Below are 56,811 nucleotides of genomic sequence, written 5' to 3'. Positions count from 1 at the left end.
GGAACGCGGCCTATGCCCGCACCCTGGAACGGCTCGTGCAGGCCGGAGTCAGGGAATCCACCCGCGAGGCGGGAATTGATGCGGCCCGCCGCGAGTGGCGGGAGGGGTTCGTGGCCCGCGCCATGGTGGAGTCGGTGCAGTCCCCGCACCGGCATTCCTCGGGCACTGATCACCGCGGAGTGCTCGCCTTGGACGATCTCGCGGGATTTGAAGCCGGGTATGAGGCGGCCGTCACTGTGGAGTTCCGGGGCCACACGATCGCCAAGACCGGGCCGTGGGGCCAGGGGCCGGCGCTGCTGCAGACCCTGGCCATCCTGTCCGGTTTCGAGGACCGGTTCCTTGATCCGTCCACCGAGCTGGGGGCGCACACCATCCTGGAGGCGCAGAAGCTCGCGCTCGCGGACCGGGAGGCGTACTACGGCGACACGGACGTGCCGCTCGATTACCTGCTCTCGGAGGACTACTGCGCCGGCCGCCGGGCCTTGATCACGGAACGGGCGTCCCACGACTTCCGGCCTGGCACCGTGCCCGGTCGGGAGCCGTACCGGCCACCACTGCGCACCAGTTACACGCCGCCGGCGCTCGCGGGCCATGCCGCCGCGGCCGGACTCGGCGTCGGCGAGCCCACCGTGACATCCGCGGGGGAGACCCGCGGCGATACCTGCCATATCGACGTCGTGGACCGCTGGGGCAACATGGTCTCCGCTACTCCGTCCGGCGGCTGGCTGCAGTCCTCCCCGGCGATCCCGGAGTTGGGCTTCTGCCTGGGCACCCGGCTGCAGATGACCTGGCTGGAGCCCGGGACGCCGTCCACGCTGACGCCCGGCAAACGCCCACGCACCACCTTGACGCCCACGCTCGTGCTGCGGGACGGCCACGCCGTGACCGCGCTGGGGTCGCCCGGCGGCGACCAGCAGGACCAGTGGCAGCTGCCGTACCTGCTGCGGACCATCGTGGGCGGGTATTCGCCGCAGCAGGCCATCGACGCGCCGACTTTCCATACGACGTCGATGCCCGGGTCCTTCTGGCCGCGCACCTGGGAGCCCGGCGGCGCCGTCGTCGAGGACCGGCTCGGTGAGGACGTCATCGCGGGGCTGGAACGCCGCGGGCATGTGGTCAGCCGGGCTGGTGACTGGGCGCTGGGGCGGTTGTCCGCCGTCGTGCGGGATCCTGAGACCGGGGTCCTGCAGGCTGCCGCGAATCCGCGCGGTGCGCAGGGGTACGCCGCGGGCCGGTAGCGGTTGGCGGTGCGTAGCGGTGGAGCTGGGGATGCTCGATTCCTAGCCGGAAGCCCTGAGCCGGTCCATGAAGCGGAGCGACTCTGCAACTATCTGCTGCTGCGCCTCGTTGCGGCTGATGCCCGGCTCGCCGTCCCCGGGCTGCTCACCGTAGTCACCGAAGAACACGTGCACGCCGCCCACAACAGTTGCGTAGGTGGTGGTTGGCGGGAGCAGGGACTTCGACGCCGCGATCTTGTCCGGCGTGCTCAGGCCATCGTTTGAGCCGGAGATGGAGAGCACCGGGAGGCCCTGCGCGTCCGCCATGTTCTCTGCGGGGTACGAAGCAAAGAGCAGCAGCCCGGAGACGTCGGGATTCGACGCCGCGAACGATGATGCGCTCACGCCGCCCAACGAATGACCGCCGATGGCCCACGAATCGATTTCGGGATGCCGGTCCATGGCTGCGCGGGCCTGGTTGGTGTCCAGCAGGGAGACGCCAAGGGGTGGTTTCAGGATGACGACTAGATTACCCGCGTCCGCGAGCGGCTGCAGCAGGTCCTCATAGGCGTGCGCGTCGACCTTGGCGCCGGGGTAGAAGACGAGACCCGTGGTGGCTTTGCCCGCCGGGGCAAGGGTGATCGAAGTGGCGTCTTCTGCAGCCCTTGACCCGGCTGGCGCGGTCGCGGTGGGTCCATTGGCCGGGACCGTCTTCTCCCGGTCGGGTTGGTGGGGGAACGGGCTGAGCCACACCAGCGCCGCCACGAAACCGAGGACCGTGAGCCTGCCTGCGATCCCGCGGACCAACTGCCAGGTGGAAATGTCACCGCTACGCTGCTGTTTGCCGCCGAGCAACCAGCGTCTGACCAGAATCAGCGCCCACAGAATCCCCAGTGCGGCGGCGGCCACCAGGAGAGCGGGGAGGGCGGGGTGGCCGCCGAGGACGGCCGGGTTGCTGAGCAGCATCCAGAGCGGGACCACTATCAGGGTGGCCGCCGCGAGAGCGCCGCTCCCGTTCAGGATCGAGGACTTCCAGGAAGTGGGGTTGGGCCCGGTGGGGACGGGGCCGGGGGTTTCGGTGGGGTTCGCAGGACGAAAAGGCTGGCCTTCCTTCACGGTTTGATGATATCCCCCGGCAGCGGACCCCAATGTTCCGGGCGCGACAAACCCCGTCACCGGCTCGGTTAGCGGCCGCTGCGCCCCACCCACAGCCCATGCAGCAGCGGAAGCACAGACGCAATCATCAGGACATTGCCGAGCACCATGTCATCCGCGCGGACCACGGAGCCGGAAACCAGCAGGGCGCCGAAGATCAGCGCCGATGCCGATCGCTGCGCCGTGCGGTCAAGCCGTCCCAGCTGCCGCTCAAGGCGCGGATTTGCTACCGATAGTGAACCGTCCTCGAGCCGGGTTAGCAGCCCATCCAGACGTTTCGGCAGACCCAGCGCCATCCCGGCGGCATCGAGCGCCTGCTGGGCAACGTCCTGCACGATGTTGCCGCGCTCGTCGCGCAGCAGCTGCGCCGCATAGGGTTCGACCGAATCCCACAGATTGAACCGGGCGTCCAGCGAGCTGCACACACCCGACGTCAGTGACATGGCCCGGATGATGAGCAGGAAGTTCTCCGGGAATTGGAAAGGCAAGGACCGGACAGTGTCACCGAACTCCACCGCGAACTCCCGGAACTCCCTGGGGTCGACCTCGCGAAGCTCGGCGAAGCCCATCCCGCCAAATCGGGCGAAGAGGTGCGTCATTGCCCGCTCAAGCTCCACAGTGTCCGCCGAAGGCACCAGCACACCGACGTTCCGGATGGCGGCCACCAGACCCTTGCCGTCACGCGAAGCGGCCGCGATGAGCAGCTTCCGCAGACCGCTGCGTGTGCTCGGCGGGATCTCGCCCATCATGCCGAAGTCGATGAAGGTCAGCTTCCAGGGGTGCGCTGCGGATGGATCCGTAGCCGGCGTGACAAAAATGTTGCCCGGGTGCGGATCGGCGTGGAAAAACCCGGTGGTGAACATCTGGTCGAACATGACGGAGGCAAAAACCGGGGCGACCTGCGCCGGATCGATCCCGGCAGCCAGCAGCGCCACCGAGTCCGTGATTTTGATCGCTGTCACGTCTTCGAGGGTGAGCACGCGGCGGGTGCTTCGCTCCCAGACGACGCCGGGCACCTCCACCCGGGCGTCATCGGCAAAATCGACCCCGAACCGCTCCGCGTTCGCCCCCTCATTCAGGTAGTCGATTTCCTCAAGGCTGGTCTGCGCAAACTCCTCGACCAGGGCGGGCATGTCAGCACGATCTGACACCAGGCGTACGTGGCTGAGCCAGCCGCCCACTTTGCGCAGTGCCGCCAGGTCGACGTCGACAATGTCGTTGATGCCCGGCCGCTGTACTTTCAGAACCACACGGTCGAGACCGGTGTCGGCGGCGTCGTCCGGGCGAAGCGTGGCCCGGTGCGCCTGCCCGAGGGACGCTGCCGCGATCGGTGTCTCCTCGATTGAGGCGAACAACCGCTCCAGCGGCGCGCCCAGCTCAGCTTCGGCGAGGGCTCGGATCGCGGAGAACGAAACCGGAGGCACCTCGTCCTGCAGCCCCTCGAGTTCCTTGGTGATCTCGGGCGGCAGCACGTCGAGCCGGGAGGACAGGAACTGTCCGACTTTGATCATGAGGCCGCCGAGGTCCACCGCCAGCGCATGGAAGCGCTGCGCGAAGCGCCGCATCCTCTTCGCCCTGGTGCGCTCGGCAATCCTCACCAGCCCGATGCGGGGGAGGAGCAGCTCAAACCACCAGGTCACCGCGAGATGCCACGCGGCGAAACGTAGGATGCGGCGGTAACGGGCCCGGTGGTTCCCGGCGCCGGGGACCGTGGCTGCCCGGTCCCGGCGAACCGACGTCACCCCCGTCAGCCCTGGGCGAGGATCGCGTACAACCGGCGGCGCGCGTCATCGAGCACCGCCACGGCTTCCTGCACCTGCTTCGGCGTCCCGGTGCGTCCCACCTGGGAGGCGGCTTGTGCGAGCTCGACGCCCGCCTTGGGCAGCGCCGCGAACCCCGAGCCCGATGCTGGACCCGACTCCCAGGGCGCTGACATGCCGGCACCCGCTACCTCCTCGCGGCCCGCCTCCGTCAGGGAATAGATCTTGCGGCCGTTGGATTCCTCAGCACGGATAATGCCCTCGTCGGCCAGCAGTTGGAGGGTTGGATAGACGGAGCCAGCGCTGGGCTTCCAGGTCCCGCCGCTGCGCTCCTCAATTTCACGAATGATCTGATAGCCGTGCATCGGCCGCTCGGCGAGCAGTGCCAGCACAGCCGAGCGCACCTCGCCGCGCCCCGCCCGGGATCCCGAGCGCTTCTCGAACCTCGAACGCAACTCCTCTACGGCCTGCCACATGCCGTCGACATTGTTGCCGCGAAATCCGCCTGCCGGGTAAGAACTGCGCATCATGCTCTCCTCTGGACAACCGTGAGCGATATACAACGATAGCCAACGATACACGCGCAGATTTGCGAAACCAAGAGCGATAGCCATCCACATCTTGCATCGTGATGCCACAGCAAGGAGACCCGTCGAATGCCAAAAAATACGGGTCAAGGAACCACGGCCCATGAGCCAATGTGCAGTCAGGCGTGTTGCCTCAGCCTCGCTTCCAGTCAGCCTTCCGGACCGAACGACGATGCCTTTGGGCTTCTGAAGAAATTAGCCAATGCCGACCGCACCAACACCGCCCATGAACCCTCGTTGGTGGCGTCAGCGTTCCTTATTTGCGGTTTCCCGGGCCCGCTTAGCGGGCGTACGGCGCTTACTTGCATGCTGCCAGGCCAGTCCTGCCTGAGTGCCCGAAATAAACCCACCGAACCACGCGATTCCGGCTGGGCCCAACACCAAACAGAGGACGAGGACCAGCACCAAAACCAGCATGGCAAGCCATCGCCAGAGCGGCGAAAAACGCAGCAACCACACGCCCACGGCCAGACCTGCGAGTAATGCAACGACCTCCTGCATCACATGGTCCTGAGGTCCACCAGGATCACCGCGACCGTGGCGCTCAGTAACACGCCACTAAGGATCAGGGCATTCCTCACCGGAGGCTCAGCTTGTCTTCCCACAACAACCAGCCCTTTCTAGGCCTGCATTGCTCACCATCCGAGTCCGCTTTGCAGTTGGTCGCCACCGAAGCCGACGGTGCCACCTCGAAAGGCGGCACCCCACACGCGCTATGGTGCTCGGAGGCTGCATGTTGCGGATCCGGTGCGGGACGAAGTGCGTCGCGGGCTGACGAGCGAAGGCTTCTACTGCACGACGCGGGAGGACCAGATTGGAGGAGCTAGTCGAATTTCAGATCCAGCATCGGTAAGCACATAATTCCCGAGCAGTTTCTAACTGCCATTAGCAAAATCGGTGAGCTTTTGAAGAAGTTCTTCGTATTCAGCGTTGAGAACATCATCGACTGATCCGTTCTTGTAAACGTATCGGTCGCTGAGGCTGCCGCTGCCCTGCCCAAAGCTCCCAAAGACCCACTCTCGCGCCTCGTCCACAGCCTTAGTTGACGAATCAGCTCGAAGTTTTACCGCGAGATCTTCGTAATTCTGAGCTAGTTTGGCGAGCTCCATAATTCTCAGCAGACTCGCAAACCTGAGCATATCGAGTGTCAGAGTATCTATATCAGTGCCCATGTTTAATCCAATTTCCATTCTTTGAGAATTTCTCCCGCGGTCCTTGCGTCTGGAATATAGACTTGGGGAGTTCCGCCTGGATAAATCGTGCCATCCAATCCGGTCTGCGGTGCGGTCATCCCTTCGTGCACAGCAGTTCCGGCTGGGAACCTAGCCATGAAAGCGCTATCGATGGGGCTCTTGCCGCCGCCAGGCCACTCAGGCAACACCGCTTTGTCATTTCTAACTTGCTCGACACTGATCGGTGCGTCCTCGGACCACCAGCGACCCCACGGATTTCCGGCTTCTCCGCCCCTGTACAAAATTGTATCTTCGCTAAGGTACCTAGATTTGTAGGCTCCGTCTGTAAAGTTCGCGGCTGGATTACCACGCATTCCTTCCAGCGTCGGGGGCAGGTCTCCGAGTTTGGTGGTCGCCGAGGGTGGGACATCGACTTTACCCGCGCGACCACCGATGGGTAGGGCTCCGGTCCCAGTGCTAATTACGGTAGCCCGTATGAACCCCGTCGGAGTGTGGGGCCCTGGCCCGGTGAGGTAGCCGCCTGCCCCGCTGATCGCCCCGTCAACGCCATTTTCCACGGCCATGCGCACCACGGGGTTGTTGACGAGCTTGCCCGCCATCATTCCCACACCGCCGCCTACCATTCCAAGGCCACCGGAGATCGCGGCCTGGCCCCAGTTGACTTCCCCGGTGGTTGCTTTCTGGATCACGACGTCGGCGCCGAAGCTCATCAGCCCCAAGCCTGCGACCTGGCCGCCGGGGACGAACATCAACGCCGCCCCGCCCACAACGGCCAGGCCGCCGACGACGTATTCCCAGTTGTCTTTGACCCAGTTCCCGGCCGCGGCGAACGCTCCCCGGCTGGAGCCGTCGTATGCCTTCAGCTCGTCATCCGTCAGCGGACGCAGCCCGGTGGGGTCTGTGGTGTTCAGAGGGTTGTTGCCGGCGTAGGCGTAGGGGTTTCCGTCCCAGCCCGCGCCGAGGACGGGGGAAAGGGGGTCGGTGGAGAGGAAGCCACGGGTGGCCGGGTCATACGCCCTGGCACCGAGCCATTCCAGGCCCGCGATGTCCAGGCCGCCGTTGCCGGTCAGGGTGATCCCGGCGGGCAGCTCACCGGCAAGCCCCGGCACAGCTCCCCAGCCGGCGGCCCCAGCACCGGGCGTGCCGCCCGGACCCGGGTCCGGGATTGACGGCGCGCCGATGACTGCCCAGGGATCGGTCTGGTCGGTGGGGCGGGCTGCGCGCCAGCCCGGCGCCGTCCAGGCCTCGCCGATCCCGGTGACACCACCAGGCAGCGAAAGGACCTGTTCACCGTCAAAGCCGGCCAGGGTGGGGACCGGGCTGGAGGTGTCCCACCACAGTTCTGACCCATCGATGGCAGCGAGTTCGCCGAGTGCGTCCACCCACAGCTCATGCCGGGAGGTTTCCATGCCGTCGGGGGTGCGGTCGGCCGCGCTCTTCAGGTGGCCGGTCTGGCCCCATGCGTACTCGGTCCAGGACCCGTCCGGGAGTATCAGCCGGGTTCGGCGCCCCAGCCCGTCGTGGACGTACTCCGTCCGGGACCCGTCCGCGTCCGTGACGGCAAGGAGTTGCCCCGCGGCGTCGTACTCGTTGGTCCGGGAGCCGGCCGGGGTGGATTCGCGGATCGGGCGCCCGCCGGCGTCGTATACCCACTCCGAGACGGAAGCCGGAGCGGAATCCTCCGGGTCCCCGCTCCTGGTGGTGGCGGCCGAGACCATCTGCCCGGCCCCGTCGTAGCCGTAGCGGGTCACGGCACCGGCGCGGGTCAGGGCCGTGATCCGGCCGTCCCCGTCCCGGCCGATCAGTGTGGCATCGGCCGAGAGAAGATCGTTGCGGTCGGTGCGGCTGTGCTCGGACAGGCTGCCGTAGCGGTAGGCCCATTCCTGGACGAGGTCCCCGGCGGTGGCGGAGGTGATACGCCCCGAGGCGTCGTGGGTGAACATGGCCTCCCCGAGCCGGGGGTTCCTGACGGCGGTCACCCGGCCCGCAGCATCCCGGATGTAGGTGGTGGTGGTGCCGTGCGCGTCGGTGAATCCGGTGCGGTTCCCGTCGGCGTCGTACTCCCACGACATTCCCCGGCCGCCGCGGGTGCGGGAGGTCAGCTGACCGCGCCGGTCATATTCGAGTCTGTGCTCCACCGCCAGCCCGTCGGCGCCCGTGTAATCGGTAATAATCACGCGGCGGCGGATCACGTCGCGTTCGACGGCGGCCAGGAGTTTCCCGTCGACCGAGGTGGAGGATTCCCGGCCGGCCGAATCGTACGTCCAGGTGGTGGTGTGGGCCGCTGCCGTTCGACCTCCACGGTCACCCGGCCGTCCGGCCGCTGCCGTTCGACCTCCACGGTCACCCACCCGGCCGTCCGGGCCGCTGCCGTTCGACCCACACGGTCACCCGGCCGTCAGGGCTTCTGTCACGCGGCGGCCACGGGGTCACTCCAGGCGGAAGTAGGTGTTCCGTCGGGGTGTCCGGGCTGGGTCGAGGTGGGGTGGCGGGATGAACCAGGGGATTCCGGTGCGCATCTGGATGCTCCAGTGTTCCTTGTGGATCACGTGGTGGTGATGGGAGCAGAGCAGGGTTCCGTTGCCGGTTCCGGTGGTTCCGCCGCGGGACCAGTAGGTGATGTGGTGGGCCTCGCACCAGGGGGCCGGGATCGTGCATTGCGGGAAGGCGCAGCCCCGGTCCCGGGCCGTGATGGCCTTGCGGATGTGCGGCGGGAAGACGCGGGAGGCCCGGCCGATGTCCAGGACCTGGCCCTCGCCGCCGAAGACGACCGGGATGATGTCCGCGTCGCAGGCCATTTTGCGGATGGTGCCGGCGGTGACGGGGCCGGTGAACAGCAGAGATCCCGTGGCCCCGTTTTCGGAGCCGGTCGTCCCGAGCCGGGTGAGCAGGTCCCGGTAATCGATGGTGGCCATGACCTGGGGCCGGAGCCCGCCCGTGGCGGGCAGCCCCCCGGCGGCGAGGGCTGCCTTGCACGCGCCGACCAAGCCGTCGAGCAGTCGTTGGGGCCGGGAGCGGAGGTCCAGGGACGGCAGCGCGGCGTGCTGTTCGGCCGTGGCGGGCTCGTCAGACGGGCCGGGCTCGTCGGCCGCTTCGGACCCGTCGCCCGGTCCGGCCTGCGCCGTGTTGCCGGTGGCGGTGCCCTCGCTGGTGCCTTCGCCGGTGCGGGGGTTGGTGGCGGTGTTCATCACGGTGATCAGGTGTTCGAACTGGTCCGTGGTGGCGAAGATTTCCAGGTGCTGCAGGCCGTGCCGGGGTTTGCGGAGGAAGGCGCCCTGGAGTTGGCGGAGCAGTTCCTCGGAGGGTTCGGCGCCGTCCTGGTCCAGCGCCTCGGCCCACCGGCGGGCGATCCGGGCCAGGAAGTCGCCGTCGTTCTCGGCCGCGGTGCGGGTCAGGGCGTGCTCCATCGCCGCCGCGGCCTCCGGGAGGCAGSYGTGCCGGACCCGGTCCAGGGCGAGCGTGATGACGGTCGCGGCCCGGGACGCGACCTCGCCGGCCGCGACGGCGGCTCCGAGCTCCGGGTGYACGGGCGSCATGGGCCGGCCGCCGAGTCCCTGCCGGGGCAGCAGTGTGTCGGCCAGGCCGAGCCGGCGCCTGGCCTCCGCGGCGCCGATCCGCAGCCGCGCCCGCAGGAACTCCACCGTGTTCCGGTACCCGTCATCCAGCACCGATTCCGGCACCGCCGGCTCACCCGTTCCAGGGGTTCCGGCGGGCGCCGCCGCAACAGACGTGCCGGCGGGCGCCGCCGCAACAGACGTGCCGGAGGGAGCCGAGGACAAGGAGGTGCCGGAGGGATCCGAGGCCAAGGAAGTGCCGGCGGGTTCCGCGGTGCCGGGTGCGCCGGTCTGCCATCCGGCGGGGCTCTCACGCCAGCCGGTGGTCCACGCGGTGACCGCCCCCGCTACAGCCCCCGTGCCCGCGGCGGCGGACTGCTTCCTGGTCCGGTCCACGGCGGCGGCCGCGACGAGCTGCAGATACTCCACCGTGCGGGAGAACTCCTCCACCTGTCCGGCGAAGTCCGACGCGGCCCGGAAGCCCCACGACCCCGCATCCTCCACCGCCGTCGAACCCACCGCCCGCAGCGCGGTCAGGGCGTCGTCCATACCGGGTTGCCCGACCGGGGCTGCACCCCGGTCCGTGCCCTGGGTCTCGTCCCCGCAGGCGGTGAAATCCCTGATGAAATCCCTGACGGCTTCCATGGCTCGAGTCTATTTGAGGGCTCCGACAATATTAGGAGGGCACCATGCGTGATCACTCTGTCCCCGCGGTGCCACGTGCCCGCGGACCGACGGGCGATCAGGCAGGTCTCACATCGTGCTGTGCAGGACCCGTGGCCAGCCAAACTGCGTGTGAACTCCGGGCGAGAAGAGTACGGATTCGGGCTGCCCGGCCACTTCGATTCCCGCGGCGCGCACCAGTTGGTCCTCAAGGCCGATCAGCCGCGCGCGGTACAGCGGCCATGCACTGTGCGTGTTGGGCACATAGATGGTCCTGCCCCTGAACCGTGAATGCAGACCGAACCGGGCCGTGAGGTGGATCGACAGCGCGTCGGTGGCGGCGACGTCGGGCTCTGGGACGACCGAGAAATCGCTCCGGGTGCCGCCTCGAAAGCGCCGCACGGAATACCCCGCCGACGCCGATCCGGCAAACCCATCGGCGCCCACGTAACTCGCCCGCGACCACACATAAGGTATCCCGGCCGCCCGCGCGGCCAGCACCACCGCCAAGCGTGAGGCATCCAGGCTGCGGAAAACGACACCACGGGTGCCGTCCGGCTCGCGGGAGTAGAGGCGCACGTTGATCTCGTTGAAGCTTCCGAAATAGGGGATGCCGGGACCGCGACCGACTCCGGCACCCTGCATACGAAAGCCGATTAGCCCCACCCACGCTGACCTGTCGAACACATCCGGCGCGACGCCCGGTGGCATGAACCGCGCCGCCACTGCATCAGGAATGCGCCAGTGCAGGAAGACGGCATCCAGCCACCGCTGGTCCATGATGATTGGCGCCGGAAGCTCGGGTGCAGCCGGCCAAGGATCACCGCCCAATCGGATCAGCTCCCTTCGGTCGGCAGGGTGTTCGGCTGGCGGGACTTCCGTCGGCAGGGTGTTCGGTCGGCAGTGTACGAGCCGGTCGGCATCATGAGAATCGGTCGGCCGGCGGAGTCACTTGGCATCGGCAAAGGTTCGCGGAAGCAGGGTCAGTTCAGTGCCCGGGTGCCCTCCGGAAGGGCTCCGCCGGCCAATACTGCCGCCGTCGCATCGGCCAACGCTGTCAGCGCCACGCGCTGGGTCCACGGGCCGTAGGAAATGCGCGCCACGCCAAGTTCCTGCAATGTGGCCGGTGCCAGGGATCCGGGCACATTGATGACCGAGACCTTGTTCCACCCAATGCCTTCCACCAACGCGGTGACAGTCGGCTCGTCCAGCAGGCCCGGCACGAACACCGTGGTCGCACCGACGTCGAGGAAGGCCCGGCCGCGCTCAATGGCGTCCGCAAGCACCGCAGAAGGGTCCCGGTCCTTGCCCTTCAGGAAGGCGTCCGTGCGGGCGTTGAGGACAAAGTCGATGCCCTCGGCCTCGGCGGCGCGGATTACAGCGCTCATCTGTTCAACGGCGTCGGCGAGCGGGCGCATCTGGTCCTCGATGTTGGCGCCGACAGCGCCGACGCCAATCGCCTTGCGTACAGTCTCGCCGGGGTTGCCGTAGCCCGCTTCGAGATCAGCGCTGACGGGCAGCGGCGTGGCGGCGGCAATCACCCCGACGGCGGCGATCATTTCGTCCACCGGGATTTTCTCGCCGTCTTCGTACCCGCGCGACGCAGCGATGGAGTGGCTGGCCGTGGCCAATGCCTTAGTCCCCGGAACGCCGGCAACCACCCTCGCCGTGATCGCGTCCCAGACGTTGACGAGCTGGAGAATTTCCGGTGCGTGGTGGAGACGGAGCAGTTCGGTGGCTTTGGGGGCAAGAGAACGCGCGGTGTCTGTCATGCCGCGAGCCTAGCCGGGCTCCGCGCCACCCGGAAGGGTTTCAGCCAGCCGCGGAGGAATCAGAGGAACCCTGGCGCCGAGTCTGCCAGGGCCAGCGTCCGGTGATTTCCAGCTCGAGCGAGAAGCTAAGGAAGGTCCGGATGAGCACAATAATGGCCAGCACGCCGACGCCCTCGAAGGTCGGCGTGACGGCGACGGATCGGATGATGTCGGCCGCCACGAGCAGTTCGAGCCCGAGGAGGATGGAGCGTCCCAGCAGTTGCCGGTAGGAGCGGTAGACGGAGAGCGGCGCGGAGCCCGCCGGCAGGCGTTCCGGCTGGAATCCGCGCAGCGCCATGGGGATGGACACGAGGGCGCCGATTACCATGACGGCCACGCCGGCGAAGTCCATGAATCGGCCGGCCGTCTCGATAATGTGCTGAAGATCCATTGTTCCCCTCGGAGAAAGTGGGCGGTGAGATTCAAAATTTAAGGGTGGCGGACGCCGACACCGGCGAGAACGGCTCGGTAGCCTTCTCGGAAACTCGGGTACTGAAACTCGAAACCGGTGCTGCGGAGCAGCCCGTTGCTGGCCCGCTTATTTCCGCCCCGCGAGGGTTCGCCGCCCGCCGCTTTGCCGCCCGACGCCGAAGCGCCGGTGGTGCCGCCCGGCGCCGAAGCGCCGGTGGTGCCGCCCGSCGCCGCACCCGCGGCACCGCCCGCCGCCGCACCCGCGGCACCAGTGGACTCTGCCGCCGGCGCAGGGAGTCCCAGTTCCGCGGCCAGGAATTCCAGCACATCGCCGAGTTCGGCCGGTTCATTGTCCACGCCCAGATAGACGGCCGCCGGAAGCGTGCCCATGGTGCACAGATGGACGATCGCGGCGGCGGCGTCGTCGCGGTGGATCCGGTTGGTGAAACGCGACGCGGCAGGAATGACCGCCGATCCGCCGCGCACCTGATCGATCAATCGCGTCCGGCCGGGGCCGTAGATTCCGCCGAGCCGCAGCACTACGGGGGTGATGCCGGTGCCGCGCAGGCGGCTGTGGAGGAGTTCCTCTGCTTCGCGGATGATGCGGCCCGAGAACCCGCCGGGTTCCGGCGTCGTGCGTTCATCAATCCAGCCGCCGCCGGCATCTCCGTAGACGGCGGTCGAGGATACAAACAGGACCCGGCGGACGTTTGCCCTGGAGACGAGGACCGCGTCCAGAACGTTCGACAACCCGTCCACGTAGGCGGCACGGTACGCCTCCTTGGTCGGGGAATCCGCGGCAATCGCGACGACGACGGCGGTGGTGTCCGCCGGGATGGGCGGCAGCTCAGCGGAGCCCAGGTCAGCGGCGACTCCTTCGATGGCGGCCGGGAGTTTCTCCGGTGAGCGGCGCCATCCCACCACGCGGTGGCCAGCCGCCGCGAAACGCAGCCCGGCCTCGGTGCCAAGATCGCCGCAACCGGCCAGCAGAACAGTCATGAAGCCAGTCTGCCAGCCTTCGGGAAGGGCCACGGACAGGCTTGAGAAAATCTTGGAGCTCCAAGTGCGGCTGAAGTATCCGACCCGACTCCCGGGCGCGCCCGGCGTCGTTCAGGGCGGCCCTTTTCTACCTCGCCGGGATCGGGAAGAAGGCCCGCGGGTCCTGCATCAGGGCAGGGTAATCGAAGGCGGAGCGGTCCACGATCTCGTCGACCTGGAAGTTGCGTGCGAACTGGCCATCAACCGTGATCGGGCGGCCCAGGACCTTGCCGACGGCGAACGCGGCGCCGTCGTTGACCGGGATGGCAACCACGGAGTTGCCGGGCAGGGTGGTGAACGCCTCTTCCTGCTTCTGGCGCTTGCGGGTGGGCTTCTTGACGAGCTGCTTCGGGGGCAGCTTGCGCACCTTGCCGGGACGGCGGGAGCCCGAGTCGGCATAGACGAACTGGTAGTCGTCGTCCGCGGGGGCCTTGCTGCGGCCAACCGGCGGCAGGCTGACACTCTTCAGCTGCGCGGGCTCGGTGTCGCCCAGGGGCAGGCGCAGAACCCACATACGGTCCCCGGCTGGATCCTCGGGCACCAGCTCGTGCTTCGGTTCGGGCCAGATGTACTCCAGATCCGGGTCCGTGCCGGGGAAAACCTCTGTGTAGAACCGCGGATCCTTGGCGATCAGCCGGGACCGGTGGCTGAGGTGGAAATCCGCGTTGCCAAGCCATGGCGGCATCGGGATCTTGGCGGCGTAGTCGGGGTGGGCCGCCTGCGGAGCGAACTCCATGATCTTCTCGCGCGTGGTGTCCTCGCCGCCGCGGGCCGTCCATTCATCCACCATGGCCAGGCCGTACATGGTCAGCGCAGGAACGTACCCCATCCACATCCGGATCGCCGGGTGCGACTGCCAGCCGTACTCCGGGATCACCAGCGCACGCAGGATCTGCAGCGCTTCCACGCGCTGCTTGCCGAGCCGCACACGGTCCAAAACCGCGGCGCTCTGCTGGAAATCGGGGAAGGGGAGGAAAGTCTGCATCTCTCCAGTTTGAGGCCACGGACCAAATGCGCCAATTGCTGGCGCGTCCCGGTGAGGGTGCTCACATGACGGAACGGGGCAGACAGGCGTGCTGGAGAGCCGCTAAAATAACATGAACCACTCCCGCCGCCACGGAAGACACGCCCATGCCTTATTCAGCAGAGCCTTATTCAGCAGAGCCCTATCAAGCAGAGCCTTATTCAGCTGGACCATCTCTAGCAGAGCCACCAACAGTAAGTGTGGCACCGGCGCCGTTCGTGCCTAAGTACGGACAAATGCTCAGCCCCGACGCCCACGGGATAGTGGTGCTGGAGGAATTCACGCTGGATCCGGTTGCCGCCCGCGACGAGCAGCGCGGGTTCCGCGCGGCTATGGCCGGAGTGGCCCTCACCATGCGGCGCCTGGTGGCCCTCCGCCTCTTCATCGCCGCGGTGGCGATCGCCAACCTGCCCCTGTTCCTGCTCTCGAGTGGCTGGGAGATCTACGTCATCTCACTGACCCTGGTGGTAGCCGTCCACGCCGCGGTGTCCTGGCTGAACCGCCACGAGCCCAGGATCAAGCAGCGCCGGATGCTGGAATTGCACCTTCACCGGGAGCGGAGCGCCAACTACCGCAAAGTCCGCGACGCCGTGAAGTACGTCATTGACGCCCCGGCCCGGATGAACGAAAGCCTTTACCTTGAGCTCCTCGCCGCGAAACGGGTAGCGCTGCATCTGGCCATGGGCACGGTGGCCCTGCTGGACACGAGCGACGACGCCGCCTGGAAAGTGCGGATTATCCGCGAAATCCCACAGGCCGCCTGAGCTGCACGCCTGAGCTGCACGCCTGAGCTGCACGCCTGAGCCCGCTCGGCTCACTGAAACACCACCAACCCGCTCGGCTCACTGAAACACCACCACGACGCCGGAGCGTCCCCTTGCGGGATCGCTCCGGCGTCGTGCTGTGTGTCGTGCTGTACGCCAAGTGCTGTAACCGCCCTATGCGGGCAGCTGCAGCACTTGGCCCGGGAACACCAGATGGGGGTTGCTGATCGTCGCCGTGTTGGCGTCGGCCAGCGCGTGCCAGCCTCCGGCGATGTTGAGCTTCCCGGCGATCGTGCTCAGGGTTTCGCCGCTCCGGATGGTGTAGGTCTGGCCACTTACGGCTACCGGTGCAACGTGGCGGGGTGCCGGCACGGCTGCCTTGGGGGCGTACCTGGCGGGAGCCTTGGCTGCGACGGGAGTCGCGGCGGGCCGTTGCGATGTGGCCGCACTCTGCGGAGCCGCGGCGCCGCCGCGCAGTCCCAGCTTGGCCGCGCAGGCTGGCCACGCGCCCCAGCCCTGGCTGGCCTGCACTTTCTCGGCGACGGCGATCTGTTGCGCACGGCTGGCATTGGCCGGAGACCCCGTGCCGCCATGGGCCGCCCACGTGCTGGCGCTGAATTGCAGCCCGCCCGCGTATCCGTTTCCTGTGTTGGTGGCCCAATTCCCGCCACTTTCGCATTGGGCCAGCGAGTCCCACGTGGAGGCAGGGGCTGTGGTCGGTACGGCCGCGTTCGCGGCCGAGGCGGACAAGGCGACGCCTGCAATTGAGACGGCCGCAAAAGTGACGCCGCGGCGCGCGGCAGTGCCATAGGTTGATTTCTTCATGGTTCAGATGCTCCTGAGGTCCACCAGCGCTCGGTCCGTCCCCGGACGTTGTCGCGCCACTGCCCGCCCCTGACAATAGAGGTCATAGCGGTGTCTACCGGTCGGGCAGTATCTGGTGGTGGTAGCACCGGGCATGCAATACCCGGTTGCCGGGCATGGACACTAGGCTAAGTCAGCCCCGTGCCGTTATCAAGACGTTACTTTCCCTGCTTCTGCCGTTATCATCCGGCTCGCAGTGACTCCGCCGCCGACGCCCGCGGCCAGCTTCTCGCGTGAATCAGCTTCCGAGCATTGCGGCCAGGTACGGAGCCGTCCGGCTCGCTGTGGAGCCCGCGACGGCGGCCGGGGTACCGATCGCCACGATCTCGCCGCCCGCGTCGCCACCGGCCGGGCCGAGATCGATCACCCAGTCCGCTGCGGCCACCACATCCATGTCGTGTTCCACCACGATGACGGTGTTGCCGGCGTCCACGAGCCGGTGCAGTTGAGCCATGAGGAGCTGGACATCGGCCGGATGCAGGCCGGTGGTGGGCTCGTCCAGCAGGTAGAGGGAGTGGCCGCGCTGGGCACGCTGCAGTTCGGTGGCGAGTTTGATGCGCTGGGCCTCGCCGCCGGAGAGCTCGGTTGCTGGCTGGCCGAGGCGGAGATAGCCCAGGCCCACCTCGCGCAGTGTTTGCAGGCTGCGCGCCGCTGCCGGTACCCCTTCGAGGAACTCCGCGGCGGCATTGACCGTCAGGCCCAGCACCTCCGCCACGTTCTTGCCCTTGTACGTCACTTCAAGGGTTTCCGGGTTGTAGCGCGAGCCATGGCACTCGGGGCAAGGGCCGTAGCTGCCGGGCAGGAACAGCAGTTCGACGGCGACGAAGCCCTCGCCCTGGCAGGTCTCGCAGCGGCCGCCGGCAACGTTGAAGGAGAAGCGGCCGGCACCAAAGCCCCTCGCCCTGGCCTCGTCCGTGGCCGCGAACTCCTTGCGGACCGCATCGAAGAGGCCGGTATATGTGGCGAGGTTCGAACGCGGCGTGCGGCCGATCGGTTTCTGGTCCACCTTGACGAGCCGGTCCAGCTGGTCGAGGCCTGAGACCGGTCCGACACAGAGCGGCCCCTTGGACTCACCGGCGTCGGCCTCCAGGTCCTCGGGGGCCTTGGCAGCGTCCGGCTCCGGGTGCAGCCTGGCGCCGACCACCTCGGCCAGGACCTGGCTGACCAGGGTGGACTTGCCGGAGCCGGAGACGCCCGTGACCGCGGTCAGCACGCCGAGCGGGAAGTCGGCGTCGAGTTCGCGCAGGTTGTGGCGGCTGATGTCGCGCAGTTCCAGCCAACCGGCAGCTTCCCGCCGGGTACCGCTGGCGGGGGAACCGCCGCCGTCGCCCGCGCTGCGGCGGGCGCCGCCGTCGCCCGAACCCGCCGAACCGTCCGGGAACAGGAACGGCCGGGTCACGGACGCGTCCACCTCGGCGAGACCGGCCACGGGGCCGCTGTAGAGCACCTCGCCGCCGCCTTCACCGGCGCGGGGACCGACATCCACCAGCCAGTCGGCGCGGCGGACGATGTCCATGTTGTGCTCCACCACGAACACCGAGTTGCCGGAGGACTTGAGCTGGTCCAGGACTGCGAGGAGGGGCTCGGCGTCGGCGGGGTGCAGTCCGGCGGAGGGCTCGTCCAGCACGTAGATCACGCCGAACAGCCCGGAGCGGAGCTGGGTGGCGATCCGGAGCCGTTGCATTTCGCCGGGGGAGAGCGTGGGCGTGGACCGGCCCAGCGCCAGGTAGCCCAGGCCGAGGTCCAGCAGCACCGTGACGCGCTGCAGGAGGTCGCGGGTGATGGCGACGGCCACCTCGTTGCCCTCGCCGGAGGACTGCTTCCGGGACGCGGTCCCTGCCTCCGTGAGTTCCGTGGTGGGGCGGATGATGTCCGCCAGTTCGGTCATGGGGACGGCGTTGAGTTCGGCGATGGTGTGCCCGGCGAAGGTGACGGCGAGCGCGGCCGGGGTCAGGCCGCTGCCGCTGCAGACCGGGCACGGGCCGGTTTCCATGAAGCGCAGCACCTTCTCGCGCATGGTGGTGCTCTTGGAATCGGCGAGCGTATGCAGCACATAGCTCTTGGCGCTCCAGAACCGGCCCTTGTACGGCTTGGCCACACGGTCGCGCTGGGGCGTCACCTCCACCACGGGCTGTTCCTCGGTGAACAGGATCCAGTCGCGGACCTTTTTGGGCAGCTTCCGCCAGGGGGTGTCGACGTCGTGGCCCAGGTGGGTCAGGATGTCGCGCAGGTTCTTGCCCTGCCAGGCCCCGGGCCAGGCGGCGATGGCGCCGTCGCGGATGCTCAGCGAGGTGTCCGGGACCAGGGAGGACTCGGTGACGGTGTGTGCGATCCCCAGGCCGTGGCACTCCGGGCAGGCGCCGGCGGCCGTGTTCGGCGAAAAAGCGTCCGAGTCCAGCTGGCCGGCGTCGTTTGGATAGCTGCCAGCGCGGGAGAAGAGCATGCGCAGCGAGTTGGACAGCGTGGTGAGGGTGCCCACCGTGGAGCGCGAACTCGGCGTCCCGCGGCGCTGCTGGAGCGCGACGGCGGGCGGCAGCCCGGTAATCATTTCCACCTTGGGGTTATGCCCCTGCTGGATGAGCCGGCGGGCGTAAGGTGCCACGGACTCGAAGTAGCGGCGCTGCGCCTCGGCATAGATGGTGCCGAACGCGAGGGAGGACTTGCCGGAGCCGGAGACGCCGGTGAAGGCGACAATTGCATCGCGGGGCACGTCTACGTCCACGTTGCGCAGGTTGTTCTCGCGGGCGCCGCGCACCCGGACAAAACCGTCCGACGGATTGCCGGGACCGAGATCGGGAATTAGGTCCCGGCCGGCCGGGCGCGGCAAATGGGAAGCATGCTGTTTACTTTGCATTGGTTCGACTCTATCCGCTCCGGGGAGCGCCGGGCATATCCTTACCGGATGGAAACACACGACGGCGATGCCCAGTTGACCGCGGAAGAGCCGGAAGAACCGGAAGAGCCGGAGGCCGGCGAACCCCTCCCGCTCCCGGTCGCCGAGCTGCACCTGCACATCGAGGGAACGCTGGAACCGGAGCTGATCTTCGCGCTGGCGGAACGCAACGGGATCGCACTGCCCTACGCGGACCTGGACGAGTTGCGCTCGCGCTACGAGTTCACTGACCTGCAGTCCTTTTTGGACCTGTACTACGCCAACATGGCCGTGCTGCAGACCGAGCAGGACTTCGCCGACATGACCCGCGCCTACCTGGCCCGGGCGGCGCTCGCCGGGGTCCGGCACGCCGAGATCATGCTGGACCCGCAGGCCCACCTGTCCCGCGGGATACCGCTGGAGACGTGCGTCAACGGCGTGGCCTCGGTGCTGGCGGGATCCCGCGAAGAGTTCGGCATCTCCACCCTCCTGATCGCGGCCTTCCTGCGCGACCTCACCGAGGACTCCGCCCTCGAGGTGCTGGAGCAGCTGCTCGCCATGGACGCCCCGATCGCCGGCATCGGGCTCGATTCCGCCGAGGTGGGCAACCCGCCGGCCAAGTTCGAGCGGCTCTTCGCCCGGGCCAAGGACGCCGGCCTGCACCGGATCGCGCATGCCGGCGAGGAGGGCCCGCCGTCGTACATCATCGACGCGCTGGACCTCCTCGACGTGGAGCGGATCGATCACGGCATCCGCTGCATGGAGGACCCGGAGCTCGTGGAACGGCTCGTGGACGAGCTCATGCCACTGACCGTTTGCCCGCTGTCCAACGTCAGGCTCCGCGCGGTGGACACCCTGGCCGGGCACCCGTTGCCGTCGATGCTCGCGGCGGGTCTGAACGTCTGCGTGAACTCGGACGACCCGGCGTATTTCGGCGGGTACGTGGACGACAACTTCGCGCAGCTGAAATCGGTGATCGGCCTGTCTGAGTTCGACTGCGTCCGGATGGCTGCGAACTCGATCCGGTCCTCCTTCGCGAGCGAGGAACGCAAGGCCGAGCTGCTGGCCGAGCTCGCCGCGTCCGGACACTAACCACCCAAGCAACGCGGGGTCGCTACGCGCCCATCCGGAGGCCCCGGACGGGCCGTAAGTGACCCCGCGTTGGCTGTCGAACGGCCGGCTTAGACGTCGATCGAGTCCATGTGCGGGTACCGCGCTCCGGCCGCCACCCCGGCGGGAGCCAGTTCGTCCAGGCGGCCCAGGTCCTCGGCGGAGAGTTCGACGTCGGCAGCGCCGATGTTTTCCCGCAGCCGGTTGACCTTCTTGGTGCCGGGGATGGGAACGATGTGCTCGCCCTGGGCCAGCAGCCAGGCCAGTGCCAGCTGCCCCGGGGTGCAGCCCTTCGCGTCCGCCAACTCCTTGACCCGGTCCACGAGCTGCAGGTTGCGGTCAAAGTTCTCGCCCTGGAAACGCGGGGAGTGCCGGCGGAAATCGTCCGCGGCAAAGTCCTCGGGGCTGCGGAACTGGCCGGTCAGGAATCCGCGGCCCAGCGGGCTGTAGGGCACAAAGCCAATGCCCAGCTCGGCGAGGACCGGGAAGACCTTGGTCTCCGGTTCGCGCTCCCACAGCGAGTATTCGGTCTGCAGGGCGGTGATGGGGTGCACCGCGTGGGCCCGGCGCACGGTGTCGGCGCTGGCCTCGGACAGGCCAAGGTGCCGGACTTTGCCGGCCTGGACCAGCTCCGCCATGGCCCCGACGGTTTCCTCGATCGGGACGGTCTTGTCCACCCGGTGCTGGTAGTACAGGTCGATGTGGTCCACGCCCAGCCGCTGCAGGCTGGCATCGCAAGCGGCGCGCACGTAGTCGGGGGAGCCGTTGATGCCCACCCAGGATCCGTCGGGCCGCCGTTCGTTGCCGAATTTAGTGGCCAGGACGACGTCGTCGCGCCGGCCTGCGATGGCCCGGCCCACCAGCTCTTCATTGGTGAAGGGCCCGTACATGTCAGCGGTGTCGAGCAGGCTTCCGCCGGCGTCGAGAAACGCCTGGATGGTGGCGATGGACTCATTGTCCTCGCCGTGGCCGTAGAACTCGCTCATGCCCATGCAACCCAATCCCAGGGCTGAGACGGTGAGTGAACCAAGTGTGCGGGTTTCCATAGATATCTCCTCAACGGGAACGGTGGGACGCCCTGTCCGGCACCTGATCCGGCGCGTGTTCAGCGGCGGGACGGCGCGCAGTGGGCAGACCGCAACTTTAGGCCCATCGGCCCGGGGACACAACGGGAGCGCGTTGCCGGTTCCGCCGGGCGCACTGCGCCGGTCGCCGCGGTTCACCCTTGCCGGGGGATGCGCGGGGCGGGGGCGGGCGGCAGAGTGCAGATATGACGAAGACCCGCGAGCGCAATGGCTGGCTGCGCCGGGCGGCGCCCGGACTCAATGCCGCCGCGACGTACCAAAAGGACTGGTTCGGCAAGGACATCGTCGCCGGGGTCGTCCTGACGACGTTGCTCGTTCCGCAGGGCATGGCCTATGCCGAGCTGGCCGGGCTGCCCCCAATCACCGGGCTGTACACCAGCATCCTCTGCCTGCTCGCCTACGCGGTCTTTGGCCCGTCCCGCATCCTGGTCCTGGGGCCCGACTCTGCACTCGGGCCCATGATCGCCGCGACGGTCCTGCCCCTTGTCGCGTCCGACGGCGACCCGCAGAAGGCGATCGCGCTCGCGTCGATGCTTGCCCTCATGGTCGGCGCCATCATGGTCTTGGCGTCCGTGGCCAAGCTCGGCTTCATCGCCGACCTCATCTCCAAGCCGACGATGATCGGCTACATGAATGGTCTCGCGATCACCATCCTGGTGGGCCAGCTCCCGAAGCTCTTCGGGTTCAAGATCGAAAGCGAAAACTTTATTGGTGACTTGGTCGGATTCGTCGAGGGCGTGGCCAATGGCGAGACGGTGGTCGCCGCGGCGGCGGTCGGCATCGGCGGGATTGTGCTGATACTGGTTCTGCAGCGGTGGCTGCCCAAGGTCCCTGCGGTACTCGTCATGGTGGTCGCCGCGATCGCGGCCACGGCGGTCTTCGATCTGGCCGCCAAGGGCGTCTCGCTGGTCGGGGAACTCCCGCGGGGCTTCCCGCCGTTCACCATTCCCCAGGTGGACTTCGCGGACCTCGGGCTGATGTTCGCCGGGGCCCTCGGCATTGCGCTGGTGTCCTTGACGGACACGATCTCGACGTCGACGGCGTTCGCCGCACGCACCGGGCAGGAAATCCGCGGCAACCAGGAGATGATCGGGATCGGTGCCGCGAACCTGGCCGCGGGCCTCTTCCAGGGCTTCCCGGTCAGCACCAGCGGATCCCGGACCGCCGTCGCTGAACGTTCCGGCTCGAAGTCGCAGCTCACGGGCGTGACGGGCGCCGTGCTGATTCTCCTCATGCTGGTGTTCTTGCCGGGGCTGTTCCGGAACCTGCCACAGCCGGCACTGGCGGCCGTGGTGATGACGGCGTCGATCTCCCTCGCCGACATTCCCGGAACGGTTCGGCTCTGGCACCAGAGGCGCACCGAGTTCTACCTGTGCATGGCCGCTTTCCTTGGGGTGGCGTTCCTGGGCGTCCTGCCCGGCATCGGCATTGCGGTGGGGCTGTCCATCCTGAACATCTTCCGCCGGGCGTGGTGGCCGTACGAGACCGTGATCGGGCGGGTGCCCGGCTATGAGGGGTTTCACGACATCCGCGTCCACCCGGACGCGAAGCACCTGCCCGGCCTGGTGATCTACCGGTGGGACGCCCCGTTGTTCTTCGCCAACGTCCGGCCGTTCCGCGACAACGTCCGGCACCTGGCACGAACGGAACCCAAACCGCGGTGGATCGTCATCGCGGCCGAGCCGATCACGGACGTTGACACCACCGCCGCGGACGTCTTGCTCGATCTGGACGTCGAACTGAACGCGCAGGGTATCTCCCTGGTGTTCGCCGAGGTCAAGCACAGGACCCGGGAGAAGATCGAAAAGTACGGATTGACCCGAGAAATCGAGCCGGAGCATTTCTATCCCACCACCGAAGCAGCGGTAGCCGCCTACATGGCCCAGACCGGCGCCCAATGGAGCGCAGAGGACTGACCTCTGGTTTTCTACTCGCGGGTAGGGCCGAGTTGGTCCTTCGCGCCCCCCGCTCTGGCCTGTCATAGTGGGTCACGACACACAGAGTTAACCGGATCCGCTCGCAAAAACTAACATTTCCTTGGCAAAATGCAGGTGGATCAATTGCTTCTAAAGGAGACCCATGGGCGCGAACACCGCGGAAAACACCAACCTTCGGCTCAAGGCCGTGCTGGATGTTCTGGCAGAGGAGGTATGGACGGGCGAGAAGCTGAACGCCGGAGCCGTGTTGGGCGAGGCAATCGCACGGGTGCCCCTCAACGACCACGAACGCGAACTGCTCAGCGGCGGCATTCCCCGCGGCCACAAGACGCTGACCACCGCCACGGCCAAGCTGGTCAAGGCCGGCTGGCTGGTTAAGGGCCGCTCCGGCTGGTCCATCACCGACGACGGCCAGCGCGCCACGGTGGCCTTCGCCGATCCTGCCGCCTTCGCTGCAGCGCTCGACGCCGGCACTCCCGTTCCGGCGGGCACGCCGCTGCCGACTGCTCCGGTGGCAAAGCCGGAGAAGGCAGCAAAGACAGCAGCCACGCCGGCCGCCGCGGCCGAGGAGACGCCGTCGACAACATCCAAGGTTGCCGGCAAGGCCGCCAAGCTCATCGAGGAGGCTGTGGCCCCGGTGGCCAAGGCGGTGCGCAAGCGCAAGCCCGCGGCGAAGGCTGCACAGCCCTCAGAAGCCCTGGCGGCGGCGGGCTCGGCTGTCAGCGTCGACACCATCGAACAGCCGGACGCCGTCGCGGTTGCTGGCGACTTCAGCATTCTGCTGGGCGCGCCCGCCAACTGGGCGCCGCAGTACGACGAAGTCCAGATGGAACTGGACCAGGTGGATCAGCTCTGGAAGATTGCCGCAGACATTCCTGCCGGCTTCTACTCGTTCAAGATCGCCCTGAACCGGTCCTGGGACGAAAACTACGGTGCGTTTGGCGTCTTCGACGGACCCAACCACGAAGTCCACCACGGCGGCGGCCTCCTGGTCATCCAGTACGATCACCGCACCCGGGACATCGTCCAGCCGTAGCCCCGACGCGCAACCGTCCTGCCGACGCGCAAATGACCCTGCAACACCCGAATTTCGGGTGTCGCAGGGTCATTTGCGTGTCGCGGGCGGGTTTGCCCTGCCTGGGTCCGCCAAGCCAGGGTCTGCCCCGCCTGACCCTGCCGAGGGACGGCGGGCCGCCCTAGCATTGCCTCATGGAGACCGTCGATGTTGCGGGCCTGCGGATCCGGTACCGGCGTGCGGGCCAGGGGCCGCCGCTGGTCCTGCTGCACGGCGCCTACGAAGACAGCCGCATCTGGCGGCGGCAGCTCGAGGATTTGTCGGCTGACTTCACGGTTTTCGCCTGGGATGCACCCGGGTGCGGCGGCTCGGACGATCCGCCGCCGGACTTCAGCGGACAGGACCTGGGCGACGCCCTGGCAGGTTTTCTGCGGGAAGCGGTTCCCGGCCGACCGAACGTCCTCGGGCTGTCCATGGGCTCCGGCATTGCACTGGAGCTCTACCGGGCACACCCGTCATTGCCCGCGTCGCTGCTGCTGGTCTCGGCGTACGCCGGTTGGGCCGGATCTTTGCCGGCCGAGGAAGTCGAGCGCCGCTATGCGCAGGTGCTCGCCGAACTCGAGCAGCCGGCGGAACAATTCATCCCCGTATGGCTGCCCACCCTGTTCACGGCACACGCTGATCCGGCGGCTGTGCAGGAAACCAGCGCCATCATGGCCGACTTCCACCCGGGCGGCATGCGGGCACTGCTGAACGCGAACGCCCACGCCGACTACCGCGACGTGCTGCCCACCATCGCGGTGCCCACCCTGCTGCTGTACGGCACGGACGACGTCCGCTCGCCGCAGAGCGTGGCCCGCGAGATGAACCAGCGGATCCCTGGCTCGACGCTGGTGATGATTCCCGACGTCGGGCACATGGCGGCCGTCGAAGCGCCGGCTGCCTTCAACGCGGAGGTACGCCGGTTCCTGCACGGAATCTCCGCGCGGTGACGCCCGCTAGAACCGGGTCGGGTCCGGCCGCGGCGGCACAGGGCCGGGATCCGGAATCGGGAGGGGGCCGGGCGGCGTCGGGAACGGCCCCGGTTCCGGTGACGGCGTGGGCGCGGGGCCGGGTACCGGCTCGGGCCCCGGAACCGGCGGCGGCGTGACCGGACCGGGTTCCGGCGGGAACGGGTCTCCGGGCTCGGGCGGTGGCGTCGTGGGGCCGGGTTCTGGCGGAAACGGATCGGGGCCGGGGGTTGGTGGAATAGTCATGCGTGGCTTCCTTTCGTGGGCTGGCGTTAAGGATCGTCGATCAGGCGCCGCGGCGCCGGCGCAATACCTGCAGTTCCCAGGGCCGCAGTCGCACCGCACCTGCGGAAAGGCTGTTCCGCACTGCACCCGGCGCTGAACCCGGGGCAGAGCCACCGTTGGAGGCGTTGGCGTCGGACGGATAGTTGCCCAGGACCAGCTCCGCGTCACCCCAGGCCTCGTCCCCGAGGTCCGCGTCGCGCTCCTCGCCGGAGAAGTTGCCCAGCACCAGCAGCTCCGGAATCCCGGCGCCTTCTGTGGGACTGTCCGAGGGACTGCCGGAAGAAACGTGCCCGGTCAGGGCCCGGGTGAACGCATAGACGTGCGGGTCATCCGGCAGCACCATGGTGAAGTTCCCGTACGCGACCACCGGCTCCGCATGCCGCAGCGCTATCACCTGACGGTAGAAGCTGTAGACCGAATCCGGATCATCCACCTGGGCGGCGGCGTTGATGTGGTTGGCATTCGGGTTCACCGCGATCCAGGGTGCCCCGGTGGTGAAGCCGGCATGCCGGGAGGCGTCCCACTGGACCGGGGTCCGCGCGTTGTCCCGGTTCAGCGGCGCGAGGGCGGCGAGGACCTCGGCGTCGGTGTGGCCCAGGTGCGTGGTGGCTTCGCGGTGGTGGTTGAGGACCTCGATGTCGCGGTAATCGCTGATCGCGCCGAACGTCATGTTGGTCATGCCCAGTTCTTCACCCTGGTAGACGTAGGGCGTGCCGCGGTGCAGGTGGAGGATGCCGGCCAGCATTTTGGCGGAGAGCTCGCGGTATCGGGGGCTGTCGTCGCCGAAGCGGGACACGGCGCGGGCCTGGTCGTGGTTGCCCCAGTACAGGCTGTTCCAGCCGGTCTCGGCCAGCCCGTCCTGCCAGCGGCCCAGGGTCTGCTTCAGCTCGGTGAGCAGGAGCTTTTTGGGCCGCCACTTGTCGCCTTCCTCCTGGTCCAGCGCCACGTGCTCGAACTGGAACACCATGTCCACCTCGGCCCGGGCGGGGTCGGTGTACAGGATGGCGTCGTCCACGGTCACGCCGGGCATTTCGCCGACGGTGAGCAGTTCGCCGGTTCGGTTCGAGAAGACTTCCCGGTGCATCTCCTGCAGGAATTCGTGCATGCGGGGGCCGTCGATGTAGAACGGGGAGCCGTCACCAAAGAGCTTGCCGTCGGCCACCGGGCCGTCCGGGAGCGAGGTGTCCTTGGAGATGAAGTTGATGACGTCCATCCGGAACCCGTCCACGCCCCGGTCCAGCCACCAGTTCATCATCTCGTAGACGGCGGCGCGGACCTCGGGATTCTCCCAGTTCAGGTCCGGCTGCTTCTTCGAAAAGATGTGCAGGTAGTACTCCCCGGACACCTGGTCGAACTCCCACGCGGGCCCGGAGAACGCCGAGCCCCAGTTGGTCGGCTGCGCCGCCGTGCGCCGCGGGGCGGCCCCCGCGTCGACGTCCCGCGGCGGCCGCCACCAGTACCAGTCGCGCTTCGGGTTCTCCTTCGAGGACCGGGATTCCACGAACCACGGGTGCTCGTCCGAGGTGTGGTTGACCACCAGGTCCATCACCAGCTTCATGCCGCGCGCGTGCAGCCCGTCGGTCAGTTCCCGGAGCTCGTCGAGGGTGCCGAACAGCGGGTCCACGTTCCGGTAGTCGCTGATGTCGTAGCCGTTGTCGTCCTGCGGCGAGGTGTAGATCGGGGAAAGCCAGACGACGTCGACCCCCAGCCGCTGGAGGTAGTCCAGCCTGCCGATGATGCCGCGGAGGTCGCCGATGCCGTCGCCGTTGGAGTCGGCAAAGCTGCGCGGATAGATCTGATAGACGACGGCGCGTTGGAACCAGTCGCCGGCAGTCGCCTTGGGTGTTTCCGTGGGGGCTTCTTCGACCGTCATGGGGACTCCTCAGCTGGTCCGGCAGACAAGGGGGCAGCGCGTTGCTGACCCGCCAACGTCTGATTATTGACCAGTTGGCGGGGGCTGGGAAGACCTGCCCGGTCCGGCTGTGCTGTCGTGCTGTCCCGGCGCGGCCGCCCGTCCCCGGCTAGTTCTGCGAGGCGATGGCGTTGTCGCGGTCCTCGAAGACGTCCTCACCCGGTCCGGAGAAGGCCTTGGAGCGCTGGATCGCCTCGATGGATCCGGTGAACAGCTGGGAGTCGTGGGGATCTGGGTGCCGGTGGTGCTCGGCCGTAGCCATGCCGGGACGCTTGGACCCCGTGACGGCGCCGGACGCGTTGCCGGAAGTGGACGCCGCCAGCGCCGACGGCAGCGATTCGAGGCGGACGTGGGGGAGCGCCGTCGGGTGGTCCTGCTGCAGGAACAGCACCAGTTCCTCGCGGATCAGGCAGCGGAGGTCGAACAGGGAGGCGCTGTCTGCGGCGCTGACCAGGATGCGCACGCGGACAAAGCCGGCGGTGGCGTCCGTGATCTGCAGGATCCCCACGCGCTTGTCCCACAGCGGCGTATCGGCCAGGACCTTCTTCAGCTCGCCGCGCATTGCCTCGACGGGAGCGCGCCAGTCGAGGTCGAACTCCACGGTGCCCATGACCTCGGACTGCCGCCGGGTCCAGTTCTCGAAGGGGGTGGTGGTGAAGTACGTCGAAGGCAGGATCAGCCGGCGGTCGTCCCAGATGTGGACCACCACGTAGGTCAGGGTGATCTCCTCGATCCGGCCCCACTCCTTCTGGACCACCACCACGTCGTCCACCCGGATCGCGTCCGTGAAGGCGAGCTGGATGCCGGCGAAGACGTTGACCAGCGAGGTCTGCGCTGCGAGGCCCGCGACAATCGAGATCACGCCTGCGGAAGCCAGGAGCCCGGCGCCGAGCGCCTGGATCGCGGGGAACGTCAGCATCATGCTGCCCAGGGCCACCACCACGATCAGCGCGACGCCGATCCGCCGGGCCAGGATCACCTGGGTGCGCAGCCGCCGGGCGCGGCGGTTGTCCGCAACATCCACCCGGTACCGGGTCAGCACCATAGCCTCGATGATGAGCAGCATGGCGATGGCCAGCCAGGCCAGCGAACCGATGAGCGCAATCAGCAGCAAATGGTCCAGGCCGTGGCGCCATTCGAGATCCCCGCCGCTGGTGGCGAGCGCGATCCGGACGGCGATCAGGCACAGCGACAAGCGCAACGGCAGCCGGGCCACGCGGGAGATCTCGCGCAGTTCGGGCTTGCTGCGGTTGAGCCGGAGCACAATCTTGCGCACCAGCCAGGACAGGACGAGCCCGGCAACCACGGCGAGGGCCATGGCCAGGAACGGCATTGCTTGGGTGAGGAACTCTTGCATTACTTAAGCTCTAGCAAGCTTCCACGGGCAACTGAAATCGCCGGGATGTCAACGTGGGTCTCCTCACGCCGCGGCAGGAGCCGGCGGGCACGGCAGGTCTTCGGCGCCGTCGATCGCAGTCCGGCGCGGACCATCGCAGTCCGGCGCAGTCCGGCCGCGGGCCGGCACAGAGTTCGGCCCGCCACTCCGGGACTTTTGCCTCTTGATTTTGCCGACGGACGCTCCAGAATGGTCGAACCACTTGAATCCCAGGGGGAGGGTGACATGCGTCGACTCGCGGCGTTCGGCACGGCAGCGTCGGCCGGCTTCTTGGTTGCGGCGCTGCTCGGCGCCTGCGGTGCGCCCGCCGGCCCGGGGCCGACGTCGCCAGCGATGCCCACCGTGCCGCCGCTGACGTCCGCGCCGGCCAGCAGCGGCGCCGCCGATACCCCGCCCACCGAGCCGCCCTCGGCGCCGGGCACTCCGGCGCCGACGGCGGCGGATTGGCAGAGCCTCAAGACCCCGGACGGGAAGCTCGAGTTCGATCACCCCGCTGAGTGGACCGTCAAGGACCGCGGCGCCGAGGCGGCACCCGGCGGCGTGTTCCTGGAGGTCCTGAACGCGGGCGGCAAATCGCTGGCCACCTTGAAAACCAACGTCGCCCCGGGCGCGGAATGCACGCAGCGGATCCCCTACCAGGTGCTCGATCTGGTGCAGGTTCCGGCCCTCGCCCAGCAGGGCGTCACGCCGCACTTCATCTTTGAGTTGCGGCTGTATCCGGCCGAGAAGGACCCCACGAAAGCCAACGTCATGGCCTACGGCATCAGTTCCGCGCCCAAGCCGTCCGGTCCCGATGCCTGCCCGATTTTCCAGTTGTTCACCTGGCCGCCCAGCGGAGCGTCGTTCGGGGGCGTCTATAACCCCTTCGACACCACCCCGGGCAACGAGCCCTTTGTCGACACCCCGGAGGCCTACCTGGAGACCTCCGAATACCAGGACATCAGGAAGATGATCACCTCGCTGCGCCCGGCGGGGCTGTAGGGCCGGCCCGGGCTCATGGCGAGGCGACGGCCCATAGCGGCTGCGGTTCCGGCTCCGTTTGTTTCGGCGCTGGTGCTCGCGGCCCTGCTGCTGGCCGGCTGCGGGTCACCGGCGGCGCCGCCTGCGACATCCGGCGCTGCGGGTGAGGCAACGTCCGCAGGTCCGCCTGCCGGAGGCACCCAGCCGGGAAATGACCAGCCGGGAAACACCCAGTCGGGAGACCCTTCGCAGGGGACACAGGGAACCACGCCGTCGGGGTCAGCCACGGACACAGCATCGGGAACGGCTCCGGGGAGCACCGCGGCGGCAACCCCGACGACGTCGGCCCTCCCGCCGTCGTCGTCCGGCTGGAAGACGTTCACGACGTCGGACGGGACGCTGAGTTTCGACTACCCGGCCGCGTGGGAGATCCGGGACCCTGCGGGGGAGGCGCCGCTGGGCGGTGAGTTCGTGGACGTTGTGAACGCCGCCGGGAAGCAGATGGCCGCGCTGCGCACGAACATTGTCACGGGCGCCGAATGCGGCGATCAACAGCCCTACCTGCTCATCGACTCTCAGCCGATGCAGGCGCTCGCGGAACCGGGTGCGGCGGACCAGAGCCCGCCGCGCTACGTCTTCGAGGCCCGGGGTGACTTCAGTGCAGCGGAGGCTTCGCCGCCCACCTACGCGTCGTATGGCATCACCATGATGCCAGAGGAGACCGGGCCTACGTCGTGTCCGATGTTCCAGCTCTTCCTCTGGCCGCCCAGCGGCGCACTGTTCGGGCAGGCCTACGACCCCGGGAAAAACACCACGCCGGGGGACCCAGGGCTGCCGTACCTGGAGAAGGCGAAGCTCTACGCCAGCACTGCGGAGTACCAGGACGTCCGGAGGATGATCACGTCGCTGCGTCCGGCGGGCAACGGCGCGGCCACGGGCAGCGTGACGGAACCGGCGAAGTAGCTGGGTTAGACGACGCTGCGTTAGACAGCGGGCAGGTGCCGGTGGCGGTGACGGTGTTCGCGGACCGCAGGTGTCGGCGAGGCGTTCCTGCTGCCGCGCTGCCCGGTCCACGGGTTGCTGCTGACCTCCCGGATCAGCCCGGTGCCGGCGCACTCGCGCACGGCCATGATGCCGTCCGCCGCCTGGCGCTTGTCGTCGAATGCTGTGGAAATCGCCAACACGGTCCCGTCGGCGGCGAGGAGCCGGAACCGTACATTGGATTCCGCGTCGGTGAAGATTTCGAACTGTCCAGCCATTGTCTTGTCCTTGTCTAGCGGTGGTGACCGCCGGTGGAGGGTAAGAGCACTTCTTTGTGCTGTTGCCGGGTCTTCGACAAATCGCTGCAGTGCCGGTAGCCAGCCTGTCGCGGACGGCGGGCGCGTGAAAAGAGGCAAAGGTCCCTTGGTGTCTGGCCGGTGAGACTGGGCCGTTATGACCAAACCGGACATGACGAAAACGGCGCCCGGATGGGCGCTACATTGGGAACATGGCTGGCAAACATCCTGTGCAGTTTCCGGCGGATTCCGGCGAGCCCGTGCGGCTGAACGCGCGGGTGTCCGGTGTGGTCCAGGCGGTCGGCTTCCGCTACTGGACGGTCCGGAAGGCCGAGGAACTGGGGCTCAGCGGCACGGTCCGGAACAACACCGACGGCTCCGTGGGCATCGTGGCCGAGGGGCCGCAGTCCGTGGTGCTGGAGCTACGGCGCTGGCTGCGCTCGCCGGAGGCGCCCGGCCGGGTGGAGGACGTCGAAGAATCGGTCTCGGCCGCGACGGGGGAGTTCGGCGGATTCGACGTGGCCTACTAGGGCTGCAGCTTTCCGGTGCCGGTATCGTGGCCGGTCCGGGGCGAAGGACCCTCGGCAGGGGCCCGGTTTCTGAGTAGGGTGGCCCCATGCAGAAGATATCGCTCGATGCCCTTGCCCGGCAGCAGCTGGCTGCAGCAGTTGCGGCACCCAGCGGACGGGCCGCGGACACTGCGTTTGGCGGGCATGAGAAAGTCCTGCGGCAAACCGTCATGGCGTTCAGGGCGGGGACGCAGCTGAGCGAGCACCAGAACCCCGGCGAGGCGACCGTGTTTGTGCTCCGCGGCTGCGTGCGCCTGCGGGCCGGCAACGAATCGTGGCAGGGCAAGACCGGTGATCTGCTGATCGTGCCCGACGGGCTGCACAGCCTGGAGGCCGAGGAAGACTCGGCGATCCTCATGACCGTGGCGAAAATCAAGACCTGACGGCCCAGCCGCAGGCGGCGAGACCGGTCGAAGCCACTCCAGGGGCCGGATTACCGCAAGGAGCAGGACATGACTGTCATCCCTTTCGACGAGGTCCCACAGACCCGGCGGTGGTGGGCGAGGGCGGCCTACGCCGCGATTCTCTTGGCGGTGGCTGTCCCTTTGGTGTCTGCGGGATTGGCAGGCACCATCGCGTTGGTCATGATCGATGCCGGCGCCGTGTTAGTGACTGTGGCTGCGATCTACTGGTTCCTCATCAGCCGCGGTGTCCTGCGCTGGTGTGCGCTGGCGCTCGCGGTATTGGCCCCGCTGGTGCTGGTGGTCCTGCACATCCAGGCGGGCCTGCTATTGGAGATGGTGCTCTCGATTGCGCTGGCGTTCGTGGCCTTGGTCTGTGCCCGTGCCGCGCTCCGGGAAAGGGGTGAGGGCAAAGCCATGCCCGAGCACACCGCCCCTGCTTGGCAGCATGCTTTCCTGGTGATGAATCCGCGTTCCGGCGGGGGCAAGGTGGTGAAGTTCGACCTCCAGCGGAAGGCGGAAGAACTCGGCGCCGAGGTGGCGCTTCTTGAGGGACCGGGACCGGTGGACGTCGACGCGTTGGCACGGCAGGCCGTGGAGCGCGGGGCCGATCTGCTCGGCGTCGCCGGTGGGGACGGAACCCAGGCGCTGGTGGCCGGCATTGCGGCCGAGCACAACCTTCCGTTCCTGGTGATCAGCGCCGGCACGCGCAACCATTTCGCCCTGGATCTCGGGCTGGACCGCGAGGACCCGACGGGCTGCCTGGATGCCCTCCGGGACGGGGTGGAGCTTCACGTCGACCTCGGCAAGATCAACGGCCGCACCTTCGTCAACAACGCATCCTTCGGGGTGTACGCCGAGGTGGTGCAAAGCCCTGCGTACCGGGACGACAAGGCCGGTACCGTGCTGGAGATGCTTCCGGACCTGATCAGGGGCGATAAGGGTGCGCGGCTGCGGGCGCAGGCGGACGGGGAGACAGTGGACGGCCCGCAGGCGGTGCTGGTGAGCAACGGTCCGTACGGCAGCAATGACCTCGCCGGCCTGGGCCGGCGAACCCGGCTGGACCGCGGCGTGCTCGGCGCGGTGGCGATTTCCGCCGCCAGCACCCGGGAAGCGGTCGGCCTGCTGCGCCGTGCCACGAAGCGCGGCCTGATCCAACGCGCGGCGGCGGAGGTGGTGGTCGAGGCCGACGTGCCCGAGATCCCCGTCGGAGTGGACGGTGAGGCTCTGCTGATGAGCACGCCGGTACGGTGCACCATCGAACCCCGCGCACTGCGGGTCCTGGTTCCGCGGAACCGTCCAGGCATCCCACCGGCCCAACCGGCGCTGGATCTGGTCCGGCTCCGCGAGCTGGCGTGGGGCCGGCACGTGTCTGCGCCGTCTGCGCCGGCGTCCGCCGTTCCTCCGCCCGCCGGCGGGGGATCGTAGCCCCGGCAAATCTAGCCTGACCCGTGAACGACGGCGACTAGTTGTGCCGTGCCCACAATTGCAGCCACACGAGGAGGCGCGTTTCGGCGTCGTCGAGGTCTATGCCGAAGAGCGGCTCCACCCGGGACAGGCGGTACCGGACCGTGTTGACGTGCACGTCCAGCGCCTTGGCGGCGTCGATCGCGTTTCCGCCGCAGCTGAGGTAGGCGTAGATGGTCTCCTCGAAGGACTTCTTGTGCTGTTCGTCGTACGCCGCGATACTGAGCGCGTGTGCCCCGGGCAGTTGGCCGGCGGTGGTCAGCGCCGACACGAATTGGCGCAGCAGCAGACGCGAGCCGAGGGAGTCGTCGTCGGCCACGATGTCATCCGAATCGGCGGCGATGCGCCCCTCCGCGACGTTGCGCACAAGTTCTGACAGGACCAGTTCCGCGTTGACCCTGGAATCCTCGAGCCGGTCGATCGTCGCCGCGGCGCCGAGCGCTGCCAGGACCGGGCGCGAGAGCAGCCGCCGCGCGTTCTGCACAATCTTCAGAATCGCGGTGCGCTGGAAGTGGCGTGAGGTTTCGGTGGTTTGCGGCAGGACGATGTACACGATGTTGTCCGAGAGCCCGCAGACGGCCGAGGGCAGCCGGATGGCGCAGGCAGTCCTGATGGTGTCGAAGAGCCGGAGGCGGGACTGCAGCGTTTCGGCGGCGATGGCTTCGGACGGCCAGATGCCCAGGGCCGCAACCCGGATCGACGGCGCCGAGATCCCGAGCCTGATGGCGGCCAGTTCGGCGCGTTTCGGATCGAACAGCAGCGGCTGGACCAGATCGATCTGGCGGGTCAGGTTCGAGACGTAAGTGGTCCGTTTGTGCAGGATGTGGAGCGCGGCCACGTTGGCGGCTTCGCGCAGGATCCGGTTGGCGTCCTCGTTGTGGTGGTCCGCCAGTTCAAGGAGCCAGAGCGAGCCCAGAACGGAGTCGCCGGCCCGGATCGCGATGGCGGTGCGCCGGAGCGAGGGATCCTGCGTGGCCACGTCCAGCGCATCGGTGGCGGCATGGACACGGCGGTAATCGTTGTCCGTTTCCACCGAATGCGGCACCTGCAGGCTCAGGATGGAGCTCCGGCGCGTCTCGTCAATGGGCTGGTCCGGGAGGGTGGAGTACGCCAGGATTGTCTGCTCGGGATCGGCGATCGCGATGGCACCGCCGGCCTGGGCCGCCACCGTGTTGGCGAGGTCGAACAGGTCTCCGGGCCGGATGTCCACCAGGGTCCGTCCCGATTGCCGGTGCGGGACCACTGCCGCGTCCATGATCTCCGCGAGCTGGTTCCAGGGCACCGAGTCGGAGGCACGGAAAAGCGCCATCCCGTTGTCCCGGGCGGCTGCCCGCAGGACTTCGTCCGAGGTGCCGTTGGATTTGTAGACGACCGCCACGTACCCGGCGTCGCTGAGTTCCCGCACTTTCGCGCCCAGACGCTTCCCGGAAAGGGACAAACCAATGGCCAGGGCAACGGCACCCGGGAACTTGGCGGGCCGCGCCGTCGAGTCGTAGAGAACCGAGCCGGCGACAATCTGCCGGTCATCTGACGGCATTTCCACGAGGCTGAGGATTTCCGAGCCCGCCGAGCGGGCGACGTCGGCCAGCGTAGGCAGCGCGTGCGTCTCCGCCTCCGGTGCCTTCACCGGGACACCCAAGAAGCTGTTTGGTATTCGCTACTAATGATTGGCCCCTCAATTTGTCGATAACTCCATGGTGATGCGGAGCTTCATTTCCTACGCTGAACCATAACGCAGCACAGTTCAACGGAAGGCCGTCATTGAAAATCAGCGAAGCCAGGCAACTCGTCCAGGTGAAAGCTCCCGTCTTGTCCCGCCAACGGCGTGTGCTGGCGGGCGCCTACAACGTCGAGGAATTCCGGAAATCGGCGCGCAAGGTCTTGCCGGCCGGGATTTTCGACTATCTCGACGGCGGATCCGAAGACGAAGTGACGCTGCGCCGCAACCGGGCCGTCTTCGATGCCTGGGCCCTGATGCCCAGCTGGGGCCCGGTGTCCGGACCCGAAACGACGACGACCCTACTCGGAAAAGAAAGCGCGCTGCCGCTGACCTTGACCCCCACCGGGGCGACCCGGCTGTTCCATCCCGAGGGCGAGCTGGCCGTCGCGGCCGCCGCGGACCGGGCCCGCATCCCCTATGGGCTGGCCGGGCTGAGCACCGTGCCCATGGAAACCATCGCAGAACAGCACCCGTCCCTAGACCGCTGGTTCAACTTTGGCCTCACCTCCGACGCCCAGGCGATGAAGAACAAACTGGCCCGCTGCAAGTCAGCCGGATTCAACACCCTGATTGTCGGGGTCGACACGCGGGCACTGGGTTCCAGGGAACGGGACCTCCACAACGGATTCACTGCCCCTCCCGCGCTCACGCTGTCAACCATCGCGGACATCGCCCGGCGCCCTTCCTGGTGGATCAACTTTTTGAAGTCGGACGGCATCAGCTTCCCGAACCTGGATCCGCAGAGCCCCGCCGCCTCCTCCGTGGTGACCCCGACCATGTGGCAGCACATCCTGGGCCACTCGGATGCCAGCAGCGGCTGGAAGGAACTTGAGGCCCTGCGGCAGGCCTGGCACGGCAAAATCGTGCTCAAGGGCTGCGTCAACCCGGCCGACGTCGCGAAGGCCTCCCGGATTGGCCTGGACGCCGTCCAGTTGAGTAATCATGGCGGCCGCCAGCTCGATCACATGCTGAGCCCCATGGACGTCCTGCAGGAATCGCGGCAACGGGTGGGTGATTCGATCGAGATCTACGTGGACTCGGGCATCCGCCGGGGGAGCGACGTCCTCAAGGCGCTGGCGCTGGGGGCCGATGCCTGTTCGATCGGCCGGGCCTACCTGTACGGACTGGTGGCGGCCGGCTCGCCGGGCGTTGGACGCATCATCGACATCTTCGGGGATGAACTGCGGCGTACGATGACGTTAGTGGGCGTCTCCAGTATTTCCGAGTTGAAGGCCCGGGGCGGGGAAATTCTTCGGGACATTCGTCATTCCGGAGAACTTCTTGAGACAAGAGCGTCGGAAAACACGAATTCATGAGTTTTGAATAAGCAGTCATGCAGTGCCCTCCCGCAGCGTTGCGGGAGCCTAGAGAATCCCTGAACAGCTAAGGAAGCCATGCGCACCCGATACCTTCTTCCCGTTCTCACCATAGCCACGGCGCTCTCGCTCTCGGGCTGTGTCAACAACAGCGAACCCGCCGCCACCGGCTCGGCATCCGGTACCGCTGACGCCATCGACGTGCAAAAGAATGACTCCATTGCCGCCTCGCTCCCGGAAAAAATGAAGAGCTCCGGCGTGCTCAACGTCGGCATGGCCAACAACTACCCGCCCAACGAGTTCAAGGACGATAACGGCGAGCCGGCAGGCTGGTCCGTGGACCTCACCAATGCCCTGGGCAAGGTTATGGGGTTGAAGGTCAACTTCGACATCGGCACCTTCGATAACATTCTGCCGGCAGTGAAGGCAGGGAAGGATGACATGGGAATGTCGTCGTTCTCCGACACGCTGGAACGCGAAAAGCAGGTGGATTTCGTGAACTACTACTCGGCCGGCATCCAGTGGGCGGCGCCCAAGGGCAAGAATGTGGACCCGAACAACGCGTGCGGGCTCAAGGTCGCCGTCCAGGCCACCACGTATGAAGACACGCATGAGGTCCCGGCCAAGTCGAAGGCCTGCACGGATGCAGGCAAGCCGGCGATCACCATTTTCAAGTACGACGCGCAGGACCAGGCGACCAACGCCCTCGTGGTGGGACAGGTCGATGCGATGAGTGCCGATTCGCCCGTGACTCTGTACGCGATCTCCAAGACCAAGGACAAGCTGCAGACCGCCGGCGACGCCTTTGAGGTGGCGCCGTACGGGATGCCCGTGGCCAAGGGCAGCGAATTTACACCGGTCCTGCAGAAGGCGTTGCAGGCTCTGATCGACGACGGCACGTACAACAAGATCCTGTCCAAGTGGGGCGTCGAATCCGGTGGCGTCAAGACAGCAACTCTCAACGTGGCAGCCAAAGGGTGATAGCAAATGAGCGAGCCGGAATCCGACAGGATGATTGAGTCGGAACCTGACAGGAAGCATCGGGACCGGAGCGGAGCGGACGCGGACAACTCGCCGGCGGAGGCGATCGTGGCGATCCCGCTGCGGCACCCGTGGCGGATCGTGATTGCCGTAGTTCTGCTGCTTGGGTTGGCGGTCTTTGTCCTGGACGCCGCCCAGCGCGCGGACTATGGCTGGCCGGATGTGGGCAAGTACATTTTTGACCGCCGGATCAGCCAGGCCGCGTGGGTGACGCTGTGGCTGACCATCTACTCGATGATCGGCGCGATCGTCATCGGGCTGCTGCTGGCCATCATGCGGCTCTCACCAAATCCGGTGCTCAAGAGCATCGCCTGGCTGTACATCTGGATCTTCCGCGGAACCCCTGTCTACGTGCAGTTGGTGTTCTGGGGCATCGTGGCCCTGATCTACCCGGTGTTCACGCTGGGGATTCCGTTCACGACGCCGTGGGTCACCGTCCCGAATGAGATCTTCACGAACCTGTTCATTACCGCCGTGATCGGGCTGGCCCTGAACGAGGCCGCCTACATGTCTGAAATCGTGCGTGCCGGCCTGCTGTCCGTGGACGAGGGCCAGGCGGAGGCTTCCACGGCCCTGGCCATGTCCTGGGGACAGACCATGCGGTATGTCGTGGTTCCGCAGGCCATGAAAATCATCATTCCGCCTACCGGCAACGAAGTGATTTCAATGCTCAAGACCACCTCCCTGGTGGCCGCGATCCCCTTGAGCATTGACCTCTACGGCGTGTCCCGGGGCATTTCAGCCGTGACGTTCACGCCCGTCCCATTGCTGATTGTGGCTTCGCTCTGGTACCTGCTCTTCACCTCCGTCCTGATGGTCGGGCAGCACTTCATCGAAAAGCGGTTCTCCCGCGGAACCGGACGGATCAAGACAGGCAAGGCGCCCAACGAGCCCGAACCGGCGCCGACGGCCGGACCCGGTGCCCCGGGTGCACCGCTCGGGACAGATTTTGGAGGTAAGGGATGACCGGCGTGCCAATGGTTCTTGCGGAGAAGGTTTCCAAGAATTTCGGATCCAACAGGGTCCTGCGTGGGATCAGCCTGGAGGTCGACCCCGGGGAGGTTCTCTGCATCGTGGGGCCCAGCGGTTCGGGCAAGTCGACGTTCCTGCGCTGTATCAACCACTTGGAGGTGGTTGACGGCGGCCGGCTTTCGGTCGACGGACAGCTGGTCGGCTACCGCCAAAAAGGCGAGAAGCTCTACGAACTCAAGCTCAAGGAAGCTGCTTTCCAGCGCCAGGAAATCGGAATGGTCTTCCAGCGGTTCAACCTGTTCCCGCACCTGACCGCAGTGGAGAACATCATCCTGGCTCCCATGCGGGTGAAGAAGATTTCCAAGGCCGCTGCCACGGCACGGGCCATAGAACTGCTGGAGCGCGTGGGGCTGGGGGACAAGGGCGACGCCTACCCGGCGCACCTTTCGGGCGGCCAGCAGCAGCGGGTGGCCATTGCCCGGGCCTTGGCCATGGACCCCAAACTGATGCTCTTCGACGAACCGACCAGTGCCCTGGACCCGGAGCTGGTGGGCGAGGTGCTCGATGTCATGAAGGGACTGGCCAAGAGCGGCATGACCATGATTGTGGTGACCCACGAGATGGGGTTCGCCCGCGAGGTGGCGGACACCCTGGTCTTCATGGACGACGGGGTGGTGGTGGAGGCCGGGGCTCCCCGCCAGATCCTGAGCGACCCGCAGCACGACCGGACCAAGGCGTTCCTCTCCAAGGTGCTGTGACATTTAGGGTTGACGGCGCGGCCGGTGGAGCGTGGCCTCCCCGGGCTGTGGCATCACCGCCGCGCCGGTGCAACACTGAATCCGTGGACAGCCCCGCGGACAGCAAGATCTGGGCGGACTACAACGCCGCCCAGGCAACCCGCGGGGTGCGCACGCTGTGCCTCGAGGCCATGGCCTTCGCAGGCCCGGGGAACGGCCGCCGCGCCATAGATCTCGGCTGTGGCGCGGGCAAGGAAACACTCGCGCTGCTCGACGGCGGCTGGCGGGTCCTCGCCGTCGATTCACAGCCGGACACCCGGGACCAGCTGCTCGCAACTGTGCCCGCGGCCCTCGCCGAACAGTTGGACGTCGAGCTAAGCCCGTTCGAGGACCTTCCGCCGCTCCCGGAGGCGGGGCTCATCCTGGCCAGCTATTCGCTACCCTTCGTCCACCCCGAAAACTTCGCCCGACTTTGGCGGATGCTGCTGGGGGCGCTGGGCCCTTCCGGCGTCATTGCCGTGAATCTGTTCGGCGAACGGGACTCCTGGGCCGCCATTCCCGAATGGAACTTCCACACCGAAGCCCAGGCCAGAGCCTTGTTCGAGGGACTGGATATCCTTACGTTCGAGACCTACGACGCCGACGGCCAATCCTTCCGCGGTCCCAAGCACTGGCACATTTTCGACGTCGTCGCCCGGAAGAACTGACGACGGAGCCCGCTCAGATCTTGGCCCGCTCAGATCCTGGCCCGAGTCGTCACGCAGGCATGCTTTCCAGCCCGGGTCGCTTACTCATCCGCGGTTTTCCATAGGATTCCCGATGGCGTAGGGGCCAAAGTGTGCCCGGCGTGACGCACCAACCGGTCCGCCACGGCGGCACGTGTCGTCTGGTTCGATTTCGACTGGCGTCGTAGGCCAGACTGTTGCCGTGAGCAACTCTCCCCGTGCAGGCCTGGCCGTCGCCGGCCTCAGCCTCGGCACGTCGCTGAACCCGTTGAATTCGTCGATGATCGCCGTCGCCCTGGTGGTGCTGCGCGAGGACTTCGGGCTCGATGTCGCCACGGTCACCTGGGTGATCACGGCGTTCTACCTCACCTCCGCGGCCGGCCAGCCGCTGATGGGCCGGCTCGCGGACCGCTTCGGCCCGCGGCGGCTGTTCCTGCTGGGCATGGCCCTGGTGGCAGTGACCTGCGCACTGGCTCCCTTTGCGCCGAACTTTGCGCTGCTCTGCGTAGCGCGCGCCTTCATGGCCCTCGGCACCGCGACGGCGTACCCGAGCGCCGTCGTCATGGTCGCCGCGCTGGCGCGGGAGGCGAACGTGAAGTCCACCCGGCCGCTGGGCCGGATCCAGATGGCGAACACCTCGGCGGCCGCCGTCGGGCCAGTGGTGGGTGGCCTGCTGGTGAGCCTGGTGGGCTGGCAGGCGCTGTTCCTGATCAACGTCCCGCTCTCGCTGCTGGCGATCCTCGTAGTCCGGCGCTTTGCCCCGGCCGACGGTGCCCGGGAACGCGGCCGGGTGTCGGAACTGGTGCGCGACTCGGACCTGCCCGGGATTGGGGCCTTCATCGGTGCCCTGGTGCTGGTGATGATGGCGATGCTGAATGTGCTGCCCGACTACCGGTGGTGGCTGCTGGGCGGCGGCCTGCTCCTTGCTGCGCTGTTCGCGTGGCGGGAGCTGCGGTTCAGCCCGCCCTTCCTGGACCTGCGGCTGCTGGGCCGAAACCGGCCGCTGCTGCTGGTGTATCTGGGCTTCGCACTGTTCAACGGCGTCTACTACTTCGCGTTCTTCGGGCTGCCGCAGCTGCTGCAGACCGCCGGTGGCTACAACCCCGGCGTCGTGGGCCTGCTGATGCTGCCGCTCGCCGCGATCTCGGTGGTCGGGACGCCGTTCGCGGTCCGCGCGATCGACCGTTTCGGCGTGCGGCGGGTGCTGATCACCGGCGTCGTGCTGCTCCTCGGCGCGTCTGCGGCGATGTGGCTGCTGACGGTGTCCCTCGCCGTCCCGCTGGTGCTCGCGCTGACCGCCCTGCTGGGTGTGCCGTACTGCGTGGTCGCCATTTCCTCAAGCCAGGGCATGTACGTGTCCACCCGGCCGGAAGAGCGCGGGGTGGCCGCCGGGATCTTCCAGACCTGCCGCTACCTCGGCGCGATCACGGCGACCGTGCTGATCGGCATCTTCTATGGGACCGGCGTGACGCAGGCGAACTGGGGACTGATGGTGTTCGTGATGCTGGGGCTGGGCGCGGTGGTGCTTGTGGTGTCGCTGCGGTGGCGGGAGCGGCGGGCCTGAGGTCCGGCGCTGCGGGAGCGCGAGCCGTTGATGTGCCATGGCCGGAGTGGAAGACTTGGGCTGCGGTCTCATCCACTTTAAGGAGTTGGAAATGGCTGACGGGACTGGATTGATCAAGCGGTTCTACACAGAGGTGATTGGGGACGGAAATCTCGCCCTCATTGATGAACTGGTCAGTGATGACTTCGTCGATCATGACCCCCTACCCGGACAATCGCCCGCCAAGGACGGCGTCGGGTACTTCGTCAACACGATGCGGGCGGCATTCCCGGATCTCAAGGCCAAGACCACCGAACCGGCGCTGGTAGATGGAAATCTCGAAGCGCAATACGTGGTCCTGACCGGAACGCATCAGGGAGAACTGATGGGCGTCGCGCCCACCGGTCGGAGCGTCGAATTCAGCGGCGTCGACATCATCCGCGTCGACGGCGGCAAAGTCGTCGAGCACTGGGGGGCCACGGACACTATGACCCTCATGCAGCAGATCGGAGCCGTATCGAAGTAACGCGCAGCAATTTTTCGCGGCTGGGGCCACTCCGCGCGGAAGGGAGATCTATGTTGAAGCGGGCCACCTTCCCTACCACAGCCAGGCCAGTGGGTTTAGACTGGCCACCCATGGGACCCTTGAACTGCTCGTACTGGTCGGTTCGGTCGGTCCGGGTAGGGGCCTCCGTGTACAAACGGAAGGACGACTGTGGAGTCTGAGGACAACAAAGCGCTCGTGCGGCGCTTCTACGCAGAGATCGACGCCGGGAACATCGATGCGATGGACGATCTGGTCGCTGAGGACTATCTTGACCACAACCCGCCATTTCCCGGACTTCCGGCCGGACGGGAAGGCCTGAAACAGGCCTTCCGCATATTCTGGAAGGCGACGCCAGGGCGGCACGAGATCGAAGACCAGATCGCCGAAGCGGACAAGGTGGTGACGAGGTTAACGGCCTACGGTCGACACGAGGGTGAGCTCCCCGGACCCCTGCCTCCCACCGGTGCCGACCTGCGGGAAACCGGAGTGGCCATCCACCGAGTCGAAAATGGAAAGATCGCCGAGCATTGGTCAGACCGGGACGACCTCGGGCTGATGCGGCAGTTCGGCGTGATCCAGTTACCCGGGGACTGACCCGGCATCCACGTACTGTTCATGGCTGCCGGCACCGCCCGCGTCCTGTCATCGGCCAGCGCGATGATCGTAGCTCATACGGAAGGCGGCCTGGTTCCTGGACAGCGACGGCAACATCATCAACATCTCGCAGCGCGCGTAGGCCGGCGTCTGGCTCCGATCAACGGCGCAAAGCATCGCCGGGGGCAACGAAGCCGAAGGGACCGGCCCCCGTTTTCAAAGCGGGGGCCGGCTTTCGCGTGGTTAGCAGAACGCTGGCGCCTGCAAATCAGTGAATCAGCCCTTGGACTCGTACGCCTTGGGGAGCTTCAGGCCGCGCTCGTCCAGAACGGTGCGGAGGCGGGTGGGGTAGTCACTGATAATGCCGTCCACGCCGAGGTCCATCAGCCGTGTCATGTCCACCGTGGTGTTGACGGTCCAGGGGATGACCGGCAGGCCGAGCTCGTGGGCTTCCTTGATCATGCCCGGGGTGACGGAGCTGAAGGTGGGCGAGATGACGTCGTAGCCCTGGGCTGCCGCGGCTTTGGCGAGCGAGCCGCCGTAGGTGTCGATGTCGATGCCGCCGAGGTTGGGGCTGGCGCCGGGCTTGCCGACCTCGAGCCAGGCGTCGCCGCTGGACAGGGCGACGAGCGGCAGCTGCGGGGCGATCTTCTTGGTCAGGTTCAGCGACGACCAGTCGAACGACTGCACGGTGCTGCGCTCGGCCATGCCGGCGGTGTAGATCTCCGTGACCACGGCCTTGGTCAGGGCCACCATGCCCTCGCCGCCGGACCGCCCGTCCTCCACCTTGGTCTCGATGTTGAAGCGGACCTTCTTGGCGTCGGCGTCGCGCACCAGCTGGAAGACGTCTTTGAGCTCGGCGATCCGGTTGCCCTCGATCACGTCCTGCTCCGGGAACCCCTTGAGCTGGGTGAACCCGCAGTCCAGGGTCTTGATCTGCGCGAGCGACAGGTCGGCGACCCGGTCACCGACGTAGGGGTACTGCGCGTCGCCGGGAGTCGCCGGCGCGGTGTCGCGGCACTTGTCCGCCTGGATGGTGTCGTCATGCCAGACGATCACCTTGCCGTCGGTGGTCAGGTGGGTGTCCAGCTCCAGCGTGGACACGCCGAGCTTCAGCGAGTTGGCGAACGCGGCCAGCGATTCCTCGGTCCACTCGCCGCGGCCTCCGCGGTGGGCCTGCAGGTCAAAGGAGCCGTTGCTCTCGTTGGTCTTGATTGCCGTTGTTGCCTCTGCGGCGGCCGTTCCAGCAGCGTTCGACGACGGCGAGCCGGCTTCGGGGTTTGAAGCGGCGACGGCGGGGCTCGCCAGCGAGGCGATGAGCGCGGCGGCGGCCACGGCAGTCAGGGGTGTGCGCATGGTGATGGTTCCTCCCGGGTGACGTTACCGGCGTCGTGCCGGCGACCCGACCACCGTAGGGAGGTGAGATGGACTGTTGTGTGCGGGGAGCTGGACCGGGGGTGAACACGAGGAAACCGAGCCGGGTGACGGGCCTGGAGACGCGAAATACCGTTCGTGTGCCGGACGGATCATCACCCTGCAGGAACTCCGCAGCGGCTCAGGCTTCCTTAGGTGCCGCAACCCAGGACCGCCTGCAATTTCTCGAACGACTCGGTCCATCCGTTGCGGTGCAGTTCGAGGCGTTCGTCCGTCAGGAACGGTCCCTGCGAGAGCACCAGGCGCGTGCCTGTGCCGGTACTCCCGAGTGAAAGGTCGACGACGGTCTCCCGGTCGTCCGGCGCCGGTTCCTCCCAGCGGAAGGTGTACACCAGTCGCCAAGGGGGATCGATCTCCAGGAACTCGCCTGAGAGGTGGAACGGTTCGCCGTCCGGTGGCGTCATCCTGAATCGGTAGCGGCCGCCTTCGGCGAGGTTGAGTTCGGCTGAAGGGATGATGAAGCCGTGCGGACCCCACCACTTCACCAGTTCGGCCGGTTCCGTCAGCATCCTGAAGATTTCTTCCGGGGGAGCGGCGAGCGTGCACTCCAGGTTCAGGACCAGGCCGCCAGTTTGCTCGTTCCCAGTTGCCTCATTAACGGACTCCGCATTCATCCTTCCACTCTGGCATTGTGCGGCCACCGGCGGAAGTGCGCTTTGCAGCTCCCTGTTCGAAGAGCGTCCCTTCAGCCCAATGCCAGTCACCCCTGTTTCCGCAAGACCGAATCGGTCCATAATGGCCACATAACTTCGGGGACCCCTCACGCTGGTGATGGGTGGCGCGGCGTTGAAGAGTCCCAGGTGGCTGTCCCCGGTTCGGCGCAGGGGCGGTCACGGGCTCCGGACAGGTATTCCGGGGACTGAAACCGGGGGGAGCATCGCCATCGCTGCGGTCATCAACGCACTGAAGGGGAATCATCATGTTCAAGGATTCAAACATCATCGCTGTCCTCCCCGCGAGGGACATTAACAGGGCGAAGGAGTACTACAGGGACAAGCTGGGAATCGAACCCTCCGAATCCATGGAGGAGGGCAGTGTGATGTACAACTGCGGCCAGGGAACCCGCTTCCTCGTTTACCAGACAGAGAATGCCGGGACCGCGAAGAACACCCAGATCGGCTGGGAAACGGACAATCTCGAACGCGAGATGGAAGAACTGCGGGGCCGCGGCGTCGTCTTTGAAGACTACGATTTTCCCGGCCTGAAGACGGAGAACGGCGTCGCCACCGCATCCTGGGGGAAGGCAGCCTGGTTCCTGGACAGCGAGGGGAACATCTTCAACATCTCCCAGCGCGCGTAGGCCGGAGACTGGCCCCGGTCAACGACGCAAAGCATCGTTGCCGCCGGCCACTAAGCCGGAGAGAACCGGCTCCCGCAACCAAAGCGGGAGCCGGTTTCAGCGTGGCTACCAGCGCTGGACAAGGCAAAGAGCGCGGTCAGAACGGCAGGGTACGCAAGCCGCTACGCGCACGCTAGTTCGTGTGCGGTTCCCCCGGACGCCGGTGCCGGTGGTGCAGCTCGTAGCTGTCGAACACATCGGAAGAGGTGGCTCCGGAATGGCCGAATTTGCCCCGGAGGACCTCCGCGAGTCCGTCCAGCGCCGCGTGGAGCATCCGTCCGGCGAACTGCAGTTCAGGGTTCTCGCTGCGCTGGGCCTGGGATGCCAGATCCTGGGCGTAGGCCACCGTGGCGGGCAAGGACCCGCGCTGCTCAATTTCACGGAAGTAGTAGGTTTCATGGAACGCAAGCAGGTCGATGCTCACCGTAGCCACGTTTCCGGCAATTGCCTCCAAGAGGCCGGCAGCGTGACTGGGATCCATGGCCGATACACCTGCCGGACCTGCAGCCTCCCTGAACAGGTTCAGCTGGTGGGCAAGGGCCCGGCGTCGGTTCAGGGCAGGGAAAGTCTGCAGGATCCAAGTCACCGTTGCTGTCAGCAGGCCGAATCCGGTGACGGCCTCGAGGGCGACAACCAGCCGGAGCAGTGGTTGCGTTGCCACGATATCGCCAAACCCCACGGTGGAAAGAGTGACCAGGGAGATGTAGAGGGCTTCGGCGAAGTCGGCCCGCAGGGGAACTCCGGCTCCGTAAACAAAGCCGTCCGTCAGATGGGGCAGGTATAGCAGAGCCCAGCCGATGGCCGCCAAGCCTGCCCAGGCACCAATGACAGCGGCCATCGCCAAGGGTGCTGCGATGAAGGAGCCCCGGCCCCGCAGTTTTCTCGATACAAGCCAGAATCCGCGCATGATCGCCCGGCCCAGGGGACCGGAACCGTGCGGATAAAGCAGCGTACGAAAGACGTCAACGAGCATCAGCAGAACCAGCCCGGCCCCCACAACCGTCCAGAGCGTGTCCTCGAAGTCCATGCCTCATCTTAGAGGCGGCACTATTTGGGGAGCAGCCGCACGGTCCGGGCAACGGGCCCGCAGGATTGCCCCCGGTGGGCGGATTCCCCAGTTGCTCGAAGATCCCCCGAGGCCGATTGCGAGCACTTTGGGTGCCTGGCGTGCGACCATCAAAGTGCCGCAGCCCGTGGGTGTGCCGGCTGTATCGGTTAGCGCGCGCAGAGTGGGCCGGAACGACGTCAAGGGGGAGCGTTGTGATGAGGGGATCTCGGCCGAATGAAAGTTCGCTGCCGCGCTGGGCCAGAACCGCCGTCGTCGCCTATTTGTCGGTGGTGGTTGCCGTTGTTGTCGCCGCGCTGCTTGCCGCAGGCTTCGAACTGGCCCTGGATGCCAGGTTCAAGGAAGGCCTGCTGCTCGTCATGGTGGTTCTGACACTGCCCGTTTCGGTTGGCTATTTCATCATCGGCACTTTCGGCTCGGGCGGTGAATTGAGCCTGATTACAGTCCTCTACTATTCGGGATACGTCCTACTTGCGGTGGTCAACGCGGGTGTCTTCCGAAGGATTGTCCTCAGCACCCGGAAGCGCGCACGGGTCCCGGTCGCCGGCATGCCCGGCGCCTCGCCTCATTACCTGGACGTGAAACTGCGCGGGGTGGCCCCGGACGCCAGAAAGCTCTGGTGGACCGTGCCGCTGGCGGTCGTGCTGAGTCTTCCGCAGTGGATGGTGGCGAGTTTTGCCTGGTGCGGGATCAGCGGCTGCAGTGGCGGAGGTTTCGGCGTGGCCACCGGCACCGAATGGGTCGCGGTGATCCTGAGTGTCGTTAACGGCGTCATCCTGGCGGTGGCCGTGTTCGCAGTGCGCTGGCTGTATCCCACCAGGAAGCGTGCCCTCATTGCATTGGCGGCCGGGACGCTGTTCGGCCTGGTGGGCGCCGCTGTCACCCACGGGTAGTGCCCGGGGTCAGCTCGGCGTGCAGTGTCATTTCTATACGGGTGCGGTCCACCCGCTGGCGCGGGGGTTAGGAGGCGGCAAGGTGCCGCGTTGTCTCTCGTATGGGTGGTGGCTGGCCTTGGTGCCTGGCTGGCAGCCCTTCTGGGAGACCGGGACCCATCGTGAGGTTTGGTCCCGCCGGTGTTATGTCGGTTCCGTCCTGTGGTGGGTGTGGACGCCAGTAAGCTGCACGGCATTGATCGGATCGGGATCCTGAGTAGCATTGCAGGCACTTCCAAGCTGAGGAGCGTCATGGACAGGATCGATGAAACGACCGCGCCGGCCACCCTCGTGCAGGGCAGGGCGTACAAACTTGCAGCCGACGAGGGGACCGCCCTGTGGTTCACGAATGCATTGGTCTTGGTTAAGGCAGGTGGCCCGGAGACGAAGCAGCGGCTGACCATTACGGAGATTCTGCATCCGGCTGGCTACGCGCCACCGATGCACCGGCATCTGGTTGAGGATGAATCCTTCTACATTATTTCGGGCACGGCTCTGTTCGAGAGCGACGGACAGCGCTTCACCGTGCAAAAGGGCGATTTCGTCTTTCTTCCCCAAGGTTCCACCCACACATTTCTTGCCGGGCCCGAAGAGTCCTTTCGCTCCCTCGTGATCACGGTCCCGGCGGGCTTTGAAACCTTCGCCGCCGAGGTAGGAGAGCCGGCAGCGCGCAGGGAACTGCCGGACCCCAAACCCATCGACGGCGCGGCACTAACCGCGATCGCTGCACGCCACAACATCGAGATCGTCGGGCCGCCACTCACTACCTGACAATGGCGAGATTGTCCCCGGCCTTGATTTCGACAACGACATCCCGACAACTGGCTTATGCCGCCAGCCCGCTCTGGACCTCCGCTGCATGCTGCGGAGCCCGGGTGGCGGCCAGCCGCTTCGCCAGGTATTTGGCGTCCCGGCACACGCCCGGGAGGGTTTCCGATGCCGCTGAGAAGATGAGATCCTTCCCCAGCAGGTACAGGCCCGGCAGGGCATCCACGATCCCGCGGTGCTGCTGCTCCCGCCAGTCCGCGGGCAGTGCCGGGATGTCCAGCCACGGGTAGGCCTCGGTGAAGCCTGTGCACCAGATGACGTTTGCCACAGGAATGCGCTGCCCGCCGTCGAGTATTACTTCGCCGTCCTGGACTCCGGTGACCCGTGGCACCAGGTGGACGCCGGCGGCGCCCAGCTCCGCGAGCTTGGTGCGGATCAACGGCGGCGCCTTGCCCGCCATCTTGGGCAGCACCTTGCGTCCGACCGGCGTGTTGGTGTTCAGCACGTGCATCCCGGCGAAGCGGACCACCGGGAGAAAGAAGCGGGCCGCGGTCCGGCCGTGCCGGAACGGAATCTCGGCACTCGGCCTGCCGGCCAGCCAGGTTTCATGCGTGCGGCTGGTCTCCAGGGCAATCTCCGCCCCGGAGTTCCCCACCCCCACCACCAGGACGGGACCGGGCTTGAGCTGTGCAAGGTTCTTGTAGCTGTGGGAGTGGAGCTGCACGACGTCGGACGACAGTTCCGCCGCAAAGCCCGGCGTCTTGGGCAGCTGACAGGCGCCGGTGGCGAGGACAACGTTCGCCGCCGTCCAGTGCTGCGTCCCGGCCGTGACATGGAACCGCTGCCCGTCGTGGCTCAGCCGGGTGACGGCCGTGTTGGGCCGGACCGGCAGGTGGAACCGGGAGGCATAGTCCTCCAGATAGTCCGCCTGCTCGTCCTTGGTGGGGAAGGCGAGGCGGTCGCCGGGGAAGGGCCGGCCGGGCAGACCGTTGTACTTTGCGGGGGTGAACAGGCGCAGCGAGTCCCAGCGGCTCCGCCACGCGTCGCCAACCCGTGTGCCGGCGTCGAGAATGACAAAGTTCCGGTGCTGCTGCGCCAAGTAGTAGCCCAGCGCCAGGCCGGACTGTCCGGCACCGATGATGACGGTGTCGACGGCGGCAGTACCGACGGCGCCGTGGGTGTCAGTTGCTGGGGTGGTGTTCATGGTGGTGCCTCCTTGGTGCTGCATGTGCAGTTGGGTGCTTATGAACGCTCTGGAAGCGCAGGTACCAGCAGGGCCTTGAGCAGCATGGGCAGGTAGCCCACCGCGAAGATACCGATGGAATCCATTCCTGCGAGCACTGAAACGTTCATGCCATTAACGCTATTTTTCGTCGCGTCGCGGCGAATCGGGCGAATCACCCATTTCCCGTCTGCCGTGGGAGAAATCCGGCGTGCGGGAAATGGGTAATTTTATGCAGGGAGGGAGGTCGGGCGAGTCCGTGCTGGTAGGCGTAGGCCGTGACCGCGGCCCGGGAGGTCAGGCCCAACTTGGTGAAGATATTGCTCAGGTGCCGGGCCACCGTTTTTTCGCTGATGAACAGTTCGGCAGCGATGTTCCGGTTGCTCAGTCCGGCGGAGACGAGCTGGACCACCTCGGTTTCACGGGCGGTGAGCGGCCCGGCGTCGGCGGCGTGATGAGCGTCGTTCCCGGTGGGTGGCGCCGGGGCGATCCGCGCGTCCGGCGCAGCGGGCGCCGACTGCTCAAGCTCCGATAGCGCCGGCGCGGCGCCCAGCTCGGAGAATACTGCCCGGGCTGCCTCACGCTCCAGCTGGGCGGACTCCTCATCGCCGAGCGCGGTGTACAGCCCGGCCATGAGGGCGCGGCAGCGGGCCGCTTCGAACGGTGCATCGAGGCTGAGCCAGCGCGACCACGCGCGGCGGACCAGGACCAAGGCAGCCGCGGGGTCGCCCTCGTGGAACAGGACAGAGGCCACCGACTGCTCGGCGAGGGCGTGCAGCATGGGCTTGTCGATCGAGGCGCACAGCGAGGCCAGCTCCTCCATGGCGGTGCGTGCTGCCAGAGTGTCGCCTGCTGCCACTTCGATCTCCACCCGGGCGGCGAGCATCCCGCGCCGGTAGTCGGGGGCGGCACCGTCCATGGCCTGCCGGAGCAGGGATTGGGCCTGGTCAGGCCTGCCTTGGGCCAGGCGTAGGAGCGCCAGCCCGGGCTGCGGCGGGAAACCCGTCTCCTGGGCGTGCAGGTAGGAGGCCTCGGCGGCGTCGAAGTCCCCCCGGAGCCGGTGGATTTCGCCCTGTTCGTAGAAGCCGCCGTAGGTGGCCATATGGTCGCCGTGGAAGGCGAGGTCCTGCGCGGTTTTGGCAGCGTCGATCGCCTCGGTCCAGGCACCGTGCAGCCGGTACAGCTCGGCCCGGTGCATCTGGCACTGGCCGCTGAAGGCCACCACGTTCTGTTGCGAGTCACACCACCTGTCCAGCGCCCGCGTCCACTCGTGGGCGCGGCGCAGGTCAAAGGCCAGATGGCAGGTTTCGATCATTGCGCAGTAGATGATCCCGGCGGGGATGGGGGAGATTTCCCCGACGGTGACGGCGACCATGGCTTCGTCAAGCAGGGCCAAACCGCCGTCGAACTCGCCCAGCAAGATCTTTGCCTGCCCGAGGCCCAGCGTACCGAGGGCTGCCGAGTCAGCGTCGCCGCGTGCCCGTCCGAGGTGGGCGGCCCGGGTGAAGGCTTCCGCGGCGGTGGCGCCGTTGCCTTGGTAGAGAGCGTCCAGCCCGGCAGGGATCGACAGCAGGCCCTCGCAGGGGCAGGGCTCGGGCAGGTCGTCGACGATCCGGTGGGCGCGGGCGAGCCAGCCGGCGCTGCGGGCCGGTTCGCCCAGCAGGATGAGGTTCATCCCGGTCCAGGCAGCGCAGCGGACGGCGGAGGGGTAGTCGCCGTCGGCGAGGTACTTCAGGTGCGCCCGGGCCAGGATGTCCACTCCCTCGGAGCCGCGGCCGGTGAGGATGACGGAGGTGGCCAGCTGTTCCAGGTCGCTGGCCGGAAGTTCGGCGTCGTGGTCGGCAGAGGTGTACTGCCCGACGGCGTCCGTCCAGCGCCGTTCGGCGTAGGCTTCCCGGCTGTGTGCGAGTGTAGACATCGCATCTCCCCGTTCCCGGTGGCGGGTCTGAGCCTGGGGGCCGGCACTCTCGGAACCGGTGGTGGGAGGCCTGCCCGTCATCTGTTTTTCAGGCTACCGCCGGGGTTAAGGGGCGGCAAGGTGCGGGGACCGGTCGGGTGATGCAGGTGCCCTCGGGCTCCAAGCCCGGTGAGGTCATCGCGGCCATGGGCCCGGTGGCGAATTCTCAGGGCATACTGCTGGCCGTGATCGTGGAGCCATAAATCCGCCGCGCTTCCATAGAGGATCGGGAGGACAATTGTGCGTAGTGAACCAGGTCCAGGCGTTCAGCCAGGGCCTTCAACGGGAGAGCTGACATGGATGATTTCGTCGCTTACCTTGATACTTCGGAGGTCCGCTCCGGCAAACTTGAGGAACTCAAGACAGCCATGGCAGAACTCGCCGCGTTCGTTGAACAGAATGAGCCTCGGATCATCTCCTACAGCGTCTGTTTCTCAGAGGACGGCTCCACCATGAGTGTCCTCCATTTCCATCCTGATCTGGCCTCGTTGGAATTCCACATGAAAGTGGCGGGGCCTAAGTTCCCGCCAGTTGCCCCGCTTATCAAGATGAAGACGATCGAAATCTTCGGCCGCCCAAGCGAGGACCTCGTGGCGCAACTTCGAGAGAAGGCACAGCTCCTCGGCACCGGATCCGTCATTGTCCGTGATGTTCACGCCGGCTTCGCCCGTTTTACCCGCGGCCAGCTTTCTTTGCCGTAAGCCGGTTCCTGACCGGACATATCAGGAATCTCAATTCCAAGGTTCTCTCGGTGAACTCCACACCACTGTTCGCGGGAACCGGCCACAGGGTGGCCAGTGCAAGGACCGGCATCAGCGAGACGCCACTCCGGGCTGAGCGCAAGGACCTCGTTGGGGGCCGGCATATGACCTTTCAACCGGATGCCATGCACCCTGTTTCACCAGAGCCAAATCGGTCCATAATGGCCACATAACTTCGGGGACCCCTCACGCTGGTGATGGGTGGCGCGGCGTTGAAGAGTCCCAGGTGGTTGCCCCCTGCTCGGTGCCGGTGGTGCATCTCGTAGCTGTCGAACACATCGGAAGATGTGGCTCCGGAATGGCCGAATTTGCCTCGGAGGACCTCCGCGAGTCCGTCCAGCGCCGCGTGGAGCATCCGTCCGGCGAACTGCAAGCCAGAATCCGCGCATGATCGCCCGGCCCAGAGGACCGGAACCGTGCGGATAAAGCAGCGTACGAAAGACGTCGACGAGCAGCAACAGAACCAGCCCGGCCCCCACAACCGTCCAGAGTGTGGCCTCGAAGTCCATGCGTCATCATAGAGGCGGCACTCTTTGGGGAGCAGCCCCACCGTCCGGGCAACGGGCCCGCAGGATAGCCCCCGACAGGCGGCCCGGCATCTGGCCGCTTCAATCTATACACGGAAACCCCGCCAGTACTTTTTTGGCTGGCGGGGTTTCCTTGCGATCGCGGTGGTCGTAGTCGGACGAAATGACTCGCTATTTAGCCACGGCGGCAGTCGGAACGGACGTTCGGGAGAACGTTGTGTAGCCCGGCTTGGATCCAGTCACCTTGACGGTGAGGGTCTTCGCTACGTCTGTTGTGGTGGGTTTGTATGTAGCAGCATTGGCGCCGGTGACAGCTACGCCCGATCGGTACCACTGGTATCGGAGCGTGACTGGTGCTGGTCCCCAAACGCCGGAGTTAGCGGTGAGGGTGGACCCCACCTTGGCGGTCCCGGTGACGGTTGGCGTGGCCCTGACCAGTGATCCCTTGACCACCGCAGCCGTGGCGGCGGAGGTTCGGGAGAACGTAGTAAAGCCCGTCTTGGACCCGGTGACCTTGACTGTGAGGATTGCTCCCAGGTCCTCCGGCACGGGGGTGTATGTGGCGGAGGTGGCGCCGGTGATCGCGCCGCCGGAGCGGTACCACTGATACCGGAGCGCAACCGGGGCGGGACCCCACGCTCCGGGGACGGCCGCGAGGGTGGTCCCGACAGCGGGAACTCCCGTGATCGTGGGGGTGGACCGGGTCAGCGAACCCTTGGCTACTGCCGCCGTCGGGGCAGACGTCTTCGAGACCGTGCTGTAGCCGGACAGGGACCCGGTCACTTTGACGCTGAGGGTGGCCGCAACGTCAGCGACGGTGGGGGTGTAAGTGACCGCACTTGCGCCCGGGATGAGCACACCGGCGCGGTACCACTGGTAGCTGACCGATGCAGGCGACGGAGCCCAGATGCCCGCCTTCGCAGTGAGAGTCTGGCCGATCTGGGGCGTTCCGGCGATCGTCGGTGCCGGGGCTGCAAAGGAGCCCTTGGCAATCTGTGCCGTCGGTGCCGATTTCTTGGTCACGGGCAAGTAGCCGGCTTTGGAACCGGTGACGCCTACGGTGACGGTACTCCCCGCGTCAGCGGGGATCACGGTGTAGCTGGCTGCGTTGGCGCCGGCGATGGCGGCTCCCGAGCGGAACCACTGGTATCCGAGGGCGACCGGGGAAGGTCCCCAACTGCCGGCGGTGGCCGAAAGCGTGGACCCGACTTGTCCGGCGCCGGAAATGGTCGGAGTGGATGCGGCCAGAAGACCCTTGAACGTCAATGTCCAGGAGGAGGCGGCATCGGGGGCCAGCGCATAGCCTGCCCGCGCCTTCGCGGTGACTGTTACTGTGCCCGTTCCGGGGTACGTGCCTGCGGACGTAACCTTGCCGTTGACGAGATAGTCGACGCCGGACGTCGCCGGGATCGTGTAGGTGTCACCCGCGGTGCCGTCCTTCTCAGTAAAAGTTGCTGCCGCCGGCGACACCACAGTCGGAGGTGCTTCGTCGATGACCGTGACGGTTTTCAGTGTCTGGAAGAAGCTGGAGCCATTGCCCCAAGTGTCACGCAGTGGGTAAAGCACCACCTCCCACTGTCCGGTTGCGGCGCCCTGCGGGATGGTAATGGTGTGCTTCCAGATGCCGTCCTGCATCGTCCCGGAGACCAGTGTCATGCCGCCAAAGCCCTGGCTTTGGCCACCCCCATAGACCCAGCCCCACGGGTCAGGGTCGACCCAGTTGGCAATCATGGTCGGCGATTGCACAGCTGTGGCGTCGACCAAGTGAATGGTGACGTTGATCGTTGCCGGACCCTTGTAAAGATTGAGGTTTGTCCACGTGACCGACTGGCTTGCGAGCACGGGACCTGACATGTCGGATGCCTGTGCCGGGGCGGCGACTGTGGCACCGATTGTTGTAAACATGGTCACTAAGACCATCAAAGTCATCAAAGGCCGAACGCGATTGAAGACGCGCATGAGAACCCCCATAGTGTTGCCTGTAAGAAGGCTGAGTGATGCCTGACAGAACCGCAGACACGTGAATCATACACATGAACCTTCAAGTGTCGAGCCTTGGTGCCGTCGCGGGTTCCAGCCGAGCTTCACGAACGCGAAGGCGAAGGCCTGGTGCATCTCGTCGGCGAGGGTACGCACCGGCAGTGGGACGCTCGTTGCGGCAGAGGTCCATCATCAGGACTTGGTGCACCGAACGGCGGGTGCGGACGGCTGAGTGTGGCCATCAACACCCGCCCCACTCCCTACTTGGTTACGTGAACGACAACGGCGTTGCTAAGGGGCTGCTTAGCGCCCGGGTTATCGATTCCGGTGACTGTCCAGTTGCTTAGCAAGAGGACTGTTTTGCCTGTATCGGCGTTATAGATGATGTTCTCGAACCCCAAGGCCGCCAAGTCGTCGTCGAGTGCCTGAGCATTCATGCCTTCAACTGCGGCCGGAATTACGGCTGTCTCGGCCGGAGCGGGAGCGGCAGGTACGGCAGCTGTCACAGTTGCCGTTACAGTCGCCGTGGCAGTTTCCGTTACAGTCACGGTCTCGGTGACGGTCGGAGCAGCTTTAGGCGTATTTGCTCCCGCGCATCCTGATAGTGCAAGACACAGCAAGGCCGTCAGGGCCAGTTCTTTCTTCATTATTCCCATTTTCATTTGTTCTGGATTTAGTAGCCCATCGGCTGGGCTTGATCGATTCGGAGCGCTAGAGGCCCGTCTGGCTCACTCCGTACTCAGCCTGCGCCGGGCTGAAGCCCTCGAAGATCAGTTGGTCTTTCAGTCCGGCACGGGAGAAGGACTGATATTCGAGGTAACTCTTGGCGGACTTGGCTGCCTGCTCGTTCCAGTCGACTGTCACGCGGTCAACGGCCCAGGTCGCATCCGGTGCCGAATACTTCTCGAACTCCAGCTGCTTGATCAGGCCCGTGCGTGAGAAGGCTTGGTAATCGAGGTAGTCACCAGCGGTCCGCAGAGCGTTTTGCTGACTGGTCGTCCCAGCTTCAGCGGCAGCCTTAGCAGCAGCGTCAGCCTCTGCCTTCGCCGCCTTAGCAGCAGCGTCAGCGTCAGCCTTGGCTTTAGCGTCAGCCTCGGCCTTCGCCGCCTTAGCAGCAGCGTCAGCGTCAGCCTCGGCCTTCGCCGCCTTAGCAGCAGCGTCAGCGTCAGCCTTGGCCTTAGCGTCAGCCTCAGCCTTGGCGACGGCGGGATCCTGCGTTGCGGTCGCCGTCGGGGTAGCAGTAGCAGCGGCAGTAGCGTCATTTACGGCGGAAGCGGGTGAGGCGGACGATGTGGCAGCTCCGGCGCGGCCGGCATTGATGATGATGCTCAGGAGGATGAAGGCAGCGGTGACGATCAGGGCAATTTTCTTGTGCTTGGCGTAGCCCTCCAGCGGAAGACCTTGCTTATCGCGGGTTTTGTTCGCCAGTACGAGGATGAGATCGACCAGGGCCCAGATGCCCAGGCCGCCGAAGGTGACCAGCTTGAGGATACCGGTTCCGACTTTGCCCAGATAGAAACGGTCCACGCCGAAAACGCCGAGGAGGAGCGAGAACAGCCATGTCACGACGAAAGACTTATTGCTCTGTTTTGCCTGTCCATATCCGTAAGCCGGGGGATAGGGGGCGAGGTTCGGGGGTTGGCTCATGAGAGTCCTTTCATAGGACACCTGACCGACGTGCGATGCGAGCGTGCGGAGTGGGTGCGGTGATGGACGCACATAGGGGGAGCCCGGCCTGGAACGCGGGTCGCAGAGGGAGTGCATCACGCCAGCCAACAGTCACAAGCATGTTCGCTTCCCCCAATAGCGTCGCGGGCGTATACCCGCATAACGGATGTTACATTGCATCCGAGCAATCGAATGCAAACACATCGGAAAGTGTCATCTCGGTTGTTTCAGAAAAGTGCCAGCGTTCAGCAAATTGGTCGGCCAGTCGGCGTTCCGCGGCGGAGAGTCGTCCTGAATGGGAAGTCTCAGCAGTTCGGGGTCAGGCTTCTGCTGGATGAACGCGCAACCTCGTGCAGTTGCTCCTCAGAAGGAACCGACAGCTGATATGAGTTGAGTCTGTCCTTCACAAACACCTCCGGAGATGTCAGGACGGGATGTATCAGATTCCTTTGAGGACCTGAGGTTGATCCGCGGGATCCTCCCGACACCTTCGGAGGTGTTTGTTATGTCTGTTCAGGGCGTGGTGACCGGTGAATCACCCGTTGTTGTTGCTGTCGACGTTGGCAAGAGGACGGTCGCGTTGTCGGTCACCGATGCCGCCCGGCACCGCCTGTTGGGTCCGGTG

At 66.5% G+C, this 56,811-nt stretch carries 51 protein-coding genes (1 of these 51 only partly in view); 23 read left to right on the top strand and 28 right to left on the bottom strand.

Annotation, left to right across the window (positions count from 1 at the left end):
- A protein-coding gene (locus AC1DRO_RS17580; RefSeq protein ID WP_476951862.1) for a gamma-glutamyltransferase family protein crosses the window boundary here: on the top strand, positions 1-1,238 show its 3' portion. 517 nt of this gene lie to the left of the window's left edge; only the last 1,238 of its 1,755 coding nucleotides appear in the window; its start codon lies beyond the left edge, outside the window; the stop codon is at positions 1,236-1,238.
- Between the two features lie 42 nt (positions 1,239-1,280).
- On the opposite strand, the gene AC1DRO_RS17575 is transcribed toward AC1DRO_RS17580, so the two are convergent.
- The 12 genes from AC1DRO_RS17575 to AC1DRO_RS17520 all read right to left on the bottom strand — a co-directional run bounded on the left by AC1DRO_RS17575 (position 1,281) and on the right by AC1DRO_RS17520 (position 14,374).
- Positions 1,281-2,333: an alpha/beta hydrolase gene (locus tag AC1DRO_RS17575; protein ID WP_476951827.1), complete on the bottom strand. Its 1,053-nt coding sequence runs from the start codon at positions 2,331-2,333 to the stop codon at positions 1,281-1,283.
- Positions 2,334-2,401: 68 nt separating this feature from the next.
- Positions 2,402-4,114, bottom strand: coding sequence for an ABC1 kinase family protein (locus AC1DRO_RS17570; protein WP_476951826.1), 1,713 nt, complete (start codon positions 4,112-4,114; stop codon positions 2,402-2,404).
- 5 nt (positions 4,115-4,119) lie between these two features.
- Positions 4,120-4,659, bottom strand: a complete 540-nt coding sequence (locus AC1DRO_RS17565) for a PadR family transcriptional regulator (RefSeq protein ID WP_243181635.1) — start codon at positions 4,657-4,659, stop codon at positions 4,120-4,122.
- 306 nt (positions 4,660-4,965) lie between these two features.
- Positions 4,966-5,220 (bottom strand): hypothetical protein, encoded by a 255-nt coding sequence (locus tag AC1DRO_RS17560; RefSeq protein ID WP_476951825.1) that lies wholly within the window; start codon positions 5,218-5,220, stop codon positions 4,966-4,968.
- 374 nt (positions 5,221-5,594) lie between these two features.
- Positions 5,595-5,909: a hypothetical protein gene (locus AC1DRO_RS17555; RefSeq protein ID WP_243181544.1), complete on the bottom strand. Its 315-nt coding sequence runs from the start codon at positions 5,907-5,909 to the stop codon at positions 5,595-5,597.
- Entirely contained in the window at positions 5,894-8,263 is a 2,370-nt protein-coding gene (locus AC1DRO_RS17550) for an RHS repeat-associated core domain-containing protein (RefSeq protein ID WP_476951824.1), read from the bottom strand. Before AC1DRO_RS17550 ends, AC1DRO_RS17555 begins: the two co-directional genes overlap by 16 nt.
- 78 nt (positions 8,264-8,341) lie before the next feature.
- Positions 8,342-10,111 (bottom strand): DUF222 domain-containing protein, encoded by a 1,770-nt coding sequence (locus tag AC1DRO_RS17545; RefSeq protein WP_476951823.1) that lies wholly within the window; start codon positions 10,109-10,111, stop codon positions 8,342-8,344.
- A gap of 108 nt (positions 10,112-10,219) precedes the next feature.
- On the bottom strand, positions 10,220-10,909 hold the full coding sequence (locus AC1DRO_RS17540; RefSeq protein ID WP_476951822.1) for a YqjF family protein: 690 nt from the start codon (positions 10,907-10,909) through the stop codon (positions 10,220-10,222).
- Between the two features lie 203 nt (positions 10,910-11,112).
- Positions 11,113-11,901, bottom strand: a complete 789-nt coding sequence (locus AC1DRO_RS17535; RefSeq protein WP_476951821.1) for an isocitrate lyase/PEP mutase family protein — start codon at positions 11,899-11,901, stop codon at positions 11,113-11,115.
- Between the two features lie 40 nt (positions 11,902-11,941).
- Positions 11,942-12,331, bottom strand: a complete 390-nt coding sequence (locus AC1DRO_RS17530; protein WP_028277481.1) for a DUF1622 domain-containing protein — start codon at positions 12,329-12,331, stop codon at positions 11,942-11,944.
- Between the two features lie 38 nt (positions 12,332-12,369).
- A complete protein-coding gene (locus AC1DRO_RS17525) occupies positions 12,370-13,350 on the bottom strand; it encodes an SDR family oxidoreductase (protein WP_476951820.1) in 981 nt (326 codons plus the stop codon).
- Between the two features lie 127 nt (positions 13,351-13,477).
- Complete coding sequence (locus AC1DRO_RS17520; protein WP_476951819.1) at positions 13,478-14,374, bottom strand: MSMEG_6728 family protein; 897 nt, start codon at positions 14,372-14,374, stop codon at positions 13,478-13,480.
- A 275-nt stretch (positions 14,375-14,649) separates the two neighbouring features.
- Between AC1DRO_RS17520 and AC1DRO_RS17515 the strand changes: the two genes are divergently transcribed.
- Entirely contained in the window at positions 14,650-15,177 is a 528-nt protein-coding gene (locus tag AC1DRO_RS17515; protein ID WP_084476203.1) for a hypothetical protein, read from the top strand.
- Positions 15,178-15,351: 174 nt separating this feature from the next.
- On the opposite strand, the gene AC1DRO_RS17510 is transcribed toward AC1DRO_RS17515, so the two are convergent.
- Positions 15,352-16,002, bottom strand: coding sequence for a transglycosylase family protein (locus tag AC1DRO_RS17510; protein WP_476951818.1), 651 nt, complete (start codon positions 16,000-16,002; stop codon positions 15,352-15,354).
- 277 nt (positions 16,003-16,279) lie between these two features.
- Positions 16,280-18,895, bottom strand: a complete 2,616-nt coding sequence (locus AC1DRO_RS17505) for an excinuclease ABC subunit UvrA (protein ID WP_476951817.1) — start codon at positions 18,893-18,895, stop codon at positions 16,280-16,282.
- Between the two features lie 48 nt (positions 18,896-18,943).
- On the opposite strand from AC1DRO_RS17505, the gene AC1DRO_RS17500 reads away from it, so the two are divergent.
- Complete coding sequence (locus AC1DRO_RS17500; protein ID WP_476951816.1) at positions 18,944-20,005, top strand: adenosine deaminase; 1,062 nt, start codon at positions 18,944-18,946, stop codon at positions 20,003-20,005.
- 89 nt (positions 20,006-20,094) lie between these two features.
- Here AC1DRO_RS17500 and AC1DRO_RS17495 read toward each other — a convergent pair whose 3' ends face one another.
- Positions 20,095-21,069, bottom strand: coding sequence for an aldo/keto reductase (locus tag AC1DRO_RS17495; protein WP_476951815.1), 975 nt, complete (start codon positions 21,067-21,069; stop codon positions 20,095-20,097).
- A gap of 224 nt (positions 21,070-21,293) precedes the next feature.
- Here AC1DRO_RS17495 and AC1DRO_RS17490 point away from each other — a divergent pair, with 224 nt between their 5' ends.
- From AC1DRO_RS17490 to AC1DRO_RS17480, 3 genes are all read left to right on the top strand, one after another.
- Complete coding sequence (locus AC1DRO_RS17490) at positions 21,294-23,024, top strand: SulP family inorganic anion transporter (protein WP_459384020.1); 1,731 nt, start codon at positions 21,294-21,296, stop codon at positions 23,022-23,024.
- Positions 23,025-23,187: 163 nt separating this feature from the next.
- The gene (locus AC1DRO_RS17485) at positions 23,188-24,081 is read left to right on the top strand and encodes a pullulanase X25 domain-containing protein (protein WP_476951814.1); all 894 of its coding nucleotides are present in this window, start codon (positions 23,188-23,190) and stop codon (positions 24,079-24,081) included.
- A 173-nt stretch (positions 24,082-24,254) separates the two neighbouring features.
- Positions 24,255-25,052, top strand: a complete 798-nt coding sequence (locus AC1DRO_RS17480; protein WP_476951813.1) for an alpha/beta fold hydrolase — start codon at positions 24,255-24,257, stop codon at positions 25,050-25,052.
- Between the two features lie 304 nt (positions 25,053-25,356).
- Here AC1DRO_RS17480 and AC1DRO_RS17475 read toward each other — a convergent pair whose 3' ends face one another.
- Complete coding sequence (locus tag AC1DRO_RS17475) at positions 25,357-27,228, bottom strand: alpha-glucosidase (RefSeq protein ID WP_476951812.1); 1,872 nt, start codon at positions 27,226-27,228, stop codon at positions 25,357-25,359.
- A gap of 148 nt (positions 27,229-27,376) precedes the next feature.
- Entirely contained in the window at positions 27,377-28,624 is a 1,248-nt protein-coding gene (locus AC1DRO_RS17470) for a mechanosensitive ion channel family protein (protein WP_476951811.1), read from the bottom strand.
- Positions 28,625-28,852: 228 nt separating this feature from the next.
- On the opposite strand from AC1DRO_RS17470, the gene AC1DRO_RS17465 reads away from it, so the two are divergent.
- On the top strand, positions 28,853-29,644 hold the full coding sequence (locus tag AC1DRO_RS17465; RefSeq protein ID WP_476951810.1) for a hypothetical protein: 792 nt from the start codon (positions 28,853-28,855) through the stop codon (positions 29,642-29,644).
- Here the strand turns inward: AC1DRO_RS17465 and AC1DRO_RS17460 are convergent.
- Positions 29,575-30,006, bottom strand: coding sequence for a hypothetical protein (locus AC1DRO_RS17460; RefSeq protein ID WP_476951809.1), 432 nt, complete (start codon positions 30,004-30,006; stop codon positions 29,575-29,577). The two genes, AC1DRO_RS17465 and AC1DRO_RS17460, sit on opposite strands and share 70 nt — an antisense overlap.
- 88 nt (positions 30,007-30,094) lie before the next feature.
- Between AC1DRO_RS17460 and AC1DRO_RS17455 the strand changes: the two genes are divergently transcribed.
- On the top strand, positions 30,095-30,586 hold the full coding sequence (locus AC1DRO_RS17455) for a hypothetical protein (protein WP_476951808.1): 492 nt from the start codon (positions 30,095-30,097) through the stop codon (positions 30,584-30,586).
- Positions 30,587-30,606: 20 nt separating this feature from the next.
- Here AC1DRO_RS17455 and AC1DRO_RS17450 read toward each other — a convergent pair whose 3' ends face one another.
- Complete coding sequence (locus AC1DRO_RS17450; RefSeq protein WP_459384026.1) at positions 30,607-30,882, bottom strand: YegP family protein; 276 nt, start codon at positions 30,880-30,882, stop codon at positions 30,607-30,609.
- Between the two features lie 230 nt (positions 30,883-31,112).
- Here AC1DRO_RS17450 and AC1DRO_RS17445 point away from each other — a divergent pair, with 230 nt between their 5' ends.
- The 3 genes from AC1DRO_RS17445 (at position 31,113) to AC1DRO_RS17435 (ending at position 33,298) form a co-directional block, all read left to right on the top strand.
- Complete coding sequence (locus AC1DRO_RS17445) at positions 31,113-31,430, top strand: acylphosphatase (RefSeq protein ID WP_043436330.1); 318 nt, start codon at positions 31,113-31,115, stop codon at positions 31,428-31,430.
- A gap of 86 nt (positions 31,431-31,516) precedes the next feature.
- A complete protein-coding gene (locus AC1DRO_RS17440) occupies positions 31,517-31,852 on the top strand; it encodes a cupin domain-containing protein (protein WP_459384027.1) in 336 nt (111 codons plus the stop codon).
- Between the two features lie 69 nt (positions 31,853-31,921).
- Positions 31,922-33,298 (top strand): diacylglycerol/lipid kinase family protein, encoded by a 1,377-nt coding sequence (locus tag AC1DRO_RS17435; RefSeq protein WP_476951807.1) that lies wholly within the window; start codon positions 31,922-31,924, stop codon positions 33,296-33,298.
- A gap of 37 nt (positions 33,299-33,335) precedes the next feature.
- Here the strand turns inward: AC1DRO_RS17435 and AC1DRO_RS17430 are convergent, their stop codons facing one another.
- Entirely contained in the window at positions 33,336-34,964 is a 1,629-nt protein-coding gene (locus tag AC1DRO_RS17430; protein ID WP_476951806.1) for a PucR family transcriptional regulator, read from the bottom strand.
- Between the two features lie 134 nt (positions 34,965-35,098).
- Between AC1DRO_RS17430 and AC1DRO_RS17425 the strand changes: the two genes are divergently transcribed.
- The 8 genes from AC1DRO_RS17425 to AC1DRO_RS17390 all read left to right on the top strand — a co-directional run bounded on the left by AC1DRO_RS17425 (position 35,099) and on the right by AC1DRO_RS17390 (position 42,532).
- The gene (locus AC1DRO_RS17425) at positions 35,099-36,373 is read left to right on the top strand and encodes an alpha-hydroxy acid oxidase (RefSeq protein ID WP_476946754.1); all 1,275 of its coding nucleotides are present in this window, start codon (positions 35,099-35,101) and stop codon (positions 36,371-36,373) included.
- 78 nt (positions 36,374-36,451) lie between these two features.
- Positions 36,452-37,354, top strand: a complete 903-nt coding sequence (locus AC1DRO_RS17420) for an ABC transporter substrate-binding protein (RefSeq protein WP_476946755.1) — start codon at positions 36,452-36,454, stop codon at positions 37,352-37,354.
- A gap of 6 nt (positions 37,355-37,360) precedes the next feature.
- Positions 37,361-38,380, top strand: coding sequence for an amino acid ABC transporter permease (locus AC1DRO_RS17415; protein WP_476946756.1), 1,020 nt, complete (start codon positions 37,361-37,363; stop codon positions 38,378-38,380).
- Positions 38,377-39,144, top strand: a complete 768-nt coding sequence (locus AC1DRO_RS17410; protein WP_279294495.1) for an amino acid ABC transporter ATP-binding protein — start codon at positions 38,377-38,379, stop codon at positions 39,142-39,144. The genes AC1DRO_RS17415 and AC1DRO_RS17410 overlap by 4 nt, the downstream gene beginning before the upstream one ends.
- An 83-nt stretch (positions 39,145-39,227) precedes the next feature.
- On the top strand, positions 39,228-39,830 hold the full coding sequence (locus AC1DRO_RS17405; RefSeq protein WP_476951805.1) for a class I SAM-dependent methyltransferase: 603 nt from the start codon (positions 39,228-39,230) through the stop codon (positions 39,828-39,830).
- A 220-nt stretch (positions 39,831-40,050) separates the two neighbouring features.
- A complete protein-coding gene (locus AC1DRO_RS17400; RefSeq protein ID WP_476951804.1) occupies positions 40,051-41,412 on the top strand; it encodes an MFS transporter in 1,362 nt (453 codons plus the stop codon).
- A gap of 91 nt (positions 41,413-41,503) precedes the next feature.
- Positions 41,504-41,917: an ester cyclase gene (locus AC1DRO_RS17395; protein WP_028277458.1), complete on the top strand. Its 414-nt coding sequence runs from the start codon at positions 41,504-41,506 to the stop codon at positions 41,915-41,917.
- 189 nt (positions 41,918-42,106) lie between these two features.
- On the top strand, positions 42,107-42,532 hold the full coding sequence (locus tag AC1DRO_RS17390; RefSeq protein WP_476951803.1) for an ester cyclase: 426 nt from the start codon (positions 42,107-42,109) through the stop codon (positions 42,530-42,532).
- A 276-nt stretch (positions 42,533-42,808) separates the two neighbouring features.
- On the opposite strand, the gene AC1DRO_RS17385 is transcribed toward AC1DRO_RS17390, so the two are convergent.
- Together AC1DRO_RS17385 and AC1DRO_RS17380 are read right to left on the bottom strand one after the other, a co-directional pair.
- Complete coding sequence (locus AC1DRO_RS17385; RefSeq protein WP_476951802.1) at positions 42,809-43,888, bottom strand: glycerophosphodiester phosphodiesterase family protein; 1,080 nt, start codon at positions 43,886-43,888, stop codon at positions 42,809-42,811.
- Positions 43,889-44,097: 209 nt separating this feature from the next.
- The gene (locus AC1DRO_RS17380; protein ID WP_476951801.1) at positions 44,098-44,580 is read right to left on the bottom strand and encodes an SRPBCC family protein; all 483 of its coding nucleotides are present in this window, start codon (positions 44,578-44,580) and stop codon (positions 44,098-44,100) included.
- Positions 44,581-44,885: 305 nt separating this feature from the next.
- On the opposite strand from AC1DRO_RS17380, the gene AC1DRO_RS17375 reads away from it, so the two are divergent.
- Complete coding sequence (locus tag AC1DRO_RS17375) at positions 44,886-45,266, top strand: VOC family protein (RefSeq protein ID WP_476951800.1); 381 nt, start codon at positions 44,886-44,888, stop codon at positions 45,264-45,266.
- A 172-nt stretch (positions 45,267-45,438) separates the two neighbouring features.
- Here the strand turns inward: AC1DRO_RS17375 and AC1DRO_RS17370 are convergent, their stop codons facing one another.
- Complete coding sequence (locus AC1DRO_RS17370) at positions 45,439-46,332, bottom strand: potassium channel family protein (RefSeq protein ID WP_476951799.1); 894 nt, start codon at positions 46,330-46,332, stop codon at positions 45,439-45,441.
- A gap of 236 nt (positions 46,333-46,568) precedes the next feature.
- Between AC1DRO_RS17370 and AC1DRO_RS17365 the strand changes: the two genes are divergently transcribed.
- Positions 46,569-47,264, top strand: a complete 696-nt coding sequence (locus AC1DRO_RS17365; RefSeq protein ID WP_476951798.1) for a hypothetical protein — start codon at positions 46,569-46,571, stop codon at positions 47,262-47,264.
- Between the two features lie 291 nt (positions 47,265-47,555).
- Positions 47,556-48,074: a cupin domain-containing protein gene (locus tag AC1DRO_RS17360; RefSeq protein ID WP_476951797.1), complete on the top strand. Its 519-nt coding sequence runs from the start codon at positions 47,556-47,558 to the stop codon at positions 48,072-48,074.
- A 55-nt stretch (positions 48,075-48,129) separates the two neighbouring features.
- Here the strand turns inward: AC1DRO_RS17360 and AC1DRO_RS17355 are convergent, their stop codons facing one another.
- A complete protein-coding gene (locus tag AC1DRO_RS17355; RefSeq protein ID WP_476951796.1) occupies positions 48,130-49,275 on the bottom strand; it encodes a flavin-containing monooxygenase in 1,146 nt (381 codons plus the stop codon).
- Positions 49,276-49,468: 193 nt separating this feature from the next.
- A complete protein-coding gene (locus AC1DRO_RS17350) occupies positions 49,469-51,211 on the bottom strand; it encodes a helix-turn-helix transcriptional regulator (RefSeq protein ID WP_476951795.1) in 1,743 nt (580 codons plus the stop codon).
- A 335-nt stretch (positions 51,212-51,546) separates the two neighbouring features.
- Between AC1DRO_RS17350 and AC1DRO_RS17345 the strand changes: the two genes are divergently transcribed.
- On the top strand, positions 51,547-51,951 hold the full coding sequence (locus AC1DRO_RS17345; protein ID WP_476951794.1) for a hypothetical protein: 405 nt from the start codon (positions 51,547-51,549) through the stop codon (positions 51,949-51,951).
- Positions 51,952-52,709: 758 nt separating this feature from the next.
- Here the strand turns inward: AC1DRO_RS17345 and AC1DRO_RS17340 are convergent.
- From AC1DRO_RS17340 to AC1DRO_RS17330, 3 genes are all read right to left on the bottom strand, one after another.
- A complete protein-coding gene (locus AC1DRO_RS17340; RefSeq protein ID WP_476951793.1) occupies positions 52,710-54,443 on the bottom strand; it encodes a hypothetical protein in 1,734 nt (577 codons plus the stop codon).
- A gap of 335 nt (positions 54,444-54,778) precedes the next feature.
- Entirely contained in the window at positions 54,779-55,165 is a 387-nt protein-coding gene (locus AC1DRO_RS17335; protein WP_476951792.1) for a hypothetical protein, read from the bottom strand.
- Positions 55,166-55,229: 64 nt separating this feature from the next.
- The gene (locus AC1DRO_RS17330; RefSeq protein WP_476951791.1) at positions 55,230-56,165 is read right to left on the bottom strand and encodes an Ltp family lipoprotein; all 936 of its coding nucleotides are present in this window, start codon (positions 56,163-56,165) and stop codon (positions 55,230-55,232) included.
- Positions 56,166-56,811: the final 646 nt, after the last annotated feature.

It is taken from the genome of Arthrobacter sp. P4_F11 (assembly GCF_056401395.1).
Note: the sequence above shows the minus strand (reverse complement) of the source record. Positions and strands in the feature narration are given on the sequence as shown.

Bases quoted from the DNA above. Each gene is read 5' to 3' on its own strand.
- AC1DRO_RS17445 (WP_043436330.1), top strand. From the start codon at position 31,113: ATGGCTGGCAAACATCCTGTGCAGTTTCCGGCGGATTCCGGCGAGCCC.
- AC1DRO_RS17560 (WP_476951825.1), bottom strand. From the start codon at position 5,220: ATGCAGGAGGTCGTTGCATTACTCGCAGGTCTGGCCGTGGGCGTGTGG.
- AC1DRO_RS17485 (WP_476951814.1), top strand. From the start codon at position 23,188: ATGGGCGCGAACACCGCGGAAAACACCAACCTTCGGCTCAAGGCCGTG.
- AC1DRO_RS17420 (WP_476946755.1), top strand. From the start codon at position 36,452: ATGCGCACCCGATACCTTCTTCCCGTTCTCACCATAGCCACGGCGCTC.
- AC1DRO_RS17395 (WP_028277458.1), top strand. From the start codon at position 41,504: ATGGCTGACGGGACTGGATTGATCAAGCGGTTCTACACAGAGGTGATT.
- AC1DRO_RS17385 (WP_476951802.1), bottom strand. From the start codon at position 43,888: ATGCGCACACCCCTGACTGCCGTGGCCGCCGCCGCGCTCATCGCCTCG.
- AC1DRO_RS17410 (WP_279294495.1), top strand. From the start codon at position 38,377: ATGACCGGCGTGCCAATGGTTCTTGCGGAGAAGGTTTCCAAGAATTTC.
- AC1DRO_RS17330 (WP_476951791.1), bottom strand. From the start codon at position 56,165: ATGAGCCAACCCCCGAACCTCGCCCCCTATCCCCCGGCTTACGGATAT.
- AC1DRO_RS17555 (WP_243181544.1), bottom strand. From the start codon at position 5,909: ATGGAAATTGGATTAAACATGGGCACTGATATAGATACTCTGACACTC.
- AC1DRO_RS17500 (WP_476951816.1), top strand. From the start codon at position 18,944: ATGGAAACACACGACGGCGATGCCCAGTTGACCGCGGAAGAGCCGGAA.
- AC1DRO_RS17370 (WP_476951799.1), bottom strand. From the start codon at position 46,332: ATGGACTTCGAGGACACGCTCTGGACGGTTGTGGGGGCCGGGCTGGTT.
- AC1DRO_RS17335 (WP_476951792.1), bottom strand. From the start codon at position 55,165: ATGAAGAAAGAACTGGCCCTGACGGCCTTGCTGTGTCTTGCACTATCA.
- AC1DRO_RS17375 (WP_476951800.1), top strand. From the start codon at position 44,886: ATGTTCAAGGATTCAAACATCATCGCTGTCCTCCCCGCGAGGGACATT.
- AC1DRO_RS17360 (WP_476951797.1), top strand. From the start codon at position 47,556: ATGGACAGGATCGATGAAACGACCGCGCCGGCCACCCTCGTGCAGGGC.
- AC1DRO_RS17435 (WP_476951807.1), top strand. From the start codon at position 31,922: ATGACTGTCATCCCTTTCGACGAGGTCCCACAGACCCGGCGGTGGTGG.
- AC1DRO_RS17490 (WP_459384020.1), top strand. From the start codon at position 21,294: ATGACGAAGACCCGCGAGCGCAATGGCTGGCTGCGCCGGGCGGCGCCC.
- AC1DRO_RS17465 (WP_476951810.1), top strand. From the start codon at position 28,853: ATGGTCGAACCACTTGAATCCCAGGGGGAGGGTGACATGCGTCGACTC.
- AC1DRO_RS17480 (WP_476951813.1), top strand. From the start codon at position 24,255: ATGGAGACCGTCGATGTTGCGGGCCTGCGGATCCGGTACCGGCGTGCG.
- AC1DRO_RS17530 (WP_028277481.1), bottom strand. From the start codon at position 12,331: ATGGATCTTCAGCACATTATCGAGACGGCCGGCCGATTCATGGACTTC.
- AC1DRO_RS17450 (WP_459384026.1), bottom strand. From the start codon at position 30,882: ATGGCTGGACAGTTCGAAATCTTCACCGACGCGGAATCCAATGTACGG.
- AC1DRO_RS17350 (WP_476951795.1), bottom strand. From the start codon at position 51,211: ATGTCTACACTCGCACACAGCCGGGAAGCCTACGCCGAACGGCGCTGG.
- AC1DRO_RS17535 (WP_476951821.1), bottom strand. From the start codon at position 11,901: ATGACAGACACCGCGCGTTCTCTTGCCCCCAAAGCCACCGAACTGCTC.
- AC1DRO_RS17365 (WP_476951798.1), top strand. From the start codon at position 46,569: ATGAGGGGATCTCGGCCGAATGAAAGTTCGCTGCCGCGCTGGGCCAGA.
- AC1DRO_RS17355 (WP_476951796.1), bottom strand. From the start codon at position 49,275: ATGAACACCACCCCAGCAACTGACACCCACGGCGCCGTCGGTACTGCC.
- AC1DRO_RS17440 (WP_459384027.1), top strand. From the start codon at position 31,517: ATGCAGAAGATATCGCTCGATGCCCTTGCCCGGCAGCAGCTGGCTGCA.
- AC1DRO_RS17565 (WP_243181635.1), bottom strand. From the start codon at position 4,659: ATGCGCAGTTCTTACCCGGCAGGCGGATTTCGCGGCAACAATGTCGAC.
- AC1DRO_RS17470 (WP_476951811.1), bottom strand. From the start codon at position 28,624: ATGCAAGAGTTCCTCACCCAAGCAATGCCGTTCCTGGCCATGGCCCTC.
- AC1DRO_RS17540 (WP_476951822.1), bottom strand. From the start codon at position 10,909: ATGGACCAGCGGTGGCTGGATGCCGTCTTCCTGCACTGGCGCATTCCT.
- AC1DRO_RS17505 (WP_476951817.1), bottom strand. From the start codon at position 18,895: ATGCAAAGTAAACAGCATGCTTCCCATTTGCCGCGCCCGGCCGGCCGG.
- AC1DRO_RS17345 (WP_476951794.1), top strand. From the start codon at position 51,547: ATGGATGATTTCGTCGCTTACCTTGATACTTCGGAGGTCCGCTCCGGC.
- AC1DRO_RS17520 (WP_476951819.1), bottom strand. From the start codon at position 14,374: ATGCAGACTTTCCTCCCCTTCCCCGATTTCCAGCAGAGCGCCGCGGTT.
- AC1DRO_RS17475 (WP_476951812.1), bottom strand. From the start codon at position 27,228: ATGACGGTCGAAGAAGCCCCCACGGAAACACCCAAGGCGACTGCCGGC.
- AC1DRO_RS17340 (WP_476951793.1), bottom strand. From the start codon at position 54,443: ATGTTTACAACAATCGGTGCCACAGTCGCCGCCCCGGCACAGGCATCC.
- AC1DRO_RS17515 (WP_084476203.1), top strand. From the start codon at position 14,650: ATGCTCAGCCCCGACGCCCACGGGATAGTGGTGCTGGAGGAATTCACG.
- AC1DRO_RS17380 (WP_476951801.1), bottom strand. From the start codon at position 44,580: ATGAATGCGGAGTCCGTTAATGAGGCAACTGGGAACGAGCAAACTGGC.
- AC1DRO_RS17510 (WP_476951818.1), bottom strand. From the start codon at position 16,002: ATGAAGAAATCAACCTATGGCACTGCCGCGCGCCGCGGCGTCACTTTT.
- AC1DRO_RS17415 (WP_476946756.1), top strand. From the start codon at position 37,361: ATGAGCGAGCCGGAATCCGACAGGATGATTGAGTCGGAACCTGACAGG.
- AC1DRO_RS17495 (WP_476951815.1), bottom strand. From the start codon at position 21,069: ATGGAAACCCGCACACTTGGTTCACTCACCGTCTCAGCCCTGGGATTG.